Origin of the sequence: Nostoc linckia z4, from assembly GCF_002608075.1 — a bacterium.
Lineage (GTDB): Bacteria > Cyanobacteriota > Cyanobacteriia > Cyanobacteriales > Nostocaceae > Nostoc > Nostoc linckia.
On sequence record NZ_LAHA01000033.1, the window covers coordinates 1 to 57671 of the forward strand.

The following is a 57671-nucleotide window of genomic DNA, read 5'->3' on the forward strand; positions in this document are numbered from 1 at the left end:
GAGATAAGGGAGATGGGGAGATGGGGGGATGAGGGAGTGTGGGGAGTGTGGGGAGTGTGGGGGGAAAGAGAATTTATGCTTCCCCCTCCTTCCTCCCACACCTCCCACACCTCCCACACTTCCTGCTTGCCCAATGCCCAATGCCCAATGCCCAACTTAAAAACACGAGTACTTTTTATTACAATTACTAAAGCTACTCCATAATTGGGGTTTCTTCAAATTGCACCATCATTAGGACAGCTGGGACATCGCCTACTGTTCCAGAAAGATGACCTTTATGATTTTGTGTGTCTTCTTTGCTACTTTGGTCTGCGCCAAATGAAATTTCGCCAGGGCCCATTTCTACTCGCTGGCCGTCCATAGTCTCCACGAACCAACGCCCTGAGAGGGGGACAATCCACTGAGGTTTGGGGTTTTCATGCCACTCTCCAATCCATCCAACTGGTAATACAGTGAAGGTGACTGTGGCACCAGCCTGCTTCAATTGAGACAACCATTGAGGGGAGGTATGCGGTGCTATACCTTTGTGAATGAAGTCCTGAATTTGACGACGGGATTGGTGGGTGACACCATCTCGGTCAGTCCAGACATACCAGTAGTTAATTGTCGGGTTGTGGGATTGGTGATTCTGCATAAAAAAGGCTCATTCATATAGAACTTATATTTGATTTGTGGAAAGCTGGTGTTTTAAGGAACTAACCGCAAAGTACGCATTCGCGCAGCGTCTCGTCAGAGAAGTACGCAAAGAAAGAGAAAGAAGAAAAAAGGTTAATTCACTTCACAAAATTAATGGGACAGAGTAATAAGTAGATTTTTATTCTTTTTTAGAGTTTGTTTGAAAAGTGGTTAACTGTGATTTTAATTACCCCCCTTAATCCCCCCTTGGTAAGGTGGGAAACAATAAAATCTAGTTCCCTCTTAGAAATCACAACGTGACGCAATTTAAGACCTTTTCTTGGTAAGGTGGGAAACAATAAAATCTAGTTCCCTCACGCCACTTGCTTCAAGCCGGGGAACCCGTCCAACGCAGTGGCTCCCCTTATAAAGGGGAGGGTTAGGGTGGGGTAAAAATATTTGATACATCAATCATGACTTTTCAAACATCCTCTTATACCAAGAGATTTTCAATCCTTTTGCCTGCTGTATTTATGCTTTAATATTTGATGCTAATCAACAACTACAACGTGATAATCGCGCTTTTCCCATTTATTGCTTTCAATCCAGAAAAAGGTAAAGCTGATTAATTGTTGTGCATTGTAAACAGAAATATCTACAAAATGCACGCCTAATTTTGTGGAAGTGGCAGGTGTATCTTTGATGGTTTGCCAATTATCCTGCGACCAGTGTAACTGAAAAGCTGCTAAAGCTTGAATTCGCAAAGTATAATCTCTTTTAATTTTGTTTATTTGACGGTTAAATTTCCAAATTTCTAATGATTTACATTGGTTTCTTTTACCCAAGTAGCGATTGGCTACTTCTGGAATAAAATCAAATACTCGACCGTCATCAGTAGACCGCAGCAATTTGATATACTCTGCGTGCGGCCACATTAAAGGCATTGCCGAACCTGTTGGTTTTCCTAAATACATATAAGCATCTGGTTTATCTGTTTCATCCCAGATTTGTTCTGGTAACAAACAAGTATCTGAAGCAAATCCTTCCATTGCTTTGATATAGGTTTTGACATCGCCACCCACAGCTAATTCATAATGTCCTCGTTCTCCTGTCAACAAAGGCCAAGCACGTCCTTTACCCCAACCGATAAAAGGTTCTCCGTTTTTTCGCTGGCCGTAACCGTCGTAATTGTAACGATGCCAACAAGGACCAACTGGTGTATCTACTTTCAAGATTGCGTCAATTACTTTGACGGAATTAACGATAATTGGGTCATCAGGTTTACGAATTCCATAACGTACTAATTGTAAGAAACCGCCATCGACAATTTCCTTCGCGGGAAATTCTGCTGATTCACCAGGGGGGTGATTTTTGATGAGAATATTTCCTTGGTTAGGATTTTCGTTGAGTTGAGAATTATTGATAACTGAAGGAGTAATCCGAATATAATGTTGTTTGATACCAGCCACTAAAGTTCCTTCGGTGGTAACTGTCCAATCTTCAATATGACATTCTAAAAAATCGGCATATTCTTCGATGAATTTTGCTGTTGCTATATCGCCATTTTCACGAACAAATTCAGCAGCACAAATTAAGGCAGCAATATTCGATGCGAGTGTTGATGGTGAATAGCCGCTGTTTTCTTCCCAGCGTTCTTGTTGGGTAACAGGGCCTTGGCGAATTAAATAACCTGCTGCCCGCAAAATCATCGGGTAAATATTAAAATTTAGCGATACATTTTCGCGGTATAAAAGCCGTGCCAATAAAATTGGAAATGCTACTTCATCAAGTTGAATACCTTGCCAATAAGGTTTGCCATCAACCCAGAAATTTTGAGCAAATCCGCCGTCTTCCTGCTGGCTGGTAGCGAGATAAATTAGCGATCGCACTGCTGTATCTTTTTCCCCAGCAGCCACCAAACCTGCTACACTACTTACCAAATCCCGCGTCCAAACGAGATGATATCCTCCTTGGTCTTGGTCGTTTTTGGTTTCACCCCAAGGAATAGTTATAGATGCAATTAACGCACCAGGATAAGTTTTATCTTCATGTGCCAAAAGTAAGCTAATACTGTTGTGATACAACTTGCCATCGTCATAGGAAATATTTTCTAATGGTTTGATGTCCTGCCGCGATCGCTTCCACTGTTCGATGTAATTTTGCTTTTGCTGTTCAAAAGGAATATTGAGTGATTGAAACAATGTAGAAACTGCATTGTGCAAATTTGTGCCAAATGCCAACCCTAAAGTAAACTCGTGACTATCATCTAAATTGAGTTGTCCAGTCAAAGCAAGGTTACCATCCAAAGCACAACCAAATTCCCAATCCATCCGAAAGTTGTCAGCTAAATCTGTCCAACCATCACTTTGACCTACGTAACCGCAGGAAAGACGGGTAAATGGCACTGTAGCAGCCAACGCTATCCATCTTCCTTGTTTTTCGGCTGTCAGAATCCGATACCCAGCAACTTCTATGGCGTAACCATTATTACCTGTACCTCCGACGTGCAGATGCGGCGCACACAAAGCGTATAACTGGAGTTGAGAAGTAAACTCTGGATCTCCTGTAATTTTTGTGTGTTGTAATATACAGGATAAATGGGGGTCGGCGATCGCTTCTTTGATGATGGTATAACGTCCTTGGCGATCGCAATTAGTAATGCGGTATCCCAAACCATCATTCCACATCCGTTCAACTTTTGATTCTAGATGGCGTTTTTCTTCGTGGAAAAAGCTTTTGCCATCAGAAATTAGGTATTGCAAATCTCGAATTTGCGGCTTGTCTACTGTGGGATGGTAGATTTCAGTGATAATACCATTCCAAATTGTAAACCACACACGACTGGAGGTAGAATAGGCTGTTCCGACTCCATCTTTATTAGCATGAGTCCAGCGAGGATCGATTCCTGGTGAACCAAAAGCCTGTGCTTGATTAAGAATGTTCATAGGTTATTGGTCATTAGTCATTAGAGTGTTGACTGTTGACTGTTGACTGTTGACTGTTGACTGGGGAGTTATTATTCTCCCCTGCCTTTCAATACGGTTCAGATAAGGAGTATGAACTTCTGCCCAATGCCCTATTTTCAAGGCAGGTCTGATGTATTTAAAACCTTTCCCCTTTCCCCTTTCCCCTTTCCCCTTTCCCCTTTCCCCTTTCCCCGAACTGTATTGTTCCGCTATATAAATGACTTTTGCAAGAGACTCGATAATGCCCATAAAAAAATTTGGCAGTTGCCAATCACTTTTAGCCATTGTCTGTAAATCCTGGATACAAGGTCATACCACCATCTACAAAAAGTGTTGTGCCATTAACATAATCAGAGTCATCAGAAGCCAACCAAACAGCAGCTTTGGCAATATCCTCTACATCACCCACTCTTTTTGCTGGAATCAGTTGCAATAACTTCGCCTCTGCTTGTGGAGTATCCCAAGCTGATTTATTGATTGGAGTTTTGATTGCACCAGGAGCAATACTATTAACGCGAATTTTGTGCGGAGCAAGTTCTTGGGCAATACTTTGCATCATCATATTAATGCCTCCTTTACTAGCCGCATAATTAACATGACCCGCCCAAGGAATAATTTCATGCACTGAACTAATGCAAATGATTTTACCTGCGGCAGATGAAATTTGTGGCCGCACACCCCGACGTAAAAATTCCTTTGCAGCTTCTCGCGCACATAAGAATTGTCCTGTCAAGTTGACTCCAATTACTGTATTCCATTGATTAAGGCTCATGTCTACAAAAGGTGCATCTTTTTGCAGACCTGCGTTATTTACTAAAATATCAATGGTTCCAAATTGCTGGAATGTTTGCCGAAACATTTCCTTTACTTGGTCTTCCTGACTCACATCAGCTTGAACAGCAAAAGCTTCACCATTATTAGCTTTAATATCGTCAACAATTTTTTGAGCTTCTTCGCCTTCAGAATGATAATTTACCACTACTGCTGCACCACACAATGCCAAATTGCGAGCTATGGCTTCACCAATACCAGAACTAGCACCCGTTACAAGTGCTTTTTGACCTTTAAGTAAATAAGGAGAATAGCTCATAATACAATACGCTTGGTGTTAATAAAGTTTATCTGTACAGTAAGGAAACATGGGTAAGAAAAAATAGGCAAATTTAAACCGTATTGGCTGATAATATTTACTTTTGAGAGATTTATTGTCATTAATCATTGATGTAAATTTGACAGGCAATTGATATCATAACCAGTGTGAAAAAATACATTACACTGAGATTTTTGATGATATTTTGATTATGGGATTACTTTAAGAGTTTGAAGTGGCGATCGCCTCCAACTTTTGGAGGAATAAAAAACTATTCCCAAAGGACTATAAAAATTTCCACTAACTTTTATTATCTTATGCAATATTGAAAACATGAAGCTATAGTAATCCGATTTGATTCCTGAAATTATCTGCGTAGGTAGGGAACAGGGAATAGGGAACAGGGAACAGAAAAGAAGGGTATAGATGTGTACTGAATCTTGTTCAAAAATCAAATAGGAGTCCTATAGAAAAAATATGTATTCAATAAAAAATAAATTTTCTAAAAAATTTTCAAAATATTTTATTGATTAAAATTCAATAAAATTTGCAAGTACAAAGGCTATTAAATATGTCTAGCCAAATCGATGTAGACGTACAAAGAATTAGAGCTATTAGTTTAACAGTAACAAACTGCGATCGTTCTTTTAATTTCTATACAAAGGCACTCGGCTTTGAACTAGCGAACGATATCACAGTTGCAAGCCAGGATTACAGCAAATTACAAAACGTAGCCGGAGCCAAAATTCGCATCATCACATTGCAATTAGGAGATGAACTGATAGAGTTGATGCAATATTTGAACGCTGACTCTCAACCCATTCCTAGCGATTCCCAAAGTAATGATTTGTGGTTTCAACATTTAGCCATTGTAGTCAGCGATATGGATCGGGCTTATAGTCATCTGCGTTCATTTTCCATTGAACCAATATCCACTGCGCCGCAAACAATACCACCAGATAATCAAGCATCTGCTGGTGTCCGTGCTTTTAAGTTTAAAGACCCCGATGGACATGATTTAGAGTTAATCTGGTTTCCTGCTGATAAAGGACAAGATAAATGGCATCAAAAAAGCGTAGACGCAAAGCGGCTTGTCGGTAGACATCGCTTGTTTTTGGGAATCGATCATAGTGCGATCGCTATTTCTAACACTGCACAAAGTCTACACTTTTACCACGACCTCTTAGGAATGCAAATCCATAGCCGTAGCCTTAACTGGCGTTTAACTCAAACTCGCTTGGATAATTTGCCAGATGCCAAAGTCCAAATTACAGCACTGCGACCAATCCAAGGTGGTGTAGGAATTGAACTACTAGATTATATTTTGCCCTTTAAAGGTCGTCCCATACCGAGTGATTGGAAAAGTTGCGATATTGCAACGATGCAAATTCAGCTAGTTGTGAATAATCTTGAGTCGTTAATAGATAAGCTACAGCGTGATGGAATTCAGTTTATATCGCCACTTGTACAGTTAACCGAGAATTCCTTTCCTTATCGGCAAGGTTGTCTAGTTAAAGACCCTGACGGACATACAATCTTGTTAATTGCCGAATAAAATGGATTCTCTGCAATAAGAATCCTATTTGATTTTTGAACAAAATTCCGTACACTTTATTCTTTTATAACCCTGTTGTCTATTGCCTGCCTATACAAAAGCGTTTCATCCCCGGCATAAATGCACGGGGTTTTCACGCTATCTTTCTATAAAAACTTGATTTTACTTACAACTTCTCTACACCCCATACCCTACACCCCGCCCAAACAGATAATTTTGGGTTTTACTGAGGAATCAATGCTGTATTGATTAGAACAAGGCATAAACCTTCGCTTCCCAGGAATATATTGGTTCACGCCCTACTCGATTAGAATCGACAAGACGTTTGGCATCCTTTTGTGAAACTTCGTACCAATGTTTTCCTGGTGGAGTAGCAGGCCAATTGTGTACAAAATATTCAGCACCAGGACTTTCAGCATTGGAAGTGATGAAATCAGAAAAGTTTGCGACCACCACAACCTGTTTGTCTGAGTTAGGGCGACCCCGACGCCACACCAACACTCGCTTATTGTCATTCAAATCGACGTGAAGGAAGTCAGTGTCGTTAACCGCAAGGGCATCATAGCTGGTGCGAAATTTAATGAGGCGAGAGACATAATCCTTGACGTTTTTACGCCAGGGATCGGCAAGGCGACCAAAGTGTACGGGATCGACTTGCTTACCACCCTCCTGATTAACATTTCCCTTAGCGTCAAAAAGATTGTGCTGGTCGGCAAATTCGTCACCAGCAAGAATCATGGGAATGCCAACTGCTGTAAGGAGACAAGTGAAAGCCAACTTGAAACGTTTTTCGCAATCAAAAACGCCATTTTCCTGAAAGAAGTTGTAGAGACGTTCGTTTCGATAGCCTTCGACATCGTGGGAAGTCAGATAAAGGATCGCTTGAGTCAGGTCAGAATAGCCGAATCGACGACAATCAATTGCTTTACGGACTGTTTCGGCAAAGTTCCAAGGTTCGCTTTCGTGATGGCGACCGATGAGAGCCATACGGATGTAGTCCTTAAAGCTTTGGTGCCAAAGACCATCGAGTCGCTGTTGGGATAGGAGGGCTTTGGGTTCATTGAGTTCTTCACCAACAACCAGGAAACGTTCCTCCGCACCGTTAGCTCCTTGTACTGCGAAGCGCAGCCGATTGAGTTCGCGAGCAAGATCTTTGTATTCCTGAATAAAGTCCCAATTATAAACATTTTCAATGCTGTCAAGTCGCAGTCCGTCAATGTGGAAGTCATTCATCCAACGGGTTAGTGCGGTCTTCATCAGTTGACGACCAGGCGAGATAGTTTGAACTTTACCCGATATGGGATCGTATCCTCGAACCATTTTGGCGTAGCGGAAAAGGGATGCCCCATAAGCGTTACGCAGGTTATTATCGTCCTTAGCACGTGAGTTGTGAGCGTCTGGGTCTGATTTAGCTTGAGAAGGGTCGAGGATGAAGAAGTCGTCACACGCCACCGCAAGATAAGGGTTGTTTTTCGAGAAAGCCATGACCGTATCCACAAAAAAGCGTATGCCATTGGTGTGACAAATATCGATCAGCTTGGCAAGGTCGCGGTTTGGTGTACTCCAACTGTAGAAGCTGGGTAAGCCGAGTTCAAAGTCTGGAGCCAGGTAGTTAGTGGTGCCATAGCCCCATTGGCGATTATAAGTGCTATCAGCAGGAGGAAGAAGTTCGAGGGCGTTGATACCGAGTTCAGTTAAATAAGACTTTCCTTTCTCTACCACATCAAGTTCAGAAAAGTCTGGAGCTTCGAGATCTTTTTCAATGAGGGCAGCCACATCAAGGAAAGTACCAACACCCATGTTACGCCCCCCGACTTCCGACGATCGCGACCAGGTGGTGGGGAGTTCATAAATCACCAACTGGTTATTCGTTGGCAAGGTCTCAAGTTTGGTTGTATGAGGAAAGCTAATTTCCTCGCCACCCAAGTCAGTAGCTACAAGTTTGGCGACTCCATCTTTGATCGCACATTTGATTACAGCCGGGGGGTAGCGATCGTCATCATTGAAGGGAGAATCGACGAAGGGAGTTAAACGCCAATCTACCATGTATGCAGTGGGGTCAGTAACCCGCAGACGCTTACCAGCTCGATTAGGATCGGGATGACTGACGGTAACTTCAAACCAGTAATGATAAACTTCACCATCTTTAAGGTTGCATTTTGTTGCTGAAATTTCCCAAAGGTCTGGGAAACCAGGAACTTGTGTCAAGGGGAATTCCTGTTTATCGATGAAGGTTAATGGTGCGCCTGGTTTTACTTGCCCAACGATTAAAGATGGAACTGGAGTAGTATTGCCGACATGCCAAAGAACGAAGGATGTTTCCTTCCGTGCTAAAAGATCTGCTGTCATTCGCTTTATTCCAAATAAGTAAGGCTGAATGAAAAAGTTCTAATTGTGATTAGAGGAGTTAGAAACTAACGGAACACTCCCAAAATTCAACCTACATCCAACAAATATTGAGGTAGGATGCGTATAATATCTGGCAATATGGTCTAAAAATACTTATACCATAAGGGTATAAAGAATTGCTACATAAAAGCTAAACAGCCTTTTCAGTCCATATTGCAGATTTCTAGTTATATTTGGGCACAACACCAAAATATAAACCAATTGTGAGTATCAAAATAAGAAAAAATTGTGAGGAATTTGTGAGTATTCAATCGTTTTAAGCACTATCAGGCAATAGAGTTCGGATCGGCCTGTTTTTTCTTCCCCCTCATCACCCTCCAAAAATTAAAGCATCCAGCGAATAAGCACCAGGGCCAAAAACAGCGATCGCAATTAGCATCACGCAATACATAAAGGCTTTTTCCCAACTAGGTGGTTCGCTTTTTCCTAAAGGGCCTTTATACTGATCTCCGGGAATTAAATAAGGATCTGTAGCCACAAAGGGCTTACCTTCTATTAGATGTAACAATATAGCAAATAACATAGAAGCCAAAATCGGCAAAGTTGCCAAAAGTGTGAGAAATCCCAAGATGAGGAAAAATCCACCACCTAACATTGTCCACGCAGATATAAAGCAAAGAAACACTGGTGTATTGATGGATTCTGCCCAGCGACGCAGATGTTTTACTTTAGGGTAGCCGTGGAGCAAAAACAAACCGCCAACGCTCACTCTGAGCAGTAAAAGTGCTAATCCTGGGATTCCGCTAGGATATGCATGAGTCAGAGAACTTAAAAGATAAGGGCCAAGGAATGAATAATTAACTGAAACTAATATAAAAGTGATTACCTTTGGTAGTACCCACATAGCGATCGCCATACCCAGCACAAATTGATAAATCATAGCTGTACACCACGGGTTTGAAGGTCGATCGCATACAAGGAATGACCGGCTGTGATAAATAAGCGATGTCGTTCTTTACCACCAAAAGTCAGGTTAGCACATGTTTCCGGTACGAGAATTTTTCCTAATGGAGTTGCATCACAGCTATATACTTGTACGCTGTCTTGAGAAGTTGTAAAAACATTGCCATGTTCGTCAACCCTCAGTCCATCAGGTTGTCCTGGTTCGATGATTGCAAACACGCGTCCGTTTTTTGTCCATCGACTATCTACAACATCGTAGACGCGAATATGATGAGGCCCGCCTGGAATATTAAATGCAGCTGTATCTGAAACATACAACAAACTTTCATCTGGACTAAAAGCCAGTCCATTTGGGCGTACCATATCTGTTACCACAGGATAAATCTCACCTGTTGCTGGGTTAAAGCGATATACATAACTTCCGGGTTGTTCTTGTTCGCCACCATAACCTTGATTTGGCTCGGTAATTCCATAGGGCGGATCGGTAAACCAAATTGTACCGTCACTTTTAACTACCAGGTCATTGGGACTGTTGAGGCGTTTGCCTTGGTAGCGATCAACTAAAACTTTCCATTCTCCATCGCCTTCACGGCGGATGATGGCGCGCAAACCAGACGAACACGCCACCAAACGACCTTCCAAGTCTCGGTAATTACCGCTTTGATAATCAGATGGCTCCCGTAGAACGCTCACATTATCGGTGAGACTCCATCGTAATAGGCGGTTGCCGTGAGCATCGCTCCACACAACACTATCGTCTTCGTGGATATAAACAGGGCCTTCGCTGTGAACTGCACCGTTAGCCAGTTTTTGCAGTGCAGTATCCGGAGATACAATAGCACCCAAGCGATGGTCATAAATCTCAATGGCTTCAGCCATAGGAATCTCCTGTTATTTAAACTCGATCGCTCACAAAAAATAGCACTTTCAACTAAATTGCTATAAAGCTACACTAAATTTCCAAACAAAGGTAATTTGTCTCAACTTCATTGTTATTTTGTTGTTATATATTTACCTCAAACCATAGATATAGATTACGTTAAAACAATGAACTTTTATCGTTAATAAGTGCTGCTTATAATTCAAGTTTTGATACTTTAGTTGATAAATCTGGAGCTTTATTATAAGTTCATTAGCTTTCGTAATATGTAAATTTTTAATCGGTATAATCCATTGGGTGGAAGCAGTATTTTAATTAAAGTTTTACTCTAAGTAAAAGAATCTATCTTGAGAACTATATAGGGTTATCAAACAGCAATATTGGCGTCAGTCGTCAGAATACAAGAAAGGTATTTTGTACGACTGGCGGATAGCGCAGCGTAAAGCCTGCTGCATGGCTTCTCTACGAGAGTCTTCGAGCGTCGCGTCAAGATTGCTGAATTCTGTATTCTGAATTCTGTATTCTTTAAGACTTACGCAAAATAATGAAAAAACGTAGACGCGGAGCGGCTTGCCGCAGGCTACGGCGTTCGCGTAGCGTCTCGTTAGAGAAGGACACATAGACACGAAGTAAAGAGAGTTTCAGAGAGTTTTTGCGTAAGTTCTGTTCTTCTTCAAAAAAAATAAAAACTAGCTCCAAGTATTCCCAAATGACTTTGTAGAAAACACCAGATTAAGACTGATTTAGTGGTAATAAGTATGAAATTATGACGAGCATCACAGAAAATTACGACATTATCGTTATTGGTACAGGAGCAGGTGGAGGAACACTAGTTCATTGTCTTGCACCTACAGGTAAAAAGATTTTAGTCTTAGAAAGAGGCGACTTTTTGCCGAGAGAGAAAGCTAACTGGAACCCACAGGAAGTTTATCAAAAACATCGCTATCATACCGATGAGGAATGGTACGACAAAGAAGGTAAAGCTTTTAAACCCCAGACAGGTTATTGGGTTGGTGGCAATACTAAACTTTATGGTGCGGCCTTAATACGATTGCGGGAGCGAGATTTTGAAAAGGTAATTCATAAAGACGGGATTTCTCCGGCATGGCCTTTGAAATATCAAGACTTTGAGCCTTACTACACAGAAGCAGAAAAGCTGTACGATGTGCATGGTCAGCAAGGAGAAGACCCAACCGAACCACCCCGCAGCCAGCCATATCCTTATCCGCCAGTTAGCCACGAACCGGATATGCAAGTTCTTGCCGATGGTATACGCGGACTGGGATATTACCCATTCCACCTACCACTAGGATTAAAGCTGAATGAAAGCGATGGCACTAATAGCCCCTGTATTCGTTGTGATACATTTGACGGCTACCCATGTCTAGTACACGCAAAAGCTGATGCTGATGTTAATGCTATTCGTCCGGCTTGTGAAAAATATGCGAATGTTACCCTCTTGACTAATGCTAAGGTGTTACGGTTGCATACTAGTGAGTCGGGACGAGAAGTTACAAAGATAGAAGCAGAAATAGCTGGCAAGCAGCATTGGTTTACAGGCGATATTGTGGTGGTTGCCTGTGGTTCTGTTAACTCAGCTGCTTTACTGTTACGTTCTGCTAACGACAAACATCCCAACGGATTGGCGAACAGTTCCGATTTAGTCGGGCGGAATTTCATGAAACAGTCGGAAACTGCCATAGTTTCAATACATCTAGATGTAAATCACGCTCAGTTTCAAAAAACCATCGCCGTTAACGATTTTTACTGGGGAGAACCTGATTTTCCTTATCCAATGGGTATGGTGCAGAATACAGGTAATGTCCTAGCTGATATGATTCCCGCAGAAGCCCCACCATTAATGGCTCCCTTTGTCAAGTTAATTCCTCATTTTGAGCGATATTTGTTAGCACAGAGATCGGTAGGTTGGTGGTTGCAAACAGAAGATTTACCAGATCCAAATAATCGCATTCGTGTGGTAGGTGACAGGATTCATATTGACTACACACCTAATAATATTGAAGCAAGCGATCGCCTAATTCACCGTTGGACATCTGTACTCAAATCAGTTTCCCGTGGTGCTAAACACGTTCTACCATTTAGCATTTATCCCCGCACTCATATACCAGAACAAGCAGTAGCCCATCAATGCGGTAGTTGTCGATTTGGTACAGATCCCCAAACTTCAGTTCTTGACCTCAATTGCCGTACCCATGATGTTGATAATCTGTATATTGTAGATAGTAGTTTTTTCCCCTCAAATTCAGGCGTTAACCCGACATTAACAATTATGGCCAATGCTTTGCGCGTTGGTGACTGCATAACTCAAAGAATAAAGTAAACATGAAAACAGAGGGATCGCGCAATTCATTGATTACTTTGCTATTGCCCCTAGCTTTAATTCTTGGACTAGTTTTGCTGTTGAGTTTGAATGTAGAAGGCGGGGGAGAGGCTAGGGAAACTACTCCTTTAGAAACATGGCTAAAAGTTATTGTCGGTTATTTAGCCGCAGGCACAGAAATTGCCGCAGCAGTTGTAATTGGCACAGCAGTAATTCGAGGGATTGCTGCCTATTTGCAATTGTTGTTTTCTCGCTCCAAACAGCATTTTGATGCCACAGAAGTAGTTCGTCTGCAATTAGGACGAGTCTTAGCATTGGGATTGGAATTCACTATTGCCAGCGATATTTTGCGGACAGCAGTAGCACCAACTCGCCAAGATATTTTGAATTTGGGAGCGATTGTTTTGCTGCGAACTTTACTGAATTATTTCTTAGAACGTGAAATTCAGCAAGGAGAACAACGTCGTTTATTGGAGCGTCCAAGCATTGAAAATATTAGATAAGGGACTTCCAAGTAAAAAATATTTTTTAGAAGACTGTTGACCGTTCTGACTTTCCACATCCCGTGAAAAGTCAGACAAGCTTACGCTTCGCTACACGACCGATTTGGGGAGGCAGGAGCTTCAAGGGCGGCGATCGCCCATTCTCTTAAGATGACTAGTGAGATTATCCAGACTGAACCACGTCCCCCATTCCAGTTACCAGTTGAGGACAAACCCCAATGGCCAGCAGTTGCTCACTACCTGACCCAAAACCGGGGCATACCCCAAGATTTTGTCAAACTCATACACAAGGCTGGACTGGTTTACGCCGATGACCAACAGAATGCTGTGTTCGTGATGCGGAATCTCGACGGTTTACCTCAAGGTGCATTCCTGCGTGGGACGCGGGGAGAAAACAACACGTTTAAGGGTTATCTTAAAGGAACCTAACGCCGTGAGAGTTGGTTTTACTTTTATTTAGGTGAACAGTCAAACTCTCCAGTTGAAAGATTAGTGCTTTTGAAATCGCCCATCGATGCCATATCCTTTGCAATACTGGAGTATCAAGTTCGAGGCGACGTGCCACCAAAAAGAACGATGTACATGGCAGTTGATAGCCCCAATAGCTTACCGCTAGAGCGATTGCGGCACATTCCTAATGTACGGGTGGCTTTTGAAACAGATGACGCTGGCAATACAGCTGCACGGGCAGTCAAGGAGTTATTGCCACAGGCTACTAGGGTAAAGTGCAAGGCAGTTGACTGGAATCAGCAGCTGATCGATTATGGGCGGCAGTTAAGGCAACAGCAACAGCAGCACGAAGAAGATGAATTGAGTCTTTAAAAGGTTTTACAACTGTTAAGAGCATTACACGAAATAGCCCTTATGTCGTTCTAAAGATTTTAATAAAACAACAACAATGATGCTCAATACCCAGTTTTGGCATCGCTTAGGAAATTTTGCACGGTGCGATCGCTTTCCCCCATTTTTCAAGCGAGGAAATTTCTGGCTGTGGCTGGGCTTGGGTCAAAGAGTGCAGCGCTCTTGGAGGAATTTTAGGTGGGCGGGCGATCGCGTAAGTTCTGAAATCTTTGGATTAGCGATTGTCGGCTTTGCGAAGCATATCTTGAGCTAAAAGCTCATTTAATGGTTCAAGTCACACTTTTGGGTTTAGCTCTTTCTCGCGCTGTACTGCCAGTAAAGGGATATTTCTTGGTAGCCATAGGATTTGGCACAGTAGACCGTTATGAAATCTTACGTCCTCTTAATTGTGTTTACTCTGGTCAAAAAGCATTTGCACCCCTAGCAATAAAAGTAGAAAAACACGCGGTGGCGCAACTAGTAGAACCTATCCTGCTAATAATATTTGCGCGAAAAACCCAAAGTAAAGTTGAGAAGTAAAAATGAAAAATCAAGGTTTTTAAGTACTTTTTACGGTAAGAGTTAGAGATTTTGAGAATAGTGGGATAGGCTCAAGCATTATAGCCTTTTTTTACTCTTTTATTTTGCTTAAGTACCGATAAAGATAATATATATTGTATCCAAATATTGCAATTAGAAATTGCATAAAAAGATTAATTGTATAAAACAATAATGTATGTTCTTTTGAACAGATTTGATATAAACTTTCCCATTCTTTAAATGAATAATTGCATTTCTTATGCTTAGAATTCATAATTTCTTTATTAATGTAAACACCTAAATCAAGTGCGTCTAGAATGATAAAATTATTTACGATAGAAAGCTCACTAGTAAAAAAATTACGTAAGTTTATATCGCTATGGTAGTCTAACGAAATTTGTCCATATTTTTTCTTTAAAAATGTAATCCAAATATATTGTTCTGGAACATATCGCAACAGGTAATCTGTCGAATATGTGAAAATAAACGGTCTAGATCTATCTTGAAAATAGCGAGTTGTGTCAGGTTCAGGTGCTAGAGGAATATTCCATAAATCTTGCAAATCACTTAAATTACCTACTTGAAAACAATCACTTACATGAAATGGTAAGGGAGCTCTCCTTGGATTACAAGTAAATAAAGTTGGAATTAATACTCTTTCTTTGAAGAATAAATAATTTTTATTTCTTAACTTATATTTATCCAAGTAATACAAGAAGTTTGTATTAATAAGATATGAATCAGTTCTTAGCTTAATAGCGTACTTTCGAGTAGCTTTATTCAATCCATTTTGAGTTGAAACAATTTGTCGATTGACATTGTTATATTTATTTTTTAGAGTAGTGTCATTAAATGTAATACTACCCGGATCTTTGTTTTTTAGTATAAAATCATAACCATTAATATGCTCTGTATAGTCATTTTCCCAAGTTGAGAGAATAATTTCTGCGTTTGGGAGATTATTTCTTACACTTTCAATAGCTTTTTGAGTTAATTGAAACTCTTTTGGATCTGAGGGTTGACCGTAAATTGGCCCTTGAATAACAACTGAGAAGTCTTTTGAGGAAATTTGCATAATAAATTAAGCACAAATTTTAGAGTTTGTAGATAAACGAGAGGCAGGAATATGTTGCAAAAACTGTTCTAAATCAGTAGGAGTACCAAGACCATGCATACCAAAACCATCTTGCCCAATGTTATAAAAGTCAAGCTTCATGTTTTTAGAAATCATTTGGTTATAAGCAGGAGCAACATAAAATTCATTATTGACTCGAAAGTTTTTGATAATCATTGCTTCAGCTGCTTCTACAAAATCTGCTCCTCTTCGGTAGTTGTAAATTCCAACTGTTGCTTGATTAGATACAACTTCTTTTTCAACAACTTCACAAACATGGTCAAAAGTATCTAGACGAACAAAAGACCACTTAGGATCATCGGCCCACATTGTCATAATGAAGCCATCTGCCTCAGTTTGATCCATCTTTTCTAAATAAGCATTGATATTAATATCAATCCACTGATCACAGTTTGCTATCATTAATGGATCATTATTGTTGATGTATTTTTTAGCAAGTAAAACAGTGCAGGCTGCACCTTCGGTTACTTGATCAACTTCTATGATTAAGCAGTTTGGCGCTAATTCTGATAAGAGTTTTTTTAGTGAAAATTGCTTTAAGTGTTCTTGAAGACACAAGAAAATAAAGCGATGTTCACGAGAAGGCTCTAAGTTTTCAATTACAATTTGAATCATGGGTTTACCATGAACTGGAATCATTGGCTTTGGTAAGGTATAACCTGCATTTTTGAAACGGCTACCTTTTCCAGCCATTGGAATAACAATATTTAACATTAATTAGCTCCTCGGACATATTTATCGTTGTTTGCGCCAGGAATTTTGACAACTGCTGTGATCACATCTGTAATGGCTTTGAAATCTGTTTCTTCTCCAGATTCAATCACCAGAATGTCCCCAGATGTATATCTTTGACCCGCCATTTCGGCTTCGCCGACTACAATAACTGTGATTTCGGTTGCGATCTTGTGGTAGTGCCATTCTTCATAGGCTCCAGCTTTGTAAGACTGCACAGCAAATTCCACATCATTAGTTTGATAAAGAGAAGGAGTAAAATTTCCTACAATCCACCCTCTAACCATTGATTCTAATCTTGCTTTACGCATAGGAGGGTTGTGTATTTTTGTGTCTTAGATATTCTTCGTAAGTGTGTAGATTTTGAGGTGTTGCTAGTGAAAAATAAGCAGACCGTGGAATTTTGTAAACTCCAATTTTTGCTTGTTTTAGCAGCATTTCATTATAGACAGGACAAACATAAAATTGTCCACTGATGTGGGCATCTTTTTTGATCATGCTTTTGGCAGAATTTACAAAATCTTGTCCTTTAGCAAAATAATAAAAACCGGCAGTTGCCAGGTTACTGATAGGGCGTTTTTCAGCAGCTTCTATTACCAATCCTTGTGAATTGCATCGGACATAAGACCAGCGAGGATGTACAGCCTCAAAAACAATTATTCCTCCATCAAACCCCTTATAGCGAAATTCACCCAAAACAACTGATAGATTAGTTTCAATAATCTGATCGCTGTTGACAATAACTAGTGGTTCTTGTGTATCAATTTGTTCAACTGCAAGCAGAGATGTACAAGCGGCTCCAGATGTAGATTGCTCAATTTCAATCACTACTGCTTGAGGCGATATGAGATGAATTACTGATCCAATATAGCTACGACGATTTTCTTCTCGACGTACCATACAAATCAGTTTACTATTGCTAGTATATAAACTCTCTAGACTCTGTATAACATGCTGAATAAGTGGCAAACCTTCTATTTCAATTAGGCTCTTGGGGTATGCATAACCAGCTTCCTGAAATGCTTCACTTCCCCCTGCCATTAATAGCAAAATATTCATTTTAGATAAGCCTCAATATGTTGTATCCGATTCAAAATATTATCCAACGTAACATCATAAACTGACTCCACTACCATTAAATTTGCTCCAGCTTCTTGTGCTGCTCGAATTCCGTTCTCATTGTCTTCAACGACCAGGCATTCTTGAGGTTTTAGTTCAAGTTGGCTTATTGCTTTTAAATATATTTCAGGGTCAGGCTTACCGAACTTCACATCTTGATTACTGAGAATAACATCTAGGTAATCTATCAAATTGCTTTTTTGCATCATTACTTCGATTGTATGGCGAATTGAGTTTGAAGCTACTGCTAGCTTGTAACTTAATGCTTTAAGATTAGAAAGTGCATATTCATGCTGAAAAATTGGTTTACAACGAGCATGTACCAACTCAAGTGTGTAAAGTTGTTTCAACTCGTTCAAAAAACTGTGTAAAGCGATTGGTAGACCATGTTCTTTTGTTAAAATTTCTAGTTTTTTGCGCGTAGGTAATCCATCAAATGTAACTAAATGATCGTACCTATTAATTTCGTAAGCAAACAGTTTTAAAGCACGGTTTAATGCTTCATAGTGCCAATCTTTTGCATCAATAAGTACGCCGTCCATATCAAAGATGACCGCTTTGATTTTACACATATTGATTTAGTTAAGAGAAGTATTTTATCTGAATACTATCTTGGCTTCTTCAGGATAGTCGGTGCAAATCATCAAATTAGGATATTGAATAATTGGAAGTGTATTGAGATATTTCCAAAAAGATAGATATTCTCGATGATGTAATTCAGGGGAAACCAGACAAACCTGCTTGCCGTGCTGAAGATACTTTGTAATTATTTGCTCGTTTACCCAATCACTTAAAAAGCAATCAATCCAAATCCCTACTGCTTGTTCTTGAAAATAAGGAGTAGGTTCAAATTCGCTTTCACGAGTAAAAATGCGGAATCCTTGATTCAACCATAACCATGCATCTGTCAAAGACATATCAAACACAAAATAATTTGTTATTGAATATTTTTCTAGTAAAACTTTGAGGCGTGTTTGTAAGCCATCTGACTTAATATTAAGTGCAAGCGGCAAATCATTATCATATTCACGATAGAGTTGGAAAAATTTTTCTACTGTAATTTCTTCACCAACTGGCGGATCATGAGAGATAACTAGTTCTCCTGCTAAATCACGCAAGTCTGTTTCAGTTCCGAAAGCCAATTTAAAAGAGCGATGAAAAGCAACCTCTTGATTCTTTTCGTGATTGCCTTTCCAGTAACCTCGATGGCTTAAAATTTGCATTACTGAGTTAAACCTATTCAGAAAATTAAATAAGATAGCAATTGTCAATTTTTAGTATGCTCTAAAAAGCTTATAAAACTTTTTCAAGAGTGCTGTAGCTATTAATATGATGAGATACCCAGAGCATGTGAATAACTTTATACAAATAGCTTTAGAATTGTGTATAAACGATGCAAGAAACGACCGATAAGCTAAAAGCGTAATATTTTTATGCAGGCAATACTCTTGATATAGATTCAACCATTTATTAAAGTTGTATGTGTAGCTTAACCCATAACATAAAATTTTTTGTGGTAAAACAACACCAGCTTGTTCAGGATCAAGAAAAATAAAATTATTAATCAGAGAAAGCTCGGATTGAAAGACTAGTAAAGGATTAGCATCAAAATTCCAATTTAGTTCAATTGGAATTCCAGACTTATTTAAGCACTTGATCCACAAGTACTGTTCTGGGTAGTATCTAATTTTACAACCCCAGAAGTAGTGCATAATAAATGTATTTGATCTATATTCAACCCAGCTAGTGGTTTCATAATCTGGTGCTAAGGGAATATCAAATAAATAAAGAATATCCTCTGTAAATCCAAAGTAGAAGATATCACTTGGATGAAATAAAAGCGGTGCTTTTACGGGATCTCTTGAATAGATGGCACAGGTAAGAATTCTTCCTCTAAAAATCTTGAATTGTTGAAGTCGCTCATTGTATTGCCCAAAGTAAGACAAAAATCCTGTACCTTGAAAAATGCAATCAGTCCGTATTTTTAGCGCGTATTCTCGCTTTACCCTCGACAATCCTTCTCTTGTAGAAACAATTTGTCGATTGATGTTGTTGGGTTCACCATCAGGACGGATAAAATTGCCAGGATCTTCATTTTCGACAAGAATATCAAAGTTTAAACTGGATACATCTGACCCTTTCCAAGTGGAAAGAATAATTTCTGCATCCGGTAGGTAATGACGAATACTTTTGAGACACTGTTCAGTTAATCGTTCCTCAAAAGAGTCATTTGGCTTGCCAACAATGGGACCTTGAACAACGACAGATAACTGTTTAGCTATTTCTCCTACTAATGCAGAAGTATTATTATTCATAGAATAAATTAAGTACAACAAATAAAATACATCGGATGCCACAGTATTGGTTCTATAGACAAACTCCGCATAAAAGCAACGATTTCTAGGTAGAATCCTTAACTCTTTTATGTCCTCAAAATTTAGGTTTGATGGCATAGGTAGAGTGAAAGAATCTAGTTTAAACCATACTTTTACTTGAGAACCAAGAGGTATTCTGATTTGTCCGTCTTTTAGCTTTAATGCTTGCTTAGGGTAGCTGATTATTTTGAAACCTTTTTTTCTATATCTTGGTGGTTTTGGTTTGTTTGCCAGTTCACCACGTCTATAAGAAGCATTAAGCTGCTTAAAAGATGCAAACGACTCATACACAGCACGGCATAACTGTTGTGCTGCTTGAGAGTACAGGGTTTGAAAGTGACGGGTTGATTTCATCTCACTATCTAGCTCAAATTTGGTTATATAGCGTTTCGCCTTGAACCAGATTTGACGAGCGTAGTAGATAGCGTAATTTGATAATTTATTTGATTCTGAACAAATAAATTCTCAAATTGATTTTAAGTCTTTGTCAGCATAAATCAATACTTGTTGACACCCGTACAAATAAATCACCTCCTTATTGTTAATAATTAACCAATCAATTAGCTATTCCTTGTGTTAAGGTCTCGTGGATTAAGCTGAATCTATTCGGCTATTTGCTTATATCGTCCGCATAAATTACGGGGGATTTATGCATCACGAGTCTACGAATTTAAACTGTTTGTTGATTGGCAGTTTTGATTTATGGACATCATATTATCTGGAGAGATACTCAATTGCAACTCATATGCAACTCAGATGCAACTTGAAAGTATTGGACAAATATAAGCTGATACATGCCTAAATCAGATATTTTCGCTTGTGGGCTGTCCAGGATCAAGAGTTCAAAGTCCAAGCCCGCTAACAATCCCACGGCAAAATCGCCCCCCAAAAGCCGCGCCAAAAGTATTGCAAGGGAAATGTAGCCATTGGTGTGGCGATGGAGATTGTAAGCGATTGTGGCGGGGGTAAGGGAAAGTGATCGCCCAATACCCAATACCCAATGCCAAGATTGAGAATTAATAATCTAAGTATTAGCCAGAGGATAAACTAGATCACACACACAACCTATTTATCCCTGTTGTGTCACTTTAGGCAGAGGAAAAATAGAATTCAGGGTGAGCCAGGAAGGTGAAAATTGGAGAAGTTAGCCTATAAACAATGGATTGAAGTTTAGAAAAATCATTAGAAAGCTCAGGAATGGAAAAAACTGTTAACCAGGGATATATAAGGTTAAATAAAACGAAAGGTTGAATAACTAAACGCAGATTGTTGAGAATATTCTTCCAACCTTTACCATTATCCCACCCTGACTGTTGACTGTTGTCGATTCTTTACAAATGGACAAATTTATGAATGATAAACAAACTGATTTAGAAACGCAAAACCAAACATCTTCTAATACTCATCTTATTGCAATGGGATTGGGTGCAGTAGGAGGTGGAATTGCTGGAGCGGCATTAGGCCGGTCAATTGGTGGTAAGGTTGGTGCTGGCATTGGTGGCGTTGCAGGAGCAATTACTGGTGGAGTTGCAGGCAATAAACTAGCACAATACGCCGAGGAATTGATTCACGAACTCCAGCCTACAGTTAAGTTGGGATTAGGAGCCAATAGCAAACCAATTGAATTACCCCGTCACTACAGTTGGGAAGAATTACAAGCACTATCAAAACCCCCTGAGGCTGGGATTGCTTCCCTACACTCCGTTTAGGTCGTAAGTTCTATAAGTATCTGTAGTGGCGTGACAAGTTTTAAATATTACAATAAATTTTATTGTGGGATGGGTGTCCTCACCTGTCAGGGCGGGCAGGATGCCCACCCCACAACAGTTTAGTATTGCACTATTTTAGCTGTGTCAGTCCAGTAGGGTGTGTTATGGCGTAGCCTAACGCACCTACGTGTATTTCTCCAAATCAAATAAGAATCCTAGATGAATTTTTAATGCTAAACTGTAGCCTCAAAACCCCGATCGCTACCTATACGAACATGGGATAATTTAACATAACCCTTATTCGCACATTTTTTACGTAGATTTAACCAAATTACAGTCAAAAAAAGTAAATTAATTAACTTATGGTTACTAAGACGTATGATAATTCACATTTCGATGAAAGTACTAACGGGGTTGTGGTGATGGTCGAGCCATACAGCCAAAAACAGCAAATACAGCAAGTTGTTTACCGGATTTTAGACGCCAATTTAGACCGCGCTCGTGAGGGCTTGCGAATTATTGAAGAATGGTGTCGCTTTGGCTTGAATAATGCCCAATTTGCTCTTGAATGTAAGCGTTTGCGGCAAGAACTAGCCAAGTGGCATACCCCAGAATTGCGGGCGGCGCGAGATACACCAGGCGATCCGGGGACTGAGTTAACCCATCCTCAGGAAGAAGAACGAGTTAGTATAAAATCGGTGTTGCAAGCTAACTTTTGTCGGATAGAAGAAGCATTGCGAGTGCTGGAAGAATATAGCAAGCTTCACCAGCAAAGTATGGCCAAAGCTTGTAAGCAAATGCGTTATCAAGTCTACACCCTAGAAAGTAATTTAATGGGTTATCAGCGCCATCAATTATTATGGCGATCGCGTTTGTATCTTGTTACTTCCCCTAGTGAAAATTTATTGAACAATGTGGAAGCTGCACTCAAAGGTGGATTAACCCTCGTACAATACCGCGACAAAAACGCTGATGATTCTTTGCGTCTAGAACAAGCCAAAAAACTGCGGCAGTTATGCCACATTTACGGCGCTTTGTTTATCATCAACGATCGCGTAGATTTAGCATTAGCCGTGGATGCCGATGGAGTGCATCTAGGACAACAAGATATGTCCGTTACCGTTGCTAGGCAACTACTCGGTTCCCAGCGCATCATAGGTCTTTCCACCACAAATGCAGAAGAAATGCAACGCGCACTCACTGAAGGTGCAGATTACATTGGCGTGGGGCCAGTTTATGAAACTCCTACAAAAGTAGGTAAAGCAGCCACAGGACTAGAATATGTCAGCTATGCAGCGAAAAATTGCTCAATTCCCTGGTTTGCCATTGGAGGAATAGATGCAAATAATATTAATGATGTCATCGATGCAGGAGCTGAACGTATCGCAGTAGTGCGATCGCTCATGCAAGCCGAACAGCCTACTTTAGTAACCCAATATTTACTTTCTCAACTCAATCGTATTAAACCAGAAGTCATTAGTCATTAGTCATTAGTCATTAGGCATTAGTCATTATTCATTGGGGAAAAAAGGGAGTGTTGACTGTTGACTGATGACTGACAAGTGATTATTCTCCCCTACCTCCCCATCTCCCTAGTCCCCCCACCTCCCATGCCCCATCCCCCATGCCCAATTCCCCAATCCCCAATTTATGAATGAGATTACGATTCAGATAAATGGTGAAAGCCGTGGCTGTTTGTCTGGAATTCTTTTAACTGATTTACTGCAACAGTTGGGTTTCAATCCGCGTTTAGTGGCGGTGGAGTATAACGGCGAAATTTTACACCGCCAGTTTTGGCCAGAAACAAAAATCCAGTCAGGCGATCGCCTAGAAGTGGTTACTATTGTTGGTGGTGGTTAATTAACTTTAGCCACACAATTTTAGATTTTGGATTTTAGATTAAATAATCCAAAATTTAAAATTCATTAATTTGTCATTAATCCCAAATCCTTGAGGCTGCGTCGTGTAATTTCGATGCGGGCGGGTGCATCTTCTGGCTTATACATATCAAGAGTTGTTGCGAAATAGTAAACGTTTTTGTTTTGTTCTAAATAACCTACGAACCAACCGATATTTGGTTTGGAAATCGTTAACCATCCAGTTTTTCCCCGCAATGTGTAGTCCGGAGTTTGTTCGCGAATCATAATGTCTTTGACAAGATTTATGCTTCGTTGGGAAAAAGGCAAATCGCTTTGATATAACTGTTGCAAAAACTTGATTTGCTGTTGGGGTGTAATTTGCAATGGCCCTTGTAACCAAAAGCGATCGATGTCTGCGGTAGTACCAATTTGACGGTTACCGTAGCCTACTTTATTAATAAATTGCTGCATCTTTTCATATCCGATTCTACGTGCCAAAACTTGATAGAACCAAACAGTTGAATCTTTAAAAGCTTGACGCAAATTTGTATCACGATTCCAAGCATCGATTTCTCGCACAATTCCATCCCAAGTTAAAACTGCTACATCATCACGAATTACACCTGTTTCTAGCGCCACCAAAGAGTTAAAAATTTTGAATGTGGAAGCTGGAGGAACGGTAGTTGCATTACGTTGAGAATTATATTCATAAGTGCGCTTGTTGTTGGAGTCGTAAATCAAGATTGAGCCTTCACGCCCAAATTCTTGAAAATGTCGCTTGAAATTAGATGTTTTCACAGTCAACATTGCTGGACTTTCAGATGGATTTGCAGTTGGTTGAGCCTGAACGTACATTCTGCCAAAATTCATCACACTCAATACAGCAAAACATCCAATAACTGTGAAAAGAAAAACTGGCTTTGGCTGAATCTGTCGAATAAATTGCAATCCAGTAGATAAGATATTTTTCATTGCAGTTAATTGAATCACAAGCGTGATTCTACACCGCAATTTTGCTCTATTCCGGAAATAAGTAGAACGGTGTAAATAATTAAAGGTTTGTAGTAAGGACTTTAGTCCTTATTAGAGGACTAAAGTCCTTACTACGGACTAAATGCCAAGTTTTTTACATTCCTTTACATAGTTTGGTTTTTTCAAATCGTTCTACTTATTTGCTGTACTATTGATAAAATTTTTTGCAATATAGCAGTCCAATTTTATTAATGAATTTATCTGTATAGGCAGGCAAGAGGCAATAGGCAATAGGGTTGTAAAAGAGTAAAGTGACGGAATTTTGTTCAAAAATAAAATAGGATTGCTATATCTAAATGTATAGCATTATAAAGAGTATATTTTTTAATTTATTAATTAAAATTCTATTGCTTTGTTACTGACATATACATTAATTTCATTTTCTGTTCTATATCTGACTACTTTAGCGAAATTTTTAGCATGATATTCACTAGTAAAAATACCAATAATGTATTTACCATTTTTAGTTGGAGATATACCACCTACTTTACAGAATTCAGATTTAACTAGGGGATATAAGTATTTTTTGTCATCAATAGAAACGAACCAGCCTTTTTTTATTGTTCCATTTTTGATGTCAGGGCTTACACAATAACCGTTTACAGGAAACTCGGCATTACCTTCTAAATGTTTTAGAAGAGAGTCAGTAGCAGTATTATGTTCTGCTAGGGTAGCTTGTTGCACAGCAACCCAAAACCCACCTACTGTAGTGATTAAGCCGATAATCTTAAGAATTCCCAAAATAGTAATTGGTTCAGCTTTTACGGGCTTAGGAAAGGAAACAATTAACATTAAACCTACGCATAAACCAGCAATCATTTTTTTGATTTTCATGATTGAATTTAAATGTAGTGAATGTATCTCAACTTTAGTCAGTGTTATTCTACAGTATTGGATTTTATAAAGAAGAAATGATTAATCTTGTTTATAATTTTCTATCCCTAATATCAAATATGCTGAACGATTTGAAAAATCTGTTCAGCAATTCAATTGAATTCTGTGAAAATTTATTAAGTGAGGTGTTAATTAATCTTACAAAATTGTGTTTTTTGTCTCTGATTTGTACAGCGAACGATGAAGAGTTCTACGATTAGCTAATTCTTTACCTTTGCGACCAAGTTGCTCCCGTAGCTGTGCGTCTTTGCACAACCTATTAAAGGCTTGAAAAACGTCGTAACCAGAATTAGGATTCACAAGTATGCCATTTTCCTCGTGTTTAACTGTGTCTAAAACACTACCCAAACGAGGGGCAATTACAGGTTTACCGAAGTAACTTGCTTCTAAATAAACGATACCAAAACCTTCTATATGATTATGTTTTGTATCCAATAAACTCAGCATGGCAAATATGTCACAAGCTGCATAATAACCAGCTAATTCCTTTTCTGGTACATATCCAGCAAAGTGGACTCGTTTATTTACTCGCAAGCGATGTGCGAGACATTTGAGTTCTGACTCACAAGGCCCTTGACCGCAAATTATATAGTGGACATCTACCCCAAAAGTTAGCAATAGTGGAATGTTATCAATCACGTTCTCAAAGCTTTTCTGTTTTACTAACCTTCCTACGGAGAGAATAACTATTGCTGTTTCGGGAATGTTGTAACTTTGACGCACTTGCAGGCGTAAATCGTCTAGACTAGCTAGAGTTGTGCCATTGCCAAATTTTTCTGGTCTGATTACTGGGTTGATGACATAGGTTGGTGTTTCTAAGCGCAAGGCACTTCTGAGATAGTTTAGTGTGTAAGAACTGTTACAAACAATGCCTTCAGCTCTACGAAGTGTTAATTTGAATAGCGATCGCCACACCGGATTATGTAACGGAACCACTAAATCGTTACCATGCAGATAGATAAAAAAACGAATTGGTAACAAATAGCTCAACAGCAACACTGAAGGAAAATCATAGCCGTGGCCCCACTCAATATAACGGTAGTGATAGCGAAAATAAAGTCTAATTGCTAGCACAAACGAGCAGACAATATTCACCAACGGCTTGATAAGACTTCCTAGACAACCACTTTGCCAGTATTTTGGATAATACCAGCGATATATAGGAAACTGTTGATTTTCATCGAATACTTTATCTCCTGAGCAACCAGCTGTCAACACAATCACTCGTTCTGGATCTTGCAGACAACGATTGTAGATATATTCCCCAATGACAGCTTGTTTCGGTAAGAAGATTCGGGATATAACCAGAATATCCGGATGTGCAGTTTCGTCTCTAATTTTGGCTGTGAGTTGAGAAATATGTTCCATAATCAACTTAAAAACTCGATTTTTAAATGTTTTTTGTATTTATTTACAATTGAGACGATTTTCCAATCCAGAATAATTATTGTTTGTTCTTTTCACGAATCCAGTAGATAAATTCTAAGCTGATTTGAAAATCTTAGCCAGTAATATTAGGTTTTATTTGTGTATATTTGATTTCATTTAACACATTTCTCATCACTTGAGAATTTTTATACTTCGTCAACAATAGATTATGAAGCTATCCCTTGCAGCTAAATCGCTCCACAAGCGACCGTGGCGAAAATTTGGAAATTTAGCTACGTTCAACAGAATATCTGAAATCGTCTCGACAGTTGTGCCAGAATGCCAAGATGCCTTTGAATGTTGACTGTGAAACTTAACGGTTAACGGTTATAGCCAGGAATTGGTGATTCTTTACTAGGTAAATGAAATATGTTTTTACTTGAAAGCTGTGAATATTTGTGTGTAATTTTTTACAAAAATTAGGCAATTAAAAGAAAATATTAGCGCCAAGTATTATAAACATCAGTCAAAATAATTACTAAAATTTCAAATCATCTGTATAATTCAAAACTGTAGTCAGGAAGTGCTAGTCGAAAAGATAGCAACAATAGCAATCCTAAATAATTTGTTAAATCTTAGTAGAAGCTATTGACATTCAAGCGTCAATACTTAACAAGGATATTTTTCAGAATTTAAATTTAGGATTGTTCAATTCTCCATCGCCAATTTCTCTAATTAAGAACATATCTTAAGGTACGGTTCTCCTGTAGAGAAATCCCCCCTGCGATCGCTACATAGCCAAGATCTAACGCGGTAAAGTGAATGTGTAGCAAATAAAAGTGAATGCTACAAATGGCAAAGGTTGTTACGGGCTAGTATGAGTGACACACCACAAAAATCCCAATAACAGAGGGAAAAATCATAAAAAATTCCGTTTTTGAAGCGATTGTATTATGCATAAAAAACTACAACAAACCATCAAACCGCTAGTAAAAACCTTCTTAGCCCTCAGCCTGGTGTTGACATTGGCTTTGAGTCACGCCGACGGCGCTTTAGCTGCTAGTGGCGGAAGAATTGGCGGTGGTTCATTTAGAGTACCTTCTAGCCGTACCTATACACCGCGTACATACGCACCTCCAGGTGGAGGCGGATATTATCCCGGTGGTGGATATTATCCCGGTGGTGGTTTTGGCTTTCCCTTCTTAATTCCTTTTTGGGGAATCGGAGGCGGATTTGGTAGTATATTTGGGATTTTAATATTTATAGCGATCGCTAATTTCCTAGTACAAAGCTTCCGTCGTGCTTCCAGTGGTGAAACACAACAAGCAGACTACACCACCAGTTCTCCAGTTTCTGTAACTCGTTTGCAAGTCGGCTTATTAGCTCAAGCTCGTGGTTTGCAAAATGAACTCAACCACATTGCTGAAACTGCTGATACCAACTCCCCAGAAGGAAGAGCAGAAATACTCCAAGAAGCCAGTTTAGCTTTACTCCGCCATCCAGAGTATTGGGTATACGCAGGTGGTGAAACTCAACAAGCCAGATTAAATTCAGCTGAAACTCAGTTCAACCGCCTATCATTAGCAGAACGCAGCAAATTTAGCGAAGAAACTCTGACTAACGTCAACAACCAACTCAGAGCAGCCTTAGCCAAAGAAGCTTTACCCCCAGCTGAAGAAATTGACAACCCTACCCGTCTAATTAGCGAAGGCCCAGGTGAATATATTATCGTCACCTTATTAGCGGCGACACTAGGCAAATCTGAAATTCCACAAATCAACAGCGCAGATGATTTGCGTCAAGCCCTGCGGCAAATTGGTAGTATCCCCAGCGATAGACTGCTAGCAATTGAAGTTCTTTGGACTCCCCAAGCCCAAGGCGACACCCTGACATCAGATGATGTGTTGGCAAATTATTCTGATTTGAGACTGGTTTAAATTTACAGCGATCGATACTTGAATAGACCACAGTAGGGTAGCACAGCTAAGTGTGCTACCCTGCTATTTTTTGAGGACATAGGCAATACAGGAGATGGGGAGATGGGGAGATGGGGAGATGGGGAGATGGGGAGATGGGGGAGATGGGGAGATGAGGGGATAGGGAAGTGTGGGGAGTGTGGGGGGAAAGATTTCTTCCTCATCCTCCCACACCTCCCACCCCTCCCACACTTCCTGCTTGCCCAATGCCCAATGCCCAATGCCCCATCCCTTATTACATAACAAAAAAAATAGTGTTCGCTGGTAAAATCCATTGAACACTAAAAAAAACACTTAGACTTAGGAGGATGTAGGCAATAATTGATTACTTATCTATATTGGGAACAACATCGGGACGCTGTTTGTCTTCCCAACCTACAGGACGTTTGGAATTATACCAAGCAATAGAGCCTATGCTCACAGCAGCAATAAAGCCGACTACAAATAATCCGATGAGTATAGCAGAGTAGCTAGAGCTAGCTTCTGATGTCACAGATATGTCTGTTAAAAGATGAGTAAATAATAGATTAATCATGAGTTAGAACCTTTCAGCAAAAATTCAGGGATGGTTTAAAAAATTATTTTGGCAGTGGTATTATCAAAATCTGGTTTTAAGTTTTCTATTTTTTAGTTGATTCAGTTGTAAATTTCTGCATTACAACTGAATTCAACACCAACATAGAAAAACTGTGGCAATCCTAAATGAGTTGCAAAAGTACTCATAAAGGTAGAGAAGCGAAAACAGGGAACACGTAACGAGAAACAAGAATATACAAAGGTACTCTAGCTTTCATTAATGAAATGAAATTGCTATAGAAGTATGGATAAGGTTTAGTAAATTATGATTTTACTTTAACCTTATGCCAAGATAGACTTAAGTTTAGTCTACAGCTTTCTTAACTTCATCTTTGACATTTTCAACTGTGTGACGAACCTGTGATTCTACTTGCTTTGCTTGACCTTCAGCCTTATCATCAGGGTTGCCAGTGATATCGCCAATTATTTCTTGAGCTTTACCTTCAATATTTTTAGCAACAGCTTTTGCTCTTTCTTCGAGACTCATAATTTACTCCTAAATTAACTAATTATTTCTTGGTGATTGCGTTAACCAACTGGGTTGGACTTGCAATGTTTATAGAATAGTTTTTTAAATAATTAAATTCTTCTATCTGTAGATGTTTTAAAAAAAAATATTTCTATCCATTCTGTAGACTTATTCCAAAGGTAGATTCATCTTAGAGAATTGAAGTTATACCCGGAAGATAGAAAGGAATACTTCTATTGGTCTATCTAGAGATGAAATCATGGGACTTTACACCAGGGTATAGACTAGAACTTATGGACTCAGGTTACTTGTTGACACTGGGTCTAAGGCTGCAAAACCAAGGACGCTGACGCAAATATCGCTAAATTTGAGATGTCTACAATCACTAAAAGATTAGACCTCTTACAAAAGTGCTTTTTGGACTGTTGTGGGAAAAGGGAAAGTTTTTAAATCCCTTACCCTTTTCCCCTTCCCCTTTCCCCAGCCCTCACCAAGCATTGTTGAGTTGCCAGACCACTAGTTTCCACAGCACTTGGAAGTCTGCATAAAAGAAATCTCTGGTTTTTGGATTAAAATTTGGATAGCTAAATAATAGTTAATTTATAGTCATGAATCCCTACACTATCTTTAATCAGAGCGAACTTCAGCGTGTTAGTGATGGCATGACCAGACCCTTACTAGAAAATTGCGAAATTGCCTCACATATCCTAATTTTAGTTTGGGCGCAACTTGGGGATTTTGATAGTCTTGAATATGCCTGGTGGTTACAGCGCGAACTAAAAAAAGTACCTCCTGAAAAACTGGCTATTCGCGCAGTGGGAATTGGCGATCGCGCTTCTGGAATCAAATTCTCTGAATATACAGGATTTCCAGCCCAAAATTTATTTGTTGAACCCAATGCACAATTACATCAACAACTCAAGCTTTATTCAGGTTTGAATCTTCCCATCCCTGGACTTTCTCCATCCCAGAAAGCTTGGCTAAATCTGCTGTTAATGTGTGCAGGATTTGGAAGTCCAGGAACCCTCAAAGAAGTGTTTCGAGGATACACAGGAGATCGTCAAGCCCCGCAACTCATTGAAGATGAGGAAATTATTCAAGCTACCCCTCTACCTGCTTTTAAAGGCTCATTTTTCCAATTAGCTGGCGGAACTGGATTTCAACGTCCCTTTGAATTAGCGACTCTACGCCTACGGAATATGGTGGAAGTTCTCAGCAATTGGCGCACTTATGTACCTAATTCTGCCTACTTAACTCAGCGTGGTGGAACTTTTCTGTTTGATTCCAAGGGCCAATTACTTTACGAACATCGCGATCGGGGAATTTTGGGTTTTGCTGCTAATATGAGTCAGCCGCTATCATTTTTATCGTTGACTGTTGACTGTTGACTGTTGACAATGGCGGCCCCGATACCGCGACTGCCCCCGGTAACGAGTGCGCGTTTATTCTGGAGTGTGTAGTTCATATTCCTTGTGGAGGGTAATATTGAATCATATCAAGTTCGGGTAATCACTTACGATTCAAAATTCTCTGTGTCAGAGCGTCTCAGAATTCCCTGTTTTATAAAACTGGCAATTGATTAAACAAGACCCAATAAAAACCAAGCTGTTGGACTGCTTGATTGAATTGTTCAAAATCCACAGGTTTGACGATGTAACTATTTACCCCAAATTGGTAACTCTCGATCATGTCTCGTTCTTCAGCGGAAGAGGTGAGGACTACAATCGGAATCATTTGTGTGCGTGGATCGGATTTGAGTTGCCGCAATACTTGTAATCCGCTTACCTTTGGCAGTTTCAAATCCAGCAAAATTACTTTGGGTTGATTGGTGATGGTGCGGTGGGCATAGTTTCCTTGGCAAAAAATAAAATCTAGAGCTGCTGCTCCGTCCTCAAGCAGTTGAATTCGATCGCCAATTCTGCCGCGACGCAATGCCCGAATAGTTAATTCTGCATCAGTGGGATTATCTTCCACTAGGAGAATGGAAATTGGTTGCTCAGAAGATTGTTCAGTGGAGCGATGGCTGGGTTGATAAATCATGGGTTAGTTATTGGGAAGCGTGAAATAAAAGGTCGCGCCTCGATCGCTCTGTGCTTGGGCCCAGATGCGCCCTCCGTGACGTTTAATAATGCGTTGCACGATGGCCAATCCAATACCAGTACCTTCAAATTCTTCTTCTCGATGCAGGCGTTGGAAGACCCCAAACAAATTATCGGCATAGCGCATATCAAATCCTGCTCCATTATCTTTGATAAAGTACACTCCTTCGCCATCAATCCTCTGATAACCTACTTCAATGCAGGCAAGGGGTTTGTAGCGGGTGTACTTGATGGCATTGGATAAGAGGTTGAGCCAAACTTGTTTGAGCAGGGAAGCATCGGCTAGACATACAGGTAAATCAGCGATGGTAAATTCAATTTCACGACCAGACCAATCCGGGGTTAAATCATTGAGTGCCATTTGAATAATTTCATTGGCAAACACTGGCTGTCGCGAAATTTCTTTGCGATCGAAACGAGATAAAGTCAACAAATCATCGATTAATTCACCCATGCGTTTGGCATTGTCGCGGATCACTTTCAAGTAACGATTGCCTTCGGCATCGAGTTGCTGGCTGTAATCTTCCTGCATCATTCTCGAAAAGCCATCAATGGCCCGCAACGGTGCCCGCAAATCATGGGAAACTGAATAAGAAAATGCCTCCAAAGCTTTGTTAGCAGTTTCTAGTTGGGCAGTTCGTTGTTTGACTCTCATTTCTAAAGATTGGTTGAGTTGGTGCAGAGCATCAATGGCCCTTTTGCGCTCTAATTCTGCTGCTGCCCGTGCGGCAAACACCTCTACAATAATCTCTATTCGTCGCCGATCTGATAGTGGTCGCACGTCGAGAATGCAAAGATTACCAATGGGTTCGCCGTTGGCATTTTTTAAGGAAATACCCAGATAACTATCTGCCTGCATTGTTACCAAGTCTAAGTCTTCTGGGAAAAATTGCTGAAGGCAGCTTTCACAGTAAAACAATCCGTATTTCAAAGCAAATTCGCATGGTGTACGCGCTGGAAAATACGATATTTCTGTTTGCAATGCGCCATGCGCCCAAAAAGCCAAAGCTTTGAGTTTGCCTTCTACTAATTCAGTTACCAGGGCATAGGGGACGTGCAAGGCTGCGGCAATATGATGAACCAAAGCCGGAAAAAAATCTTGTCCTGTAACCGCAGCTGTTCCCATCACCAAATTTTTCAGTGTTGTTTCTGCTCTTGTTAATTCCGCTTCTCGCAGCTTCGCCTCACTGATATCCCGGACGATGGTAGAAAAATATTCCACGCTACCATCTGTTGCTTTGTGAGCAATAACCATTTGGGAAACTGGAATTTCTCTGCCATCACTGGCCAGCAAAGCAATTTCACCAACCCAAGTCCCGTCTCTAATTGCCGTGGGAATGCCCTGATTTTGCAGAATTTCTAGTGCCCATTGGGGATGGTAGTCGGAGATCTTCAAGGTGGAAAGGTCTGTATCGAGAGAAATACCGCGCAGTTTGCGTAACTGAGTGTTATTCCAGAGCATATTGCCGAGTGAGTCTGCCATGCCAACGTAGTCGCTGGTGGCTTCCAGCATCGACATTAAGCGATCGCGGTCTTTTTGGGCCCGTTGGCGATCGGCAATTTCAGCCCGTAGGGATGCGTTCATTTCTGCTTGCTGCTTTAATAAACGGGCATTATCAATGGAAATAGCTGCCTGAGTAAACAACAGGTGCAACACTTGAATGCGCTCTGGAGTAAATGCCTTGGCCATCAGATTGTTTTCTAAAAGCACAATTCCTGTTAGTTTTCCGTGGTTCAACAGCGGAGTACAAAGAATTGATTTCGATTGACGTAGGGCAATCCAAGGTTCGGACTGAAAGTTGCCTTCAGCAGCAGCACGATCGAGGACGATGCTTTCTTTGGTGTGAGCCACGTAATTGATTAAGGCGGTGGGTAAATCAGGATTACTGTCTTTTGATTGTAAAGTGGCTTGATTCTCGCCAATGGATTTCATCGCCTCAATGCGCCATTGGCCTTCTGTGGGTAAAATTAGATAACCTGTTTGCGCCCCGGCATTTTCAATTAAAATTGTCATCAGTTTTGCCAGGAGTCGATCTAATACAATTTCACTGGCGATCGCTTGGGAGGCTTTCAACACTGTTTCTAAATCCAGTGCTGCTAACTTCGTTGCTGCTGATTCTGTGACGTTAATTTGTCGGACTTCAGTTGTTGGCAAGTACACTTCTAACAGTTGGGGATACTGTTTTTCCAGATTTTGCACTTTCGCGGTTGCTCCCCACTTTAGATAAGCGTACTTCGCTTCTTGCAAATAAGCTTTGGCGATGATAATGCGGTTTTGTGCTAAATAAAACTTTGCTGCCAGTTCCTTTGCTAAAGCTTCTTCTTGCAGATATTGATTTTCTCTGGCTAAGGCGATGGCGCGATCGTAGGCGTCCATTGCTGGAACTACTTCACCCAATACCCGATGTCGTTCTGCTTCTACTAAGTACCACTTGTGTAAATAGTTCATCGGGGCATGGTGCGCCCAATTTTGCATTTTTGCTTGATTTTCTGCCACTTGTTCCAGCAATTGGCATTGTGTTGCTGTGTCTGTGTCGCAATACACCGCCAGTCGGCATAGAGAATCGTAGAAGCTAAAGATGGCAACTAAAGCCGCTCCCGTCATGGCTGGTAAATATTCTTTGGCCAGGACTGCATTGGCTAAGGCATGGTTTGTCGTGGGAAATTGTAACAAAGATTCGTTTTCGGCACACATGGCCTGATTGGCATTGCCAAATAAGTAACAGAGAAATAATTTATTCAGGTAAAAATAAAACAAACCTGCATGAAAGTTCGTTTGTTGCATCTGTGGTAGCCTAGTTGCTTCATCAAAAGCTTCACCAGACAGCATCCCAGCATCGGCAACTTCTTCAACCAAATTCAAAACAGTCTGGGAGCAAATTTCTACAAAATCGATGCCAGCCGAATGCTTGATTTGTTTTACTGCTTGAGTATAACTAGTCAAATGTTGCTGAAGTTCAGGGAGAGGTTCGCCGATGGCCAATGAATAACCACAAACATACATGGCGGCGTAACCAGCAAATTCTAAATCGCCTTGCTCAAGACCAATTTGATAGCAATCCTGGAGGAGTTTGAGGCTGTTTTTCAGGTGTGTCTTCCAAACGTTAATTTGATTGCTCACCGCAAACAAGGTTCTGGCTTGAATGGCTTTGGTATCTGGGCCCAGCAGACTTAAAGCCAGTTGACCAAATTGATACCCTGCTTCAATGTCAAAGACGACTCCACACAGAATAATTCCATAGGCAGCATAGGCAAAGGAAGCCAAGGTCATATTTCCGTACTCAATCAGTAAATCTACCATTTTGAGTACAATCAGTAGAAATAAGGGAGGTACTGCCAAATAAGCTGATGCACACATCCTTGCTAAAAGCTGCATTGCCGCCAGGATTTCTGGCTGGGACATGATTGGCAGGTCAACCAAATCTTCAATGCGTCTGTTTGCCAATTGAGAGGCAGTTTCCTTTAGTGCTTGCTGAACATCCCCAAGGCTTGGGGCAATGGGGAGATGAATTCCTAATTGTTGGAGTAACTCTAAACCGATTTGAATGGCCTCTAGTAATTTATTTTCTGCCACACAAGTCTGAATTTTGACATCGTAAACTTTTAACCTGGCTAGTAAGGTTGTTGTGTGATGCAGTACTTCTTGGAATAAAGGCTCTACTTGCTGAAAATTGCCACTGAGATAAGCTGCTTCTGTGGTGGCATTATATACGCTGAGGGCGAAGTCACGATTTCTTTGCCAACTATCCGTTGTTAGGAGATCCAAAGCAATTTGCAAATATCGCCAAGCAGCGTCATAAGCGGCTGATGCTTTGGCTTTTTCTCCTGCCATGAGGTTTAACCGAGACAATTTATCTTGCTGGGATTGATTTTCGATGAGTTTTTTCCCCAGGTTTAATTGGTTGGTGATATCAAAAATTTTGTACTCTAACTGTTGTGGGGGAGTTATTTGCAACAAGCACTGTCCTAGTTGCCAATGGACGTTGCACTGTTGGGCTTGGGGAATTAGGGAATAGGCAGCTTGTTGGATGCGATCGTGGGCAAACTTGTATTTTATTGGAGGCGAGTCGGCTGTTAGTGGTATACCTAATACTACTGATTTGTGGGCATTGCTCAAAGGTATAATCAAACCTTGGGCGATCGCTATTTCTAAAGCCTGGGCAGTTTCTCGCTGGGATAATTGGGCGGTCAATGTCAGAGTTGGCAAATCGAAACAGTTACCAATACAGGCTGCTAGCTGTAAAACTTGCTGTGTCCGTTTGTTCAGCTTTTGAATTTTAAGAGCCATCAAATGTACAACATTGTCCGTAATTTGCCGCTGCTGAATTTCCTCCATCGACCATTGCCATTTTTTAGTTTGGTAATGGAATTTTAATAGCCCCTCAGCATAAAGAGATTTCAAAAATTCATTCATGAAAAAGGGATTGCCACCAGTTTTTAGTTGTAGTAGTTCTGCTAACAACAGGGAATCTCCCAGCTGACAATGCAATGTATCGGCGATTAATTGATTGATGTCAGCGAGAGTTAAGGGTGACAAATAAACTTGATTTACTACTCCTCCAGTTTCGCGGATTTGCTTCACCATCCGCATCAAAGGATGGCTGGGATTTACCTCGTTATCTCGGTATGCCCCAATTAACAATAAAGATTGCCCTCTGGTGGCAGTGGCTAGTAATTCAATTAGCTGCAAGGAGGCATTATCTACCCACTGAAGATCGTCCAAAAAAATTACTAAAGGATGTTGCCAACGGCTAAAAACGCCGATGAAATTTTGGAAAACTTGCTGAAAACGATGTTGGGCTTCCATTGGCGGCAAAACAGCTACATCTGGTTGGCTACCCACAATCAACTCCAATGCTGGAATTACCTGGGTAATGACTTTACCGTTGGCACCAAGGGCAGCTAAAAGATGCTCGTGCCAATGACATAGTTGTTCTCGATCTTCAGTCAGTAATTGTTTGATTAATGACTCAAAAGCTTGGGCAATGGCATAGTAAGGAATATGGCGCTGATACTGGTCAAATTTCCCAGCAATCAAGTAGCCTCGTTGTTCTGTAATTAGCTGAGAAATTTCCTGTACCAAAACTGACTTGCCAATACCGGAATATCCCCCAATCAGCATCAGTTCAACTTGCCCATCAGACGCGTCCATCCCCAGGCGGCCTGCCACTCCTTGAAATGCCGCTAATAATCTCTCCACCTCCCTTTGTCTGCCATAGAGTTTTTCTGGAATCTGAAACTTGTCAGAAATATCTTGTTTTCCTAGCAAAAAAGACTTGATAACTCCGGTGTGTTGTAGCTGCTGGAGACACTCTTCTAAATCAGTTTTAATTCCCCAGGCACTTTGATAGCGTTCTTCTGCTGTCTTGGCTAACAGTTTTTGGACAATTTCTGAAACCATCACCGGAATATCTGGGTCAATAAAATGGGGTGGAACGGATTCTAAAGCTAGGTGATAATGAATTAATTCCAGGGCATCGCTGGATTCAAAAGGCAATCGATTGGTCAACAGCTGATAGAAAGTAGCACCTAGAGAGTAAAAATCAGTTCGATAGTCCAGGGAACGGTTCATTCTACCTGTTTGCTCTGGAGACATGTAAGCTAATGTTCCCTCTAGGACTGTGGGATTTTTAATAGTTAAAGTCTCGCGCGATAAGTCAGTTGAAATTCCAAAATCAATAATTTTTAGCTGTTGTGTTTCGAGATTAAAAACAATATTTGAGGGATTAATATCTTTATGAATAATATTTGCACTATGAATTTCGGATAAACTCTGAGTTATCTGAATCGCTAATTTAATAAACTGTGTTAAGGTAAATTTTCTAGTAGTGATAATTTTTGCTAAAGACTCTCCGCCAAAATCCTCCAAAATGAGTATAAAAGTATTTTGATATTGTTGGAAATCATAAGCCTGAATCACACCTGCCAATGATAAACTGCGTGTAATTTCGTATTCCAGCTTATAGCGCGTGATTTCTTCTGGTGTGGGGTAGTCTTTCTTCAAAACTTTGAAGATTACAGGCAAACCATCCGGTTCATGAATTCCTCTGTAAACACGTGAATTAATACTTTCATGGATTTTTGTCCGAATTTGATATTCAGGAATTTCCAGCATAGCTTAACCGCCTGCAAATATTACACAGAAGGACAAAGCCTGGTCGATCGGAATTTTAGATTTTGAATTTTCAAGTTTAACTAGAATAATTCTCAATTTCAAATTTAAAAATAGTTTCAGAACCAGAAAATTTAAATCTAGAATAAATTTCAAACCCAAAAACCTAAGAAAATCTGAAATCGGCAATTTGAAATTCCCAAAGAATTAATTCACAAAGTTGATTATACAATAACCAAACCCGATTAACTCATTTACCAATACTGGAGGAATTTTCAGAAAAATTTCAAAGCAAATATTGTGGGATTAGTCGATGGGTTACTAAGGAGATTGTAGGATGAGTGAAACCTTGAACGTCCTGATTGTTGAAGATTCCGAGGCTGATGCCGTGTTAGTTCTCAGTGAATTACGTCGTGGTGGTTTCAATCCAATCTGGCAGCGCGTCCAAACAGCCCCAGAGCTAGTTGCAGCTCTCAATAGTGCTAGCTGGGATGTAATGATTTCCGATTACCGATTGCCAGGATTTAATGCTCCTGCGGCTTTGGAAATAGCCAAGCAAAGTCAAAAAGATATTCCTTTTATTTTAGTTTCCGGCACCATTGGCGAAGTGTTGGCTGTGGAAATGATGAAAGCCGGCGCGCATGATTATGTGATGAAGGATAACTTAAATCGATTGCCAGAGGCAGTGCGTCGAGAACTTCGGGATGCACAGGTAAGAGCAGAGCGCAAACAAGCCCAAAAGCTGTTACAAACATTAGCATCTAACATACCCGGAATGATTTACAGCTTTGTATACCATTGCGATGGTTCTACTGTCTTTGAGTATATCAGTTTGGGTTGTCTGGATCTTTTAGAGTTAACGCCACATCGAGTTTTAGCAAATGCTTCTCTTTGCTTTGAACAAATTCATATTGATGACCGCAGAGAATTTTATACAGTCGCCAAAGAAAGCGCTCAAAATTTAAAACCATTTTCTTACGAATGGCGATTAGTAACACCTTCTGGCAAACTCAAATGGGTACAGACAAATGCTCGTCCTGAGTGTCGAGAAAACGGGGATATTGTTTGGTATGGTGTTTTATTGGATGTGACGGAGAAAAAACAAGCACAAGAGTTGATTATCCACAATGCTTTGCACGATCCATTAACGGATTTACCAAATCGGACACTTTTGGTGGAAAGGCTGGAACTAGCCATTAACCGAGCTAAACGAGTAGAAAGTTATCGTTATGCAGTTTTGTTTCTAGATCTAGACCGATTTAAAGTGATTAATGACAGTTTAGGACACTTAGCTGGAGACCAACTACTCAAGGATATTGCTCAAAAGCTCAAAGCTCATTTACGGGAAGTTGATTTAGTTGCTCGCATTGGCGGTGACGAATTTGTCATTTTGCTAGAAGATATTCCTGGAATTGAAAAAGCCATTCAAATTACCGAGCGTATCCTCAAAGATTTTCAAACACCGTTGATACTGAATGATGCTGAGGTAGTTATCAGTACAAGCATCGGCATTGTTTTAGGAACAAACGATTATTGTCAAGCCTCCGATTTGCTGCGGGATGCCGATATTGCTATGTATCGAGCCAAAGCTCAGGAAAGAAGTTCGTACAAAATTTTTGATGTCAAAATGCACACCCAAGCAGTAAATCGGCTGACTTTAGAAACTGATATCCGTAAAGCTTTAGAACGAGAAGAATTTGCCATTTACTACCAGCCGATTATCGATCTCCTTGGTGATGCTGACAACAAGCAAAGTCAACCCCAAGCAGGGCGGTTGATTGGATTTGAAGCATTGGTGCGCTGGCAACACCCCACCCGCGGGTTTGTTTTGCCCAGGGAATTTATGGCGATCGCTGAAGAAACCGGACTCATTGTGCAAATCGATCGCTGGATGCTCTACACAGCTTGTCAACAACTGGCAACCTGGAAAAAAAACTTTACTACTCATTTACCGCTCAAGATGAGTATTAATCTTTCAGCTCAAGATATTCGCCAACCGAGTTTAATTGAAGACATCGATGGCATCCTAAACCAAACAAATTTAACAGGGGATTCCATAGTCTTAGAAATTACTGAGAGTATGCTCATTGAAAATATTAGTCAGACAATTCATTTATTAACCGAGTTAAAAGCCAGAAAACTTCAAATTAGTATTGATGATTTTGGTACTGGTTATTCATCACTCAATTATCTCCATCGCTTACCCACCGATAATTTAAAAATCGATCGCTCCTTTGTCAGCCAGATGCAAGAAGGAAACCGTAATTACCAAGTTGTCAGTACCATCATTGCTTTGAGCAATCAACTGGGATTAGGTGTGGTTGCAGAAGGTATTGAGACACCACAGCAACTTCAATGGTTACAGCAGCTAGGATGCGAATTGGGTCAAGGTTACCTATTCTCCCAACCTCTGGATCGCCAAACAGCAGAAGCACTTCTGGCAAGTAACACTTTATATTTATCAAAAGCGACGGTAAACCCACTCCTTGAAGGAGTGGAAACGGTGTGAAAAAACAAAACTATGTTAAGAAAAATCAAATAAACTCAAATTTTCTCCCTTCATACCTCCTGCCTTCTTCCAACCAAAAATGTTTGCCTCAATCTACTTAAACAAACCATTAGCAGATTTTATTCGAGCAATTTTCAGATGAATTTGGATAACTACCTTTTTTAATTTTAATAGAGAAGATTAATCATAAATTTTTAACAAGGACTACATCATCTCAGAATTCTCTTCTAAAGAGAGAAGTTTTTCCATACAATAAAAATCTATCTAGAGATCACTTCCTAAAATTTGCAAACTCGCTTAGGTTGTATACAGCCTGTGCAATAAGTATTGGTTGTTTTTAAACATTTTCATGTTCCATATTCATTATTCACAATTACTGCGTTATGGCATTTCTGTATTAAATGTGGCACTGGCATTAGTGTTAATGCTGATGCTAGACCCTTGGCTAAGCATGAGTGGAACTCCTTTTCTACTATTTTTTAGCGCTGTAATGGTGAGTGCTTGGTATGGAGGTTTGAAATCAGGGCTGTTAGCAACTCTCCTATCTGTACTACTGAGCAATTACTTCTTTTTGCCCCCTGTTTTTCAGTTGAGTTTTGATACATCCAATTGTGTGCGAATTGGGTTGTTTGCAATACAGGGGTTGCTTTTTAGTGTCTTATCCGAGGCATTAAAAACTGCTGAAAAAGGAGCCGATATCAATTTACGAAAACTTAAAGTCTCTGAAGAAAGATTCCGTCTAGCCTTGAGCAGTTCAGATATTATAATCTTTCAGCAAGATCGCAATTTGCGCTATCAGTGGATTCATAATCCTCAAGGTGGAGACACGACACTAGAAATCCTGGGTAAGTCTGATGCTGATTTATTTCCCGCCTCAGTGGCAGAAAAATTAACAACAGTCAAGGAAAGAGTATTAAAAACAGGTATTTCCACCCGTGAAGAAGTTTGTTTGCCACTGTGTGGAGAAAACCATTACTATGATTTGCTCATTGAACCGTTAAAGGATGCAGATGATTGCATTCATGGTGTTACTTGTGTGGCTGTGAACATTACCGAACGCCAGCAAGCAGAACAAGAAAAGACGAAATTGCAGACAGAACTTCAGCAAGCTGTCCAACAAAAAGATGAATCTTTAGCATTGCTTAATGCTTGGTTGAGTACTTCACCTGTGGGCTTGGCTTTCCTCGATACCGAACTTCGCTATGTTTACGCTAATGAAGCTCTAGCAGCCACCAATGGAGTACCACTGAGCCAACATTTCGGTCGCACTTTTCGGGAAGTACTACCGGACTGGGCAGAGCAAGTAGAGCCTGTGTTTGAGAGAGTAATGGCAACCAGACAGCCTTTACTTAACCAGGAAATCAGCGGTGAAACTTATCCCCCAGGGGTGTATCGTTACGGTATTGTCAGCTATTATCCGGTGTGTCTAGCGGATGGGCAGTTGCTAGGAGTAGGAATTACATCAATTGATATCACTCAACAAAAGCAATCTGAGCAAGCATTACGGGAAAGCGAAGCCAAGTTTCGATCCGTAGTTGAATCGAATATGATTGGCATTGGCTTTTGGGAGAAAGACGGCAAAATCACAGAAGCCAATGATGCCTTATTAAATATGTTGGGTTACTCTCGTGCAGAATTAGTTTCTGGGCAACTTAACTGGCGAAACTTGACTCCACCAGAGTATACACCACTCGATGAGCAAGTACTGATTCAACTGGAAAACAGCCCTTTTTGTATTCCTTTTGAAAAAGAATATATCCGCAAAGACGGCTTGCGCTTGCCAGTTTTGATGGGTGCTAGCCATTTTGAGGGGACTCTCCAACGAGGAGCTTTCTTTGTTCTCGATATTACAGAACAGAAACAGGCCCAAGAAAGACTCCGCTACATTGCCCAAGTTAGCAGTATACTCTCTACTTCCCTGGATTACGAGCAAACCTTAGAACAAATTGCCAAAATTTCAGTTCCCCAGCTAGCAGATTGGTGTAGCGTTGATATTGTCAATGAAGATGGTTCCATTCGCCGCTTACCCATTGCCTATGCAGACCCATCGAAAGCCGAATTAGCAGCTAAACTTCAGGAGTATCTGCCAGATTCCAAGAGTGCAATTACTAAAGTCCTGAAAACTGGGCAAAGTGAATTAATCACAGAAATATCTGACTCGCTATTAGTAGCAAATACTCAAAGCCAGGAACACTTACAACTGGTTCGGCAATTGGGGATGAAATCTGTGATGATTGTGCCGCTAATCGCAGGAAGGCAAGTACTCGGCTGCATTAGTTTTGTCACTGCCCAATCAAACCGTCGCTACCATCACTCTGATTTGACATTAGCAGGAGATATTGCCTATCGTGCCGCCTTAGCGGTGGAAAATGCCAGACTTTATCAAGACATTCACCAAACTTTAGTCCATTATGCCGAATCTTTATCTCTTCTAGATGCCCTGCTAGCAGCTGCTCCCGTTGCTGTATGCTTTTTAGACCGCCAACTGCGATATATCCGCATTAATCAGGTATTTGCTGACATTAACGGTTTAACCATAGAAGAACATTTAGGACGCAGATTTCAAGAAGTACTACCAGAAATGGCGGCTGAATTGGAAGTACAGTTACAGCGGGTGTTGGAGACTGGAGAACCACTGTTGAATGTCGAAATCAGCACCCAGACACCAGGACAAGCCGAAAGTTACGAACACTGGCTGGGCAACTATTACCCAGTGAATAATAGCATGGACGAAACTGTGGGCATTGGGATAATTCTTGCAGATGTCACAGTAGCAAAACAAACAGAAGTTGCCTTGCGAGAAAGTGAAGAAAGATTCCGGGCAATGTTCAACCAAGCTGCTGTGGGCATTGCTTTGGTAACCTTGGATGGACGATTTCTTCAGGTTAATCCGGCATTGTCTGAAATTACTGGATACAGCCATGATGAGTTAATTCAAATGAACTTTCAGCAAATTACTCATCCTGACGACTTAGAAGTTGATAGGCAAAACGCTGGGCGAGTTTTGGCACAGGAAATTAACGGTTATTCCGTAGAAAAACGCTACTTCCGCAAAGATGGTTCCATTGTTTGGGTTAATCTCACTTCATCAGCAGTTTGGAATAGTCAAGGACAACTCAAGTATGCGTTAGGAATTATCGAGGATATTAGCGAACGCAAACGAATTGAAGCCAGTCAACAGTTTTTAGTTGAAGCCAGCACCCTACTAGCTGCCTCGTTGGATTATGAAATTACCTTAGCTAATGTGGCTAATTTAGCAGTTCCTACCCTAGCCGATTGGTGTATTGTGGATGTTTTTCAGGAAGATTGGTCGAATAAACAAATTACCATCGCCATTGCCGACCCAACAAAACAAGATATTTTAAAGAAAATCCAACAACATTATCCACCAAAGGGCGGGACACAGCAGCTTTTACAGCAGCTCAAGTTAGGAATATCTGTGTTTTATCCCGAATTATCTAACTTCCATCTTTTACAGATGGCTCAAGATGAGGAGCATCTGCAATTGCTACAAAGCCTGGATATTCATTCTTTAATGGTGATTCCAGTGCGTTCTCGCGGGCAATTATTTGGGGCAATTTCCTTTTTTACTGCCGAGTCTGGTCGCCGCTACCAACAAGCAGACTTAGCTTTAGCAGAAGATATTGCTCGTCGTGCTGCCACAGCTATTGATAATGCCAGACTCTACCAAGAAACTCAACAGGCAAAACAAGCAGCTGAGCTGTCAGTCAATCGTACCGTACTTTTACAGAGCATCACCGCCGCCCTTTCAGAAGCCCTCACCCCCAAAGAAGTAGCTGATGTGGTGATGAATCAAGGAATTGCAGCCTTGGGAGCCTGTGCCGGTTCTGTTGTCTTACTAACTCAAGGAAATACTACCTTGAAAGTTCTGCAAGCAACTGGCTATCCCGAATCAGTTATAGATACCTGGGAAAGTTTTCCGATTACTGCTCCTACCCCAATTGCAGAAACAATCAGAACTAAGAAGCCGATTTTTTTAGAAAATCTCGCAGCTTTGAGGGTAAATTATCCCAACTTAATTGACGCTATAGCTTTGACTGGTAATAATGCCTGGGCTTCCATACCATTGATAGCAGAGGGAAAAGCCATTGGCGCACTGGGATTTAGCTTTGCTACTGCCCTAACTTTTAACGAAGAAAACCAAAGATTTATGTTGACATTGGGGCAGCAATGCGGACAAGCCATCGCCCGCGCTCAACTTTACGAAGCAGAAAAAACCGCACGGGCACAAGCTGAGACTGCCAATCGAATTAAAGATGAATTCCTGGCGGTTCTTTCTCATGAATTGAGAACTCCCCTGAATCCGATTTTAGGCTGGTCAAAGTTACTCAGAACCCGCAACTTTGACGAAGCAACTAAAATCCGTGCCTTAGAAACAATTGAACGCAACGCCAAGTTACAAACCCAACTAATTGAAGACCTACTGGATGTGTCGCGGATTTTACAAGGTAAATTGAGTTTAAATCTCCATGCAGTGGATTTAAAAGTTGCGATCGCCGCCGCACAAGAAACAGTACGTTTAGCAGCAGAAGCCAAATCAATTGAAATTCAGGCAGTGCTGAATGATATCGGCAAAGTTTTAGGCGATGGCGATCGCCTGCAACAAATCATGTGGAATTTACTCTCCAATGCAGTTAAATTTACACCACCAGAAGGACGAGTAGAAGTCCGTTTAGAAGAGGTAAGAGAAGAGGACACGGGGACATGGGGACGCGGGGACGAGGGGACACGGGGACGCGGGGACGTGGGGACACAGGGACGCGGGGACGCGGGGACGCGGGGAAACGGGGACGCGGGGACGCGGGGACGTGGGGACGTGGGGACACGGGGAAACGGGGACATGGGGACACAGGGGCGCGGGGATGCGGGGACACTCTCCGCGTCACCGCGTCTCCCCATCACCGCGTCCTCTTCTCCTGGCTATGCTCAAATCCAAGTAATTGATACAGGTAAAGGAATCAGTCCAGAATTTTTACCCCATGTCTTTGACTACTTCCGCCAAGCAGATGCCAAGACAACCAGAATATTTGGTGGACTGGGATTAGGACTAGCAATTGTGCGTCATTTAGTTGAACTTCACGGGGGCACAGTTGAGGCAGACAGTCTAGGAGAAGGACAAGGGGCAACCTTTACAGTGAAACTACCTTTGCTCAAAAGTGCCGAGTTACGAACTTCCAGCCCAGAATCTTCTAACTCAGAACTGAATACCGAAGAATCATTGCTTTTGGGAGTCCAAATTCTGCTTGTGGATGACCAAGAAGATGTACGCGACTTTTTTAGCTTTGCCTTAGAACAATATGGAGCAAATGTAACCCCGGTAGCATCGGCAACTGAAGCATTAGAAGCACTAGCAAAGTCAAAGCCAGATATTCTGTTAAGCGATATTGGAATGCCCTTGATGGATGGCTACATGCTGCTGCGCCAAGTGAGAAAATTGCCACCAGAACAAGGTGGAAAGATTCCCGCCATCGCTTTGACTGCTTATGCGGGAGAAATTAACCACAAGCAAGCACTGGCAGCAGGATTTCAAAAACATCTACCGAAACCCGTAGAACCATTGGATTTAGCTAATGCGATCGTTAATTTAATTGCCAATTCTTAATTCATCAATAAGGGAAGGAATCCCCACGTCAGGGGAGATTACTACACTTGTACTCGTTTAACAAAAACGGAACATCTCACAAAATTGCTACGTCCAAACATCGTGTACGCTAATTCTAGAAAAGATTTCTACTATAGCAATCTTAAATAGTTTGTGAAATTACATGTTACTCGTTGACTGTTGACTGTTAACAATTAACACCAATATTTTTCACAACTCAAATAGGATTGCATATTTGAAATTTGATTTTGTCAAAATTTAAGTAAAAATTAACTAATGATTTGTATGCGTTTACCTATTTCTATTGCTGTGATTTTAGTATCATCTTTAAGTTTAAATGCTCCAGTATTCTCTATGCCTCCTGTGCAAGTGGCACAAAGTCCAAAAAGCAATAATTTGAGTTTAAAACAATTAAGAATTTACCAACTATTATGGAATGGACGAAAGATAGATAACTATCGCTATACGCTAACTAATAACTGCTTTTGCATTCCTGAAGTTAGAGGGCCATTAAACATTGAGGTACGTAATGGTATCACAACTTCTATCACCAATGCTCAAACTGGTGAGCCTGTAAATACTGAGCTATTAACTTCCTACAGTACAATTCCTAAACTTTTTAATCTGATTAGAGATGCTATTAATCGCGGGGAATCCCAACTGAGTGTAACCTACAAGCCACACAAAGGTTATCCAACTCAGATTAATATTGGTAATCTTGCTGCTGATGCTGGAGTTTTCACTACAATTAGCAATTTTCAAGAACTTCCTGAAGCGATCTAAGATTATTAGGTATCTTTGAAGCAAGCGATCGCCACTAGACTGATGATTGAAGTTGAGCATCTGAGTAAAATATACGGTTCTACCCCAGCGATTACTGATGTCACTTTTAACGTGGAACCAGGGGAAATTTTAGGGTTGCTGGGGCCGAATGGGGCTGGTAAAACTACAACCATGCGGATTTTGGCTGGTTACTTACCGGCAACTAATGGTAATGCCCGGATTGCTGGTTACGATGTCCATGAAAATTCCCTGGCTGTGCGCCAAAAAATTGGTTATTTACCGGAAACACCACCGTTATATCCAGAAATGACGGTGGAGGGGTTTTTGCATTTTGTCGCACAGATTAAAGGAATTCCAGCAGGCGATCGCCATCAAAAGGTAACAGCAGCCATTGAGCGTTGTAATTTACAAGATAAGCGGCGGGTAATTATTCGCAAACTGTCTAAAGGATATCGCCAACGAGTGGGAATTGCTCAAGCGATCGTCCACGATCCTCCAGCAATCATCCTCGATGAACCTACCGTGGGACTAGATCCTCGACAAATAATTGAAGTACGGAATTTAATTAAAAGTCTCGCTGGTACTCACACAATTATTCTCTCTACACACATTCTCCCAGAAGTGAGTATGACTTGTAGCCGCGTTGCCATCATTAATCGCGGTAAAGTAGTCGCAACGAATACACCAGATAATTTAATGACCCAGTTGACAGGCGGTTCTGGGTATGAAATAGAAATCGAAGGAGAAGCCGCCCTAGCGAAACAAGTATTGCAAAATATTGCAGGGGTGAGTTTGGTAGAATCAATTCCCACAGCAGGAGGTCATCAAGCCCAGGCAAACCGGGCTTATTTGCGGGTGATATCCCAACCGGGAAAAGAACCAGGAAAGGATATTGCCACAACTTTAGTACGTGCGGGATTCGGCTTACATGAATTGCGGCGAGTTAACGCTACCTTAGAAGATGTGTTCTTGCAACTGACCACAGAAGAAAAGAATTTAGAAGCAGTCACACAAGGAGAAGCCGCATAAATGGGTGTAGTACTGAGTAATATTATTGCCATTTATCGCCGAGAGTTACAGAGTTATTTTGTATCACCTTTGGCCTATGGAATCGCCAGTGTATTTTGGTTCGTCGCTGGGTTATTTTTCGTGATGATTTTAGTCGGGCCAAATGGCATTTTTGCAGCAGCAGCGACACTAGATTTACAAGCACAACAAGGTTTACCAACACCCACAATAGATTTCGCCTACGAATTTGTGCGAGCATATTTAGATTCAATGGGTGGGTTACTGTTATTTATCCTGCCAATTCTTTCAATGGGACTTTACGCCGAAGAACGTAAGCGGGGCACTTTAGAACTATTAGCCACATCACCAATCACCAATTGGGCAGTAGCTGTAGGTAAGTTATTAGGGGTGGTAACATTTTTTATAACAATGATTGTGCCTGTGTTAGTGTTAGAAGCCATCGCCATCAGTGGATCGAATCCACCAATGACGCCCTCAGTTCCTTTTGTGGGTCATTTTGGTTTAATCTTGCTAGCAGCGGCTATTTTATCTATAGGAATGTTTATTTCTTCACTAACAGACAGCACAATTCTGGCTGCGGTTCTGACTTTTGCAGTAATATTATCACTGTTATTTTTCGATGCGATCGCTAAAAATATCCCTGGTTCCGTAGGTGAAGCCTTGGGTTATCTGTCGTTGCTCAAACACTACAACACCCTCATTCAAGGCATTTTTGATACCAGCGCTTTGATTTTATTTGCCAGTTACATTTTTTTGGGCGTCTTTCTCACAGCTCAATCAATTGATGCACTGCGCTTTCAAAGACAGTAGTCACATAAGTTATGAGTTAAAAGTTAGGAGTTAAGAGTTAAAACTCATAACTCATAACTCCTAGTAATCACAATCAGTTATGAATTAAAAGTTAGCAAGAAAGAGTTAAAATCACTCCTCACTCTAAATTCCCAACTCCTAACTTCTAATTTCTCACTACTAACTCCTCACTTCAGTCTAATTAATATGAAGATAGTTGCAAATAAAAAACTGTGGAAATATCTGTTTTGGTTAGGCCCGTTCTTAGTTGCTGTGGGATTAACAGTAGGGTTAGTCTCCGAACAGTGGGGATTAATTTCCCTAGCATTTTTGATTGCGGGAATTGCCATTATTGGGTCGTGGATAATATGGCAAAGCTACCAAACTAATTTATGGAAGCGCCGTTCTACCCAAGCTGGAACTAATGCCTTGGTGGCAACTCTGGCAGTATTAACAATTTTGGGATTAATTAACTTTTTAGGAACTCGCTATCATTTCCAGGCAGATTTAACAGAAAATCAATTATTCACCCTTGCACCACAGTCAGGGGAATTGGTGAAAGCCCTGCCACAACCAGTTAAAATCTGGGTGTTTGATATTAACCAGAATCCCCAAGACCTGCAATTATTAGAAAATTATCGCCGACAAAGCTCAAAGTTCAATTTTGAATATGTCGATCCCCAAGCTAGACCAGGAATAGCGGAAAAAATTGGTGCGAAAGATTATGGCGAAGTTTACCTGGAATATGGAGATAAAAAAGAATTAGTACAAACAATCAATCAAAATGAACGCCTTTCGGAAATCAGATTAACTAGTCGGCTACAAAAAATCACAAGTGCAACAACAAGCAAAATTTATCTACTCCAAGGTCATGGCGAAAGCCAACTTTCACCCGGTAAAGGTGCAATATCACAAGCTATTGAAGGATTAAAGGATAAAAATTACACAACAGAACCCCTAAGTCTGGTAGAAAATCCTAAAGTTCCTCAAGATGCTGCTGTGGTCATAGTAGCTAGCCCCAAACGAGGATTGTTTGAAGCCGAAGTCAAAGCCTTACAAGAATATTTAAATCGAGGCGGTAGCTTACTGCTAATGATCGATCCTAATACAGATCCCAAACTTGACAGCTTGCTCAAAGAGTGGGGCGTTCGTTTGGATAATCGTTTAGCAGTGGATGTTTCCAGTGAAAACGTCGTCGGACTAGGCCCTGCGGCTCCCTTAGTCACAGAATACGGACAACATCCAATTACCAAAGATTTCCGCAACGATATTTCTTTTTATCCCATTTCCCGGCCTCTGGAAATTACCTCTGTACCGGGTGTCCAAGCCACTCCTCTACTGCTAACCAAGCAGTATCCCCTGAGTTGGGCAGAAAGCGACCTAGAAAGCGAAAAATTAGAATTTAATCCAGATAAAGACCTTAAAGGGCCTCTGACCTTAGGCGTTGCCTTAACAAGAAAACAAACACCCAAATCTACTGTTTCTACAGCCACACCCACACCTACACCCCTACCATCACCAACCACCCAAAACAAAACTTCTCCCACACCTACACCCCTACCATCACCAACCACCCAAAACAAAACTTCTCCCACACCCGCACCATCTCCCCTACCATCACCAACTACCGAAAACAAAACTCCCCCCACACCCGCATCTCAAACACCCACTGAATCACGGTTAGTTGTTTTCGGAAACTCTAACTTTGCCACAGATGGGTTATTTAACAGGCAACTAAATGGAGATGTATTTCTCAACTCAGTTACTTGGCTGAATCAACAAGACCAGCAACCCCTTTCTATCCGCCCCAAAGAACCGAAAAATCGCCGGATAACTCTAACAAGCACCCAAGCCAATGTTTTAACACTGTCATCTCTGTTATTTTTACCCCTCAGTGGGTTAGCAGCAGCAGTTATTCTCTGGTGGAAACGAAGGTAAAAAGAGAGTGAGGAGTGACGAGATAAAGAAGATGAGGGGGATGAGGGAGAATAATAATTCCCCAGTCCCCAATCAACAGTCAACAGTCATCAGTCAACACTCCCTATTTCCCCTATTCCCGACTCCCAATAAATAACAAAATAAAAAAATGAAATTGCCACGAACAACTTTAATATTGGTATTACTAGCGCTGGGTTTAGGCAGTTTTGTTTACTTCTATGAAATTAAAGGTGCTACTCAGCGAGAAGAAATTAAAGAGCAAAATCAAAAAATTTTCTCTTTTGCAGAAGATGATGTGCAGGCTTTAACAGTAAAGACCAAAAAACTCACTGTGAATTTGGAACGTAGCAATCAATCTAGTAACCCTAAATGGCTAATTAAATCTCCAATATCAGAACCAGCAAATGACGCTATTGTTTCTTATTTGATGGATTTGTTGGTCAAGGGTAAGGGCGAGGCTAACGATGGTAAACTACGGACTTTGACAACTCCAGCAAATCAACTTGGACAATACGGTTTAGATGTACCACAAGCAACTATTGATATTACCCTGAAAAATCAGCAAAAGCATCAATTAATTTTAGGAAAACGTAACTTTAATGGTGTTTTTGTATATGCTCGAACTGACACGGCTACAAAACCCGATGGCAATGTAGATGTGCTATTAGTACCTATAGATTTTGAAAATGCTGTAAATCGGGAATTATCGGAGTGGAAACAACCTGTTGATAATGTTAAATCAACACCTTTGCCAAGTAATCTGCCTCTACCGACTCCGACAAATGCCAAATAGGCAATTATAGAGGCTCTTTTGTCTGTTAATATAACCTTCAATAGGGGCTAACAGCTGTTAACCCCTGTTTTAAATCTGCCTATTTTTTCTAATATGGGAATCCAATTTGATTTATGAAAAAATCTAAGTATCTGTAGTGGCGTGTCAAGGCTAAAATGTTGCAATAGATTTTATTGTGGGATGGGTGTCCTCACCCGTCCGGGCGGGCAGGATGCCCACCACACAAGAAAGAATTGACTAATGCACTATTTTAGCTGAAACAGTCCACTACGTATTTTTTCAGAAATAAAATATGAGTCCTATACCAATTTTGAATAGGACTTTTAAAATGTCCTCTGATTCAAAATCAATCTAAAATCTAAAATCTAAAATCTAAAATTGTATGGTCAATCCGACAGCAACATTGCTAATTTCGTGCCCCGATCAACGGGGATTAGTGGCTAAATTTGCGAATTTTATTTATTCTAATGGTGGTAATATTATCCATGCAGATCAACACACAGATTTTGCTGCTGGGTTATTCCTCACGCGCATTGAATGGCAGTTAGAAGGATTCAATTTACCGCGAGAGTTTATTGCACCGGCTTTTAATGCCATCGCTCAACCTTTAGACGCTAAATGGGAACTACATTTTTCTGATACTATACCCCGGATTGCTATTTGGGTGAGCCGCCAAGACCATTGTTTATTCGATTTAATTTGGCGACAACGTGCCAAAGAATTTATTGCTGAAATTCCTTTAATTATCAGCAATCATTCTAACTTAAAGGTTGTAGCAGACCAATTTGGTATTGAGTACAAACATATTTCCATTACTAAAGAAAACAAACTCGAACAAGAAATTCAACAATTAGAATTACTCCGCAAATACAAAATAGATTTAGTTGTATTAGCGAAATATATGCAGATTGTCAGTGCGGATTTTATTAAACAATTTCCGCAAATAATTAATATTCATCACTCATTTTTACCAGCTTTTATCGGAGCAAATCCATATCACCGAGCTTTTGAACGGGGTGTAAAAATTATTGGTGCAACTGCTCATTATGCCACTGCTGATTTAGATGCGGGGCCAATTATTGAACAGGATGTAGTGCGAGTGAGTCACCGAGATACAGTTGAAGATTTGGTAAGAAAGGGCAAAGATTTAGAGCGAGTTGTCTTAGCAAGAGCAGTGCGATCGCACTTACAAAATCGTGTCTTAGTCTATGGTAATCGCACAGTAGTATTTGAGTGATTTTGCATTTGACTGGAGTTTAGACTAGTCTAAACTTCAATTGAAAGAAATAAAAAAAACGCCCCAGGTGGACACTGTTGCTCCTGTTGCGACCTATGTGGCTGGTGTGGGTGGTTGAAATTGCATGACCTTTGTGTTCACGTAGCGTCTCGTAGAGAAGTTTGCCAGCTTGCTATAGAACTGATATTTGATTTCTGAAAAAATTCAGTAGAACTCAAAGAAGCTTCTTGACTGTTGCCTATTGCCTATTGCCTCCTACGCTGTACGAGTTTAGAAATCAAACCGGATTCTTATAGTGAGAATTAACCAAGAAAGTCAGATATACTATTTATACACTGCTGAGAATACATTTCTCTGCAATTTTGAGTAATAGTTCGTGTATATCACCGAACATAAAAAGTGAAATGAATTACATGAGCATTTCCTTTAATATACTCGATAAAACAATCATGAGTGGGTTTGCATCATGAAGAAAAGTAATATCGCGCTAACAACTTTATTAGCAGGATCAATATTCATTAATGCTGGCATGGCAAAAGCCAACACACAATCGGATAGACAAGAAATTATCCAGAGGATAAACTCGATGATCGAGGGCTGCAACGCCAGGAATATCCAACAATGTTACGCTTACTGCTCAGAGAATTTCCAAGCCACTCAAGCAGATGGAACGACTATTAATTTAATAGAAGATATCCAAGGTATACAACGAAGTTTTCAAAAAGCTAGTTACTATCAACTCCGTGAAGAAGTGATTCGTGTTAGTGTTGATGGAAATAGTGCAGGAGTTATAGGTTTACAATACGCTGATTCCATTATTGGCAATAGACGTATACACCGCCAGATTCCATACGAAGATGTATGGAAAAGAACTCATAATGGTTGGCTATTAGTATATAGAAGATGGTATGAAGGAAGTTCTAATGAGGTTGCTATAGGGCAATCACCTACTCAAGCAGCACCATTACCACCTTCCACTAGCATAAATGAGCAATTTAATTTCATATGGCAAATGCCTAGATTTTGGAATCCTTAAAACCAAAACAAAAATCTCTAAAAATTGTGGCATTATTTGGAGATTTTTATTGAAGAAGAATACAGAATACACAATTCAGATTCAATCAGTGGGGGATTCAGACCCGCCACTGATTGTTCGCGTAGCGTCTCCCCTTGGGAGAAGACCACCAAATCGTAGATTTGGTGGGGGTCTTAAACCCGATTATTTAAGAGTTCTCGTACATTCAAGGCTTTAAAACCCCTATGTCTACACGTAGCATATTTGGAGTCGGTGTTTAAATCCCCAACTCCAAATGTCTTTAATTTTGAATTTTGACTTGTTAATTTCCCCTGCCTCTCCGTCCCCAATCCGAAAGCGGAACTGTAGTGTGTGGTGGAGATGACGCATAATGAAGAAAGATTAAGCAGATTCTCAGAAAACCATCAATGAGACAGACTAGCCTAAATTTAGTTGCAATATCTATCTTTCTCATGACACTATCGGCACTGTTGGGGCCATTCTTCAACTTATCGCCAACAGTACCAGCGCTTGCCACCTTTGCCATTTTGGGAATAGCGACTTTTGACAGCTTTAGCTTACAAGGTAAGGGCGGTAGTATCTTTTTAGATTGGGTTGCTGGTTTTAAGAGCGAACACCGCGATCGCATTATCCACCACGAAGCAGGACATTTCTTAGTTGCCCACCTGTTGGGTATTCCTGTTACTGGCTACACCCTCAGTGCTTGGGAAGCCTGGAAGCAAGGGCAAGGTGGACAAGGCGGCGTGACCTTTGATGATAGTGAATTAGCATCTCAACTAGAAGTAGGTAAAATCACTGCCCAGATGCTAGACCGCTACTGCACTGTTTGGATGGCGGGTATTGCTGCGGAAACCTTAGTTTTTAATAATGCTGAGGGTGGAACTGATGATAAAAATAAGTTGATACAAGTATTGACAATTTTAGGTTTTTCTGAATCAGTTTATCAACAAAAAATCCGGTTTCATGCCCTACAAGCAAAAACTCTACTACAAGAAAATTGGTCTAATTATGAAGCTTTAGTTAATGCCATGCGACAACGCAGTTCTGTAGAAGATTGTCGGGAAAAGTTGGAAGTGGGGCATGGGGAATAGGGTATGGGGAGATGGGGGGATGGGGAGATGGGGAGATGGGGGGGACAAGGGGGACAAATTCCTCTGTCAACAGTCAACAGTCAACAGTCAACAGCAACACCCCTAATTCCCAACTTTTACGAAGAAACAACGTTCAAATGGGGAATATGAGATAAATACTTAGAGGCGATAACCCGATTGCGTCCAGTAGTTTTTGCTTGTAGTAGGCATTGATCGGCACGATTGAGCAGACTTTCTCCTTGGTCGTCGTCTTCAGCTTCTAAGGAGGCTGTGCCTAAACTAATGGTGATGTTAATTGTCAGTTTATTATTGATGGCAAATGGTTCGTCGCTGACTATGCGATTGAGACGACGGGCTACAATTAATGCTTCGTCGCCAGTGGTGTTTGCTAGAAGAATTACAAATTCTTCACCACCGTAGCGAAATGCGGTGTCTTGAAAACGCAGGTTGTGTCGTAGACGCTGACATAATAGCTGCAAAAGGCGATCGCCAACTAAATGTCCGTAAGTGTCGTTAACTTTTTTGAAGTGATCTATATCTAAAATAATCAAACTCAGGGAAGTTTTCTGAGTTCTAGCTTTTTTAATTTGCCTGGGTAAATCCCATTCTAAAGCACGGCGATTATTTAATTCTGTTAATGAATCAGCTAAGGCGATGGCTGATAATAAATCATTTGTCCGAATCAAATCTCGGTATTTTTGCGCTTTCCGCAAGCCAACGGTTAATTGAGCCAGTATTAACCCATGATTGGCGGTCAATTCTGCCAAGTTTTCCTCAGTTTGTTCGTCAATCAGATGCCAGATATAAGCATCAGCTCCTTGCTTTAACATTGCAGTAGTCATTTCTAATTCCCTGTGCCAACCGTATTTTTTTCTCTCATCGATCTGTTGGCGACGGTCTTCACAGAAAATACAGTAAATCCATGATAGTTTTGTCTGGTCTTTCAACCAACTGCACAATTTCATACTGCCATCTAAGCTACCCTGTACAAATATGATGTCAGGGGGTGTCATTTGAATGTAGGACACCGCCTGATTTAGATTATCGATAACTTTTACATTAAAGGCGATCGCATAACGTATCCGATCTGGAAGTGTGTTGCAGAAATTATTATTTCCAAAAACCAAAATGGAAATATTCATTGCTTTTTTACAGTATTTAAATTTTCAGAAGACAGATTAAATTAAAATTTGTTGTTCTTGTCGTTTAATAATAAATTGACCGGATCGGACAACAATAAAAATTCCAAAACTTCAATTAATTAAGAAGTGACAATAGTTTGTAACCCATAACTCGAACTCAGGTAATTTGGTTTTGAATTTGAGCTTTTTATTTTTTAAGTAGCCTTTCGGCTCACTTATGTTTCTTGTTATATGTGTTTTTAACGCTAAATTTAAAAAACACCTTCAATTTTAATATCCTCTTAACACTGTATATTTATTAGTACGATTGCTGAAATTTAAATTTATAATAACTAATTTCTACTTTACATAATGTTTTTAAAACAGTAAAAATACTGAATATTTTATAATCTCTTATCAAGCTTCGGTATAGTTTCTTGGATTGTATTTACCTGAGGTAATTACGAAAATCAAGATTTTAAATCATTCTCAATTTTCCCAGCAAAATTGCTGAAATTACCAAAAATAAAATTTTTATTAAATTTTAAATTTAACCGTAAAAACCACATTCTCATAAATATCAAAAAGACTAAATAACTTTAATCAATAGACATTTATACCTTTGTTTTAAGTCACTCTTGAAGAGAGACTTCTTTAGGGAACTCTAAAAATAAATAACACCACATGCTAGTTGACAGTTCACAGTCAACTGTCAACTGTCAACTATATAACAGTCTTCTATGGAATATTTTCTTACTAGAAAGTTCCTTAATTTGTCAGTTTCATCGACGGATTAGGATGTGAAATGTGTTTTAAATTATTGACTTTTACACCATCTGAGTTTTTCTTTTAAAGATTAGCCTTACATCAGCATGAAAAAAATTTCACTGTAAAACTACCTCCCGTAGAAGAAAATTTTGCAGATACTGATGTACCCTAAAATTACTGAGTTCATTACTAGGGCAAAAAATTCACTATCTCAGTGGTATTAGTCGTAGAAAAAATTCTTCTACTTAGGTTTTTTCGTCTTGCTTTACTGGATTTACATTTTTATTTGGAAAAATACTATCGATGTACAAAAAATTAAATAAAAAACGCTATGTCAAAATGTACCCCTATTACGGGGAAATTAATTCAACTCGGTTCTTTTAGTAAGTAGAATTGCGAGAAAAAGATTTTGTCAGTGTAGCCTAAAATATTAAAATGTCAAGTTTTGTAACAAGTGAGAATGGGATTTAGTACCCTTCAACAGAATCACCAGTAGCAAGAATTACCTGCTTTAGGGGTTTCCAAGTAAAAAAATATTCTATTATTGTTGACGGTTGACCGTTGAGTGTTAACTGTATTTTCTGCACATCCATTAAAAGCAATATTTGATACTTTCAGTTTTAGTGCTATTTTTTACCTTCATATGGGGTTTTTAAATTATTTCTTAAGAATTGGGATCGGACAGCGGTTAGAGTACCAAAATCAAGCAAGCTACTTGAGTGTTAATTGATAGCTAATAACTCGTAATAAAAGCTGGCAACGGCTATATCTCCTTGAATGGCAGCAACATAAAACAAAATGCAAGAATATATAAAGCTGCTTATGGAAATACACTTAATACCAAAGCAAAAGTCAAA

At 40.3% G+C, this 57671-nt stretch carries 44 protein-coding genes and 3 pseudogenes; 25 read left to right on the forward strand and 22 right to left on the reverse strand.

Annotated features, from left to right (window positions below):
* Window positions 1–204 (forward strand): annotated as a pseudogene (locus VF06_RS41145) (hypothetical protein); the annotation flags it as partial.
* Here the strand turns inward: VF06_RS41145 and VF06_RS23205 are convergent.
* From VF06_RS23205 to VF06_RS23220, 3 genes are all read right to left on the reverse strand, one after another.
* Entirely contained in the window at window positions 194–634 is a 441-nt protein-coding gene (locus tag VF06_RS23205) for a cupin domain-containing protein (RefSeq protein ID WP_099067761.1), read from the reverse strand. The pseudogene VF06_RS41145 and the gene VF06_RS23205 sit on opposite strands and share 11 nt — an antisense overlap.
* 532 nt (window positions 635–1166) lie before the next feature.
* Window positions 1167–3560: a glycoside hydrolase family 15 protein gene (locus VF06_RS23210; RefSeq protein WP_099067762.1), complete on the reverse strand. Its 2394-nt coding sequence runs from the start codon at window positions 3558–3560 to the stop codon at window positions 1167–1169.
* A gap of 298 nt (window positions 3561–3858) precedes the next feature.
* Entirely contained in the window at window positions 3859–4671 is an 813-nt protein-coding gene (locus VF06_RS23220; RefSeq protein ID WP_099067764.1) for an SDR family oxidoreductase, read from the reverse strand.
* Window positions 4672–5242: 571 nt separating this feature from the next.
* On the opposite strand from VF06_RS23220, the gene VF06_RS23225 reads away from it, so the two are divergent.
* Window positions 5243–6226 carry a VOC family protein gene (locus VF06_RS23225; protein WP_099067765.1) on the forward strand — a complete coding sequence of 328 codons (984 nt, stop codon included), beginning with the start codon at window positions 5243–5245 and terminating at the stop codon, window positions 6224–6226.
* A gap of 249 nt (window positions 6227–6475) precedes the next feature.
* Here the strand turns inward: VF06_RS23225 and VF06_RS23230 are convergent, their stop codons facing one another.
* The 3 genes from VF06_RS23230 to VF06_RS23240 form a co-directional block, all read right to left on the reverse strand.
* The gene (locus tag VF06_RS23230; protein WP_099067766.1) at window positions 6476–8575 is read right to left on the reverse strand and encodes an alpha-amylase family glycosyl hydrolase; all 2100 of its coding nucleotides are present in this window, start codon (window positions 8573–8575) and stop codon (window positions 6476–6478) included.
* A gap of 370 nt (window positions 8576–8945) precedes the next feature.
* Window positions 8946–9515 carry a DoxX family protein gene (locus VF06_RS23235; RefSeq protein ID WP_099067767.1) on the reverse strand — a complete coding sequence of 190 codons (570 nt, stop codon included), beginning with the start codon at window positions 9513–9515 and terminating at the stop codon, window positions 8946–8948.
* Entirely contained in the window at window positions 9512–10417 is a 906-nt protein-coding gene (locus VF06_RS23240) for an SMP-30/gluconolactonase/LRE family protein (RefSeq protein WP_099067768.1), read from the reverse strand. Before VF06_RS23240 ends, VF06_RS23235 begins: the two co-directional genes overlap by 4 nt.
* Before the next feature lie 767 nt (window positions 10418–11184).
* Between VF06_RS23240 and VF06_RS23245 the strand changes: the two genes are divergently transcribed.
* The 6 genes and pseudogenes from VF06_RS23245 to VF06_RS23265 all read left to right on the forward strand — a co-directional run.
* A complete protein-coding gene (locus tag VF06_RS23245) occupies window positions 11185–12759 on the forward strand; it encodes a GMC oxidoreductase (RefSeq protein ID WP_099067769.1) in 1575 nt (524 codons plus the stop codon).
* A 2-nt stretch (window positions 12760–12761) separates the two neighbouring features.
* Window positions 12762–13262, forward strand: coding sequence for a DUF1622 domain-containing protein (locus VF06_RS23250; protein ID WP_099067770.1), 501 nt, complete (start codon window positions 12762–12764; stop codon window positions 13260–13262).
* A 150-nt stretch (window positions 13263–13412) separates the two neighbouring features.
* Entirely contained in the window at window positions 13413–13691 is a 279-nt protein-coding gene (locus VF06_RS42875) for a DUF3991 domain-containing protein (protein ID WP_244918077.1), read from the forward strand.
* A 69-nt stretch (window positions 13692–13760) separates the two neighbouring features.
* On the forward strand, window positions 13761–14084 hold the full coding sequence (locus tag VF06_RS42880) for a toprim domain-containing protein (protein WP_257208136.1): 324 nt from the start codon (window positions 13761–13763) through the stop codon (window positions 14082–14084).
* Window positions 14085–14160: 76 nt separating this feature from the next.
* The gene (locus VF06_RS23260) at window positions 14161–14376 is read left to right on the forward strand and encodes a hypothetical protein (RefSeq protein ID WP_099073481.1); all 216 of its coding nucleotides are present in this window, start codon (window positions 14161–14163) and stop codon (window positions 14374–14376) included.
* 89 nt (window positions 14377–14465) lie between these two features.
* Window positions 14466–14621, forward strand: a pseudogene (locus VF06_RS23265) (IS66 family transposase); the annotation flags it as partial.
* A 112-nt stretch (window positions 14622–14733) separates the two neighbouring features.
* On the opposite strand, the gene VF06_RS23270 reads toward VF06_RS23265, so the two are convergent.
* The 8 genes and pseudogenes from VF06_RS23270 to VF06_RS23305 all read right to left on the reverse strand — a co-directional run.
* Entirely contained in the window at window positions 14734–15717 is a 984-nt protein-coding gene (locus VF06_RS23270; RefSeq protein ID WP_099067772.1) for a WavE lipopolysaccharide synthesis family protein, read from the reverse strand.
* 6 nt (window positions 15718–15723) lie between these two features.
* The gene (locus VF06_RS23275) at window positions 15724–16491 is read right to left on the reverse strand and encodes a glycosyltransferase family 2 protein (RefSeq protein ID WP_099067773.1); all 768 of its coding nucleotides are present in this window, start codon (window positions 16489–16491) and stop codon (window positions 15724–15726) included.
* Window positions 16491–16820, reverse strand: coding sequence for a hypothetical protein (locus VF06_RS23280; RefSeq protein ID WP_099067774.1), 330 nt, complete (start codon window positions 16818–16820; stop codon window positions 16491–16493). The genes VF06_RS23275 and VF06_RS23280 overlap by 1 nt, the downstream gene beginning before the upstream one ends.
* Window positions 16813–17568 (reverse strand): glycosyltransferase family 2 protein, encoded by a 756-nt coding sequence (locus VF06_RS23285; protein WP_099067775.1) that lies wholly within the window; start codon window positions 17566–17568, stop codon window positions 16813–16815. Before VF06_RS23285 ends, VF06_RS23280 begins: the two co-directional genes overlap by 8 nt.
* The gene (locus VF06_RS23290; RefSeq protein WP_099067776.1) at window positions 17565–18200 is read right to left on the reverse strand and encodes an HAD family hydrolase; all 636 of its coding nucleotides are present in this window, start codon (window positions 18198–18200) and stop codon (window positions 17565–17567) included. Before VF06_RS23290 ends, VF06_RS23285 begins: the two co-directional genes overlap by 4 nt.
* A 24-nt stretch (window positions 18201–18224) precedes the next feature.
* Window positions 18225–18851 carry a PI-PLC domain-containing protein gene (locus tag VF06_RS23295; protein ID WP_099067777.1) on the reverse strand — a complete coding sequence of 209 codons (627 nt, stop codon included), beginning with the start codon at window positions 18849–18851 and terminating at the stop codon, window positions 18225–18227.
* 51 nt (window positions 18852–18902) lie between these two features.
* Window positions 18903–20357, reverse strand: coding sequence for a WavE lipopolysaccharide synthesis family protein (locus VF06_RS42885; RefSeq protein WP_244918079.1), 1455 nt, complete (start codon window positions 20355–20357; stop codon window positions 18903–18905).
* A gap of 734 nt (window positions 20358–21091) precedes the next feature.
* Window positions 21092–21307, reverse strand: a pseudogene (locus VF06_RS23305) (IS701 family transposase); the annotation flags it as partial.
* A 45-nt stretch (window positions 21308–21352) separates the two neighbouring features.
* Here VF06_RS23305 and VF06_RS23310 point away from each other — a divergent pair.
* The 3 genes from VF06_RS23310 (at window position 21353) to thiS (ending at window position 23572) form a co-directional block, all read left to right on the forward strand.
* Entirely contained in the window at window positions 21353–21712 is a 360-nt protein-coding gene (locus tag VF06_RS23310; RefSeq protein ID WP_099067779.1) for a hypothetical protein, read from the forward strand.
* Window positions 21713–22074: 362 nt separating this feature from the next.
* Complete coding sequence (locus VF06_RS23315; RefSeq protein WP_099067780.1) at window positions 22075–23199, forward strand: thiamine phosphate synthase; 1125 nt, start codon at window positions 22075–22077, stop codon at window positions 23197–23199.
* Between the two features lie 163 nt (window positions 23200–23362).
* Window positions 23363–23572, forward strand: coding sequence for a sulfur carrier protein ThiS (thiS, locus tag VF06_RS23320; protein ID WP_099067781.1), 210 nt, complete (start codon window positions 23363–23365; stop codon window positions 23570–23572).
* Between the two features lie 65 nt (window positions 23573–23637).
* On the opposite strand, the gene blaOXA is transcribed toward thiS, so the two are convergent.
* The 3 genes from blaOXA to VF06_RS23335 form a co-directional block, all read right to left on the reverse strand.
* Window positions 23638–24510 carry a class D beta-lactamase gene (blaOXA, locus tag VF06_RS23325; RefSeq protein WP_371411479.1) on the reverse strand — a complete coding sequence of 291 codons (873 nt, stop codon included), beginning with the start codon at window positions 24508–24510 and terminating at the stop codon, window positions 23638–23640.
* A gap of 429 nt (window positions 24511–24939) precedes the next feature.
* The gene (locus VF06_RS23330; RefSeq protein WP_099067782.1) at window positions 24940–25437 is read right to left on the reverse strand and encodes a hypothetical protein; all 498 of its coding nucleotides are present in this window, start codon (window positions 25435–25437) and stop codon (window positions 24940–24942) included.
* A 198-nt stretch (window positions 25438–25635) separates the two neighbouring features.
* Window positions 25636–26865, reverse strand: coding sequence for a glycosyltransferase family 4 protein (locus VF06_RS23335; protein WP_099067783.1), 1230 nt, complete (start codon window positions 26863–26865; stop codon window positions 25636–25638).
* A 953-nt stretch (window positions 26866–27818) separates the two neighbouring features.
* Here VF06_RS23335 and VF06_RS23340 point away from each other — a divergent pair.
* A complete protein-coding gene (locus tag VF06_RS23340) occupies window positions 27819–28802 on the forward strand; it encodes a DUF1517 domain-containing protein (protein WP_099067784.1) in 984 nt (327 codons plus the stop codon).
* A gap of 102 nt (window positions 28803–28904) precedes the next feature.
* Complete coding sequence (locus VF06_RS23345; protein WP_099067785.1) at window positions 28905–29084, forward strand: hypothetical protein; 180 nt, start codon at window positions 28905–28907, stop codon at window positions 29082–29084.
* Window positions 29085–29166: 82 nt separating this feature from the next.
* Here VF06_RS23345 and psb35 read toward each other — a convergent pair whose 3' ends face one another.
* Both psb35 and VF06_RS23355 read right to left on the reverse strand, forming a co-directional pair.
* On the reverse strand, window positions 29167–29376 hold the full coding sequence (gene psb35 / locus VF06_RS23350) for a photosystem II assembly protein Psb35 (protein WP_099067786.1): 210 nt from the start codon (window positions 29374–29376) through the stop codon (window positions 29167–29169).
* A 345-nt stretch (window positions 29377–29721) separates the two neighbouring features.
* Entirely contained in the window at window positions 29722–29904 is a 183-nt protein-coding gene (locus tag VF06_RS23355; protein ID WP_099067787.1) for a CsbD family protein, read from the reverse strand.
* Window positions 29905–30494: 590 nt separating this feature from the next.
* Here VF06_RS23355 and VF06_RS23360 point away from each other — a divergent pair.
* On the forward strand, window positions 30495–31274 hold the full coding sequence (locus VF06_RS23360; protein WP_099067788.1) for a peroxiredoxin-like family protein: 780 nt from the start codon (window positions 30495–30497) through the stop codon (window positions 31272–31274).
* 172 nt (window positions 31275–31446) lie between these two features.
* Here the strand turns inward: VF06_RS23360 and VF06_RS23365 are convergent, their stop codons facing one another.
* Both VF06_RS23365 and VF06_RS23370 read right to left on the reverse strand, forming a co-directional pair.
* On the reverse strand, window positions 31447–31926 hold the full coding sequence (locus tag VF06_RS23365; RefSeq protein WP_099067789.1) for a response regulator: 480 nt from the start codon (window positions 31924–31926) through the stop codon (window positions 31447–31449).
* A 3-nt stretch (window positions 31927–31929) separates the two neighbouring features.
* The gene (locus VF06_RS23370; RefSeq protein ID WP_099067790.1) at window positions 31930–38100 is read right to left on the reverse strand and encodes an AAA family ATPase; all 6171 of its coding nucleotides are present in this window, start codon (window positions 38098–38100) and stop codon (window positions 31930–31932) included.
* Window positions 38101–38434: 334 nt separating this feature from the next.
* On the opposite strand from VF06_RS23370, the gene VF06_RS23375 reads away from it, so the two are divergent.
* The 11 genes from VF06_RS23375 (at window position 38435) to VF06_RS41150 (ending at window position 55075) form a co-directional block, all read left to right on the forward strand.
* Entirely contained in the window at window positions 38435–40606 is a 2172-nt protein-coding gene (locus VF06_RS23375; protein WP_099067791.1) for a putative bifunctional diguanylate cyclase/phosphodiesterase, read from the forward strand.
* 349 nt (window positions 40607–40955) lie between these two features.
* Window positions 40956–46229 carry a PAS domain S-box protein gene (locus VF06_RS23380; protein ID WP_099076433.1) on the forward strand — a complete coding sequence of 1758 codons (5274 nt, stop codon included), beginning with the start codon at window positions 40956–40958 and terminating at the stop codon, window positions 46227–46229.
* Window positions 46230–46514: 285 nt separating this feature from the next.
* Entirely contained in the window at window positions 46515–47012 is a 498-nt protein-coding gene (locus tag VF06_RS23385) for a DUF6174 domain-containing protein (protein ID WP_099067794.1), read from the forward strand.
* Between the two features lie 42 nt (window positions 47013–47054).
* Window positions 47055–48041, forward strand: coding sequence for an ABC transporter ATP-binding protein (locus VF06_RS23390; RefSeq protein WP_099067795.1), 987 nt, complete (start codon window positions 47055–47057; stop codon window positions 48039–48041).
* The gene (locus VF06_RS23395; RefSeq protein ID WP_099067796.1) at window positions 48042–48851 is read left to right on the forward strand and encodes an ABC transporter permease; all 810 of its coding nucleotides are present in this window, start codon (window positions 48042–48044) and stop codon (window positions 48849–48851) included.
* Between the two features lie 186 nt (window positions 48852–49037).
* The gene (locus VF06_RS23400; RefSeq protein ID WP_099067797.1) at window positions 49038–50768 is read left to right on the forward strand and encodes a GldG family protein; all 1731 of its coding nucleotides are present in this window, start codon (window positions 49038–49040) and stop codon (window positions 50766–50768) included.
* A gap of 148 nt (window positions 50769–50916) precedes the next feature.
* Window positions 50917–51561: a DUF4340 domain-containing protein gene (locus VF06_RS23405; RefSeq protein WP_099067798.1), complete on the forward strand. Its 645-nt coding sequence runs from the start codon at window positions 50917–50919 to the stop codon at window positions 51559–51561.
* Window positions 51562–51943: 382 nt separating this feature from the next.
* Window positions 51944–52798 (forward strand): formyltetrahydrofolate deformylase, encoded by an 855-nt coding sequence (gene purU, locus VF06_RS23410; protein WP_099067799.1) that lies wholly within the window; start codon window positions 51944–51946, stop codon window positions 52796–52798.
* A gap of 529 nt (window positions 52799–53327) precedes the next feature.
* Window positions 53328–53834 carry a YybH family protein gene (locus VF06_RS23415; protein ID WP_180267451.1) on the forward strand — a complete coding sequence of 169 codons (507 nt, stop codon included), beginning with the start codon at window positions 53328–53330 and terminating at the stop codon, window positions 53832–53834.
* A 407-nt stretch (window positions 53835–54241) separates the two neighbouring features.
* A complete protein-coding gene (locus VF06_RS23420) occupies window positions 54242–54925 on the forward strand; it encodes an ATP-dependent Zn protease (RefSeq protein WP_099067801.1) in 684 nt (227 codons plus the stop codon).
* Between the two features lie 3 nt (window positions 54926–54928).
* Window positions 54929–55075: a hypothetical protein gene (locus VF06_RS41150; RefSeq protein WP_180267447.1), complete on the forward strand. Its 147-nt coding sequence runs from the start codon at window positions 54929–54931 to the stop codon at window positions 55073–55075.
* Here the strand turns inward: VF06_RS41150 and VF06_RS23425 are convergent.
* Complete coding sequence (locus VF06_RS23425; RefSeq protein ID WP_099067802.1) at window positions 55042–56067, reverse strand: diguanylate cyclase; 1026 nt, start codon at window positions 56065–56067, stop codon at window positions 55042–55044. The two genes, VF06_RS41150 and VF06_RS23425, sit on opposite strands and share 34 nt — an antisense overlap.
* Between the last annotated feature and the right edge of the window lie 1604 nt (window positions 56068–57671).

Excerpts from the sequence above, each read along its gene's own strand:
- VF06_RS23205 (WP_099067761.1), bottom strand. The coding sequence starts at position 634 with ATGCAGAATCACCAATCCCACAACCCGACAATTAACTACTGGTATGTC.
- VF06_RS23210 (WP_099067762.1), bottom strand. The coding sequence starts at position 3,560 with ATGAACATTCTTAATCAAGCACAGGCTTTTGGTTCACCAGGAATCGAT.
- VF06_RS23220 (WP_099067764.1), bottom strand. The coding sequence starts at position 4,671 with ATGAGCTATTCTCCTTATTTACTTAAAGGTCAAAAAGCACTTGTAACG.
- VF06_RS23225 (WP_099067765.1), top strand. The coding sequence starts at position 5,243 with ATGTCTAGCCAAATCGATGTAGACGTACAAAGAATTAGAGCTATTAGT.
- VF06_RS23230 (WP_099067766.1), bottom strand. The coding sequence starts at position 8,575 with ATGACAGCAGATCTTTTAGCACGGAAGGAAACATCCTTCGTTCTTTGG.
- VF06_RS23235 (WP_099067767.1), bottom strand. The coding sequence starts at position 9,515 with ATGATTTATCAATTTGTGCTGGGTATGGCGATCGCTATGTGGGTACTA.
- VF06_RS23240 (WP_099067768.1), bottom strand. The coding sequence starts at position 10,417 with ATGGCTGAAGCCATTGAGATTTATGACCATCGCTTGGGTGCTATTGTA.
- VF06_RS23245 (WP_099067769.1), top strand. The coding sequence starts at position 11,185 with ATGACGAGCATCACAGAAAATTACGACATTATCGTTATTGGTACAGGA.
- VF06_RS23250 (WP_099067770.1), top strand. The coding sequence starts at position 12,762 with ATGAAAACAGAGGGATCGCGCAATTCATTGATTACTTTGCTATTGCCC.
- VF06_RS42875 (WP_244918077.1), top strand. The coding sequence starts at position 13,413 with ATGACTAGTGAGATTATCCAGACTGAACCACGTCCCCCATTCCAGTTA.
- VF06_RS23260 (WP_099073481.1), top strand. The coding sequence starts at position 14,161 with ATGATGCTCAATACCCAGTTTTGGCATCGCTTAGGAAATTTTGCACGG.
- VF06_RS23270 (WP_099067772.1), bottom strand. The coding sequence starts at position 15,717 with ATGCAAATTTCCTCAAAAGACTTCTCAGTTGTTATTCAAGGGCCAATT.
- VF06_RS23275 (WP_099067773.1), bottom strand. The coding sequence starts at position 16,491 with ATGTTAAATATTGTTATTCCAATGGCTGGAAAAGGTAGCCGTTTCAAA.
- VF06_RS23280 (WP_099067774.1), bottom strand. The coding sequence starts at position 16,820 with ATGCGTAAAGCAAGATTAGAATCAATGGTTAGAGGGTGGATTGTAGGA.
- VF06_RS23285 (WP_099067775.1), bottom strand. The coding sequence starts at position 17,568 with ATGAATATTTTGCTATTAATGGCAGGGGGAAGTGAAGCATTTCAGGAA.
- VF06_RS23290 (WP_099067776.1), bottom strand. The coding sequence starts at position 18,200 with ATGTGTAAAATCAAAGCGGTCATCTTTGATATGGACGGCGTACTTATT.
- VF06_RS23295 (WP_099067777.1), bottom strand. The coding sequence starts at position 18,851 with ATGCAAATTTTAAGCCATCGAGGTTACTGGAAAGGCAATCACGAAAAG.
- VF06_RS42885 (WP_244918079.1), bottom strand. The coding sequence starts at position 20,357 with ATGAAATCAACCCGTCACTTTCAAACCCTGTACTCTCAAGCAGCACAA.
- VF06_RS23310 (WP_099067779.1), top strand. The coding sequence starts at position 21,353 with ATGAATGATAAACAAACTGATTTAGAAACGCAAAACCAAACATCTTCT.
- VF06_RS23315 (WP_099067780.1), top strand. The coding sequence starts at position 22,075 with ATGGTTACTAAGACGTATGATAATTCACATTTCGATGAAAGTACTAAC.
- thiS (WP_099067781.1), top strand. The coding sequence starts at position 23,363 with ATGAATGAGATTACGATTCAGATAAATGGTGAAAGCCGTGGCTGTTTG.
- VF06_RS23330 (WP_099067782.1), bottom strand. The coding sequence starts at position 25,437 with ATGAAAATCAAAAAAATGATTGCTGGTTTATGCGTAGGTTTAATGTTA.
- VF06_RS23335 (WP_099067783.1), bottom strand. The coding sequence starts at position 26,865 with ATGGAACATATTTCTCAACTCACAGCCAAAATTAGAGACGAAACTGCA.
- VF06_RS23340 (WP_099067784.1), top strand. The coding sequence starts at position 27,819 with ATGCATAAAAAACTACAACAAACCATCAAACCGCTAGTAAAAACCTTC.
- VF06_RS23345 (WP_099067785.1), top strand. The coding sequence starts at position 28,905 with ATGGGGAGATGGGGAGATGGGGAGATGGGGAGATGGGGGAGATGGGGA.
- psb35 (WP_099067786.1), bottom strand. The coding sequence starts at position 29,376 with ATGATTAATCTATTATTTACTCATCTTTTAACAGACATATCTGTGACA.
- VF06_RS23355 (WP_099067787.1), bottom strand. The coding sequence starts at position 29,904 with ATGAGTCTCGAAGAAAGAGCAAAAGCTGTTGCTAAAAATATTGAAGGT.
- VF06_RS23360 (WP_099067788.1), top strand. The coding sequence starts at position 30,495 with ATGAATCCCTACACTATCTTTAATCAGAGCGAACTTCAGCGTGTTAGT.
- VF06_RS23365 (WP_099067789.1), bottom strand. The coding sequence starts at position 31,926 with ATGATTTATCAACCCAGCCATCGCTCCACTGAACAATCTTCTGAGCAA.
- VF06_RS23370 (WP_099067790.1), bottom strand. The coding sequence starts at position 38,100 with ATGCTGGAAATTCCTGAATATCAAATTCGGACAAAAATCCATGAAAGT.
- VF06_RS23375 (WP_099067791.1), top strand. The coding sequence starts at position 38,435 with ATGAGTGAAACCTTGAACGTCCTGATTGTTGAAGATTCCGAGGCTGAT.
- VF06_RS23380 (WP_099076433.1), top strand. The coding sequence starts at position 40,956 with ATGTTCCATATTCATTATTCACAATTACTGCGTTATGGCATTTCTGTA.
- VF06_RS23385 (WP_099067794.1), top strand. The coding sequence starts at position 46,515 with ATGCGTTTACCTATTTCTATTGCTGTGATTTTAGTATCATCTTTAAGT.
- VF06_RS23390 (WP_099067795.1), top strand. The coding sequence starts at position 47,055 with ATGATTGAAGTTGAGCATCTGAGTAAAATATACGGTTCTACCCCAGCG.
- VF06_RS23395 (WP_099067796.1), top strand. The coding sequence starts at position 48,042 with ATGGGTGTAGTACTGAGTAATATTATTGCCATTTATCGCCGAGAGTTA.
- VF06_RS23400 (WP_099067797.1), top strand. The coding sequence starts at position 49,038 with ATGAAGATAGTTGCAAATAAAAAACTGTGGAAATATCTGTTTTGGTTA.
- VF06_RS23405 (WP_099067798.1), top strand. The coding sequence starts at position 50,917 with ATGAAATTGCCACGAACAACTTTAATATTGGTATTACTAGCGCTGGGT.
- purU (WP_099067799.1), top strand. The coding sequence starts at position 51,944 with ATGGTCAATCCGACAGCAACATTGCTAATTTCGTGCCCCGATCAACGG.
- VF06_RS23415 (WP_180267451.1), top strand. The coding sequence starts at position 53,328 with ATGGCAAAAGCCAACACACAATCGGATAGACAAGAAATTATCCAGAGG.
- VF06_RS23420 (WP_099067801.1), top strand. The coding sequence starts at position 54,242 with ATGAGACAGACTAGCCTAAATTTAGTTGCAATATCTATCTTTCTCATG.
- VF06_RS41150 (WP_180267447.1), top strand. The coding sequence starts at position 54,929 with ATGGGGAGATGGGGGGATGGGGAGATGGGGAGATGGGGGGGACAAGGG.
- VF06_RS23425 (WP_099067802.1), bottom strand. The coding sequence starts at position 56,067 with ATGAATATTTCCATTTTGGTTTTTGGAAATAATAATTTCTGCAACACA.